We start from the raw sequence: 55383 nt of genomic DNA on the forward strand, positions 1-55383 counted from the left end.
CGCATGGTCGCCTGGTTCGAACCCGACCACCATATCGTTCGCGCAGAGGCCGATTTCTTCGTCCGCCGGTTCACCAATATGCGCTGGACGATCCTGACCCCCGAGGTTTCCATTCACTGGAACGGCGAGCGGCTGACCGAAAGCGCCGGCGCGACCAAGGTCGATGCGCCCGGCGGCGACGGGTTCGAGGAAACGTGGAAGACCTATTACAAATCCATCTTCAATCCCGCGCGGGTGAAGGTGAAGGCCATGCAGGCCGAAATGCCGAAGAAATACTGGAAGAACATGCCCGAAACCGCGCTCATCCCCGAGCTTCTGGCGGGCGCGCAGGCGCGTGAGGCGAGCATGATCGAAACCAGCCGCAGCCGTACTCCAGCCCAACCGAAAGCCGATCCCATGCCCGACCTCCCTTCCGAACCCGCCCCCGCCATCGAAAGCTGGGACGATCTCGCGCGCGAGGCTCGTGCCCGGCACCATGAGGACACCGGCAATTCGGGAACGCAGCTCGTCTTCGGCGAAGGCAATCGCGACGCCGCGCTGATGCTGGTCGGCGAACAGCCGGGCGATGAAGAGGACAAGGCCGGCCGCCCCTTCGTCGGTCCGGCGGGACAATTGCTGAACGACGCGCTCGAGGAAGCCGGTATCGAGCGCGAGACGCTCTACGTCACCAATGCCGTCAAGCGGTTCAAGTTCGTCCAGAAGGGAAAGAAACGCATCCATTCGAAACCCGGCGCGGGCGACATCGAGCATTTCCAGTGGTGGTTGCAGGCCGAACGTCAGCTCGTCGCACCGCAGATCACGCTCGCGCTAGGCGCGACCGCTGCCCGCGCGTTGCTCGGCAAGACCGTCACGATCAGCCGCGTGCGCAGCGAACCACTCGAGCTTCCGGGAGGCGGCACCGGGATGGTCACCGTCCATCCCAGCTACCTGCTCCGCCTCCCCGACCGCGACATGGCGGCCAGGGAGCGGGCACGGTTCATCGACGACCTCAAACGGGCGCAGGACCTCGCGGCCGCAGCCTAGAAGGTGAAGCGCATCGTCGCGCGGACCCGTCGCGGCTCGACGGGATGCAAGTTGTTGTCCCCGTGCGCGAAGGCGATACCCTCTTCGTTCAGCAGATTGTCGGCGTTGACCTGGACGACAAGTCGGTCGGTCACGTTCGCGAATAGCGCCGCCGAGACCGTCGTCAGCGGATCGACCACCACCTCGTTCGAGATGCTCGCGAACAGCGAGGAACGATGGCTCGCGCCGATCCCGACCCCCAGTCGGTCGTTGACATCGTAACGACCCCACAGGCTCGCTTCGAAATCGGGCTGGTCGGGGACCTGCCGCCCGGCCGGTGCCGCCGTGGTCGTCTCCGTGATTTCCGAATCCTGGAACGCCACCCCGCCCGCCAGCGAGAACGCGCCGATCTTGCCGACCGCCTCGACTTCGATGCCTTCGGAGCGCTGCGAACCTGTCAGCACCAGTCCCGTCGAATCCGGGTCCTGCGCCTTCACATTGTCGAGGTCGAGCCGATAGGCAGCGACCGTGATGTCGAGCGAGGGCAGCGCCGCCCACTTGAGTCCGATCTCGCGGTTTGTGAACCGTTCCGGCTCCAGCGCCGCATCGGTCGGCGAAAGGCTGGCGAACTGGTCGCCCGACTGGGGAACGTAGCTGCGCGTCCAGCTGGCGTAGAGGTTGAGCGTATCGGTCGGCTTCGCCACCACGCCGATCCGGGGACTCCACAGATCGTCGGTGCGCGACAGATCCGTCCCACCAATGAAATCGGCAACCCGGATATCGACGCTATCGTAGCGCAGCCCCGCAATCACTTCGACATAATCGCCGATCTCGACCTGGTCCTGCACCAGCACACCGAGCGCATCGACCTCGGTTTCCGACGCGCGCTCGCCCGACCCGCCGCGAAACGTCAGCGGCGGCACGACGATCGGATCGGCGAGCGGCACGAACGTCTCGCGCCCGTTGGGCGATTTCTGGCCGGCGGGCAGCGTGTCGAAGAAACCGCGCAACCGTCCCGCCTCGGTCCGCTGGATCGCGACATCGGCGCCGACCAGCAGCGTGTGGCGGAGCGCCCCGGTTGCGAGGCGGCCGACAAGATTGTTCTGCCACAGGAAATTCTGTCGTTCGGTAAAATCCTCGTAGGCGCTGATCAGCACCGAGGGCACCCCGTCGACATCGGTGACCGCGCTCGAGGGAACCGTATTGCGATAGAGCTTGTCATAGTCGCCCACCAACGCCTTCGATTCGAACGTCAGCGCGTCGGACAACCGATGGTCGACTGCCAGATCGACGACATGCTTGGCGAAGTCGGCGCGATTGACGTCGCGATCGCCGAAGAACACCTCGTCGAACCCTTCGACCGCACGCGCCGGGTCGGCAATCGTGCCCTCTCGTGCGGGCGGCAAGCCGCGATCGACGTCGCGGTGATCCTCCGCATATTCATAGCCGATGTCGATCCGCGTTTCGGGCGACAGTCGCCATCCGAGCGTCGGGTTCACGCCCCAGCGATCGCCCTCGATCCCGCGAAAATTGTCGAACCGCTCATAGACCGCGTTGATCCGAGCATCGGCGCGTGTCGCGATCGGGCCGTTGAGGTCGACCTCGGCGAAACCCGCGCCCTCGCTGTCGATCGACACGGCACCGGCGGCATAGCGCGCGCCGAACGGCCGCTTGAGCACGCGGTTGACCAGTCCGCCCCCGCCGCCCCGGCCGAAGACCAGCGCATTGGGGCCTTTCAGGATTTCGACCCGCTCGACATTGTAGAGGCCGCGATAATGCTGCACGTCGTCGCGCAGACCGTCGGTAAAAAAGTCGGCGGTCGACAGGTTGCCGCGGATGACGATCGCGTCGCGGTGCCCCTCGCCCGATTCCATCGAGATGCCGGGAACGTAGCGCGCCACGTCGCCCACCGACCGGAGCGCCTGATCGGCGATCTGTTCGGCAGTCACCACGCTGATCGACTGCGGAATGTCGGACAGGTCGGTGTCGGTGCGGGTGCCGCTTTCGACCTCGTCCGCCCCGTACCCCTGACGAACGCCGGTGATGACGATCGGATCGCTTTCGTCGCCCTCGTCGACGACCCGAACCGTCGTCGTGCTCGCCGTGGAGTCGGAAGCGCCGTCGCCGGGTGCGGCGGCATAGAGGGGCGCGGGCCCGACCGCGACCGAGGCGAGAAGGAGGAGGCGAAAGGTCGGCGAACGATGCGAAAACATGATTGGATAGGTCTTTCGTTTTGAGTGACGAAAGGCCGCCTACCGTTAATGATAATCACTCGCAATAGCAGAATTGAAGATCGACAGATTATTCCGCCGCGACCAATCGCTCCGCGTCCGACAGGTCGACCGACACAAGACGACTGACGCCCTGTTCGATCATGGTCACCCCATAGAGGCGATCCATCCGGCTCATCGTCACGGCATTGTGCGTGACGATAAGGTAGCGCGTCTCGGTCTCCGCATTCATCCGCGCCAGCAGGTCGCAGAACCGCTCCACATTCGCGTCGTCCAGCGGAGCATCGACCTCGTCGAGGACGCAGATCGGTGCCGGGTTGGTGAGGAAGATCGCGAAGATCAGCGCCACCGCCGTCAGCGCCTGCTCCCCTCCCGACAACAGCGTCAGCGCCGACAGTTTCTTTCCCGGAGGCTGCGCCATGATCTCCAGCCCCGCCTCGAGCGGGTCGTCAGACTCGACCAGTTCCAGATGCGCCTGCCCGCCTCCGAACAAGGTCGTGAACAGGCTCCTAAAATGCCCGTCGACCTGCTCGAACGCGGCCAGCAGCCGTTGCCGCCCCTCGCGGTTGAGATGGCCGATCGAACCGCGCAGCCGGTGGATCGCCTCGGCCAGTTCCTCCTTTTCGACCGCGCTCGTGTCCTGCTCGGCCTCCAGTTCGGCCAGCTCGCTTTCGGCCACCAGGTTCACCGGCCCGATCCGCTCGCGCTGCGCCGTCAGTTGCGCCAGCGATTCGCGCAGTTCGCCCGTTGCCGGCAGCGCCTCCGCGTCGAAGTCGAACCGTTTCGCCAATCCTTGCGGCGAACAGTCATATTCCTCGAACGAGGCCGCGGCCCGGCGCTGGCGCTGCTCCTCCGCCGCCTGCGCCCGCTCCGCCGCGCCCGCCCGGCGTTCGCGCGCCGCGGCGAAGGCCTCGGCAGTCTGCGAGTGGGCGCGGTCGCGCTCTGACTGCGCCGCCTGCGCCGCGGTCATGGCCGCATCCTTGTCCGCGACCCGCGCGGCAATCTGGCCCTGTTCCTTCTCCAGTCGTTCGATCTCCTCGGCCAGCCGCTCGGGACTGCCCGACAATTCCTCGCGTTCCGCGCGTTGTGCCTTGTTGCGCGACGCCGTCTCGTCGAGCCGTGCCTCCGCATCGCGGGCGCGCGCGCGCCAGCCGTCCTGTTCGCGTCCTGCCGCCGACATCCGGTCGCGTGCGGCCTCGATCCCCTGCCGACGCGTCGCCACCGCGGCGCGATGCCCCGCCACCGTCTCGCCCGCTTTCGCCGCCGCAGTCCGCGCGGACGCGATGTCCCGGTCCAGCCGTTCGTCTTCGGACAGGCTGGCGAGTGCCCGTTGCGCCTCCGCCAGTCGTTCGCACGCGCTTTCATGCAGCGGTTTCAGTTCCGCGCGCCGTTCCTTGAGGCTCGCCGCCCGCGCCTCGGCCCGTTCGATCGCCGACCGCGCGCGATCCGCGTCCCGCGCCGCGCCGCGCATCGCCTCTTCCACCGAGGCGAGCCGCGAGCGCGCGGCCCGCTCGGTCTCGCGCGCGGCGACCACCCTTCGCTCGACCGCCTCGCGCGACGCCTCCGCCTCGCGTGCTGCCCCATCGAGCGAGGGCAATTGCTCCTCCAACGCCGCCAACCGGTTTGCCCGCTCGAGCCGTTCCGCCTCCGCAGCGCCCTCGCCCTCGACCACGAACCCGTCCCAGCGACGCATCCGTCCGTTCCGCGTTACCAACCGCTGCCCCGCTGCGAGCGATTGCCCCTCGTCGGCCTCGACCACGCCGATCATCGCCAACCGCCGCTGGAGGGCTGGCGGCGCATCGACATGGTCGGACAGCGGATGTGCGCCCTTCGGCAGTGCCGCATCTTTAGCGTGATCGCTTAGGCCTTCCGACCAACGTCGCGGCCCCTCGCCCCCGATGTCCGCGAGCAGATCGTCGCCCAGCGCAGCGGCCAGCGCCCGCTCGTACCCCGGCGCCGCGCGAACCCCGTCCAGTGCGCCGTGCTCCCCATCGGACAGCGCCGCGCGAAGCGTGCGCACCTCCGCCTCCACCGCCGCAAGCGCCGCCCGCGCGTCGGCGCGCGCCGCTTCGGTCGCATCCCGTTCGGAGAGCGCCCGTTCGCCTGCTTCCTCGGCTTCCTCGATCGCAGCCACCGCCTCGGCCGCGCGCTTTTCCTGCGACGCGATCGCCTTTTCGGCCAGCTTCAAGGCGCTGCGATAATCCTCGTCGGCGTCGAGCGTCGCTTCCTGCTCGGCCAGCCGGCGCAACTCGTTCTCGATCCGGTCGGCCTGCGCCTGCGCCGCTTCCAGGGCCACTTCGGCGACCTGCCGCTCGGCACGTCCCGCCGCCTGCTTCGCAAGCAGCGCGGCCAATTCGGCCTCGCGGTCCGACGCTTCCGCTTCGGCCGCCGACAGTTTCGCAGCAACCTCGCGCGCGTCCTCTTCTTCACCGGCCAGCCGCTGTTCGAGCGCTTTCTGTTCCTTGCCCAGCGCCTCGATCGCGCGCGCCGCATCCTCGCGCAGCGCCGTCTCGCGAGCCCGATCGGTGTCGAGCGCGCGCATCGCCGCGTCCAGCTCCTCGATCCGCCGCGTCACCGCGCCCGCTTCCGCTCGCGCGGTTGCCAGTCGGTGCGCCAGTTCCTGTCCCGCCGATCGCGCCGCCACCGCTTCCTCGCGCGCGGTCGACAGAGCCGTTCCGGCCTTCGATTGTTCGAGCAGCGCCGCATCGCGTTCGCCCCGCAACCGCTCGACCGCTTCCTCGGCTTTCTGCGCCTGCTCCTTCGTCTCGCGCGCCCGTACATCCGCCGCCCGCCATTCGGCCAGCATCAGCTGCGCTTCGACGAGCCGGATCTTGTCGGAAAGCTGCCGATAGCGGGCCGCCGCGTTGGCCTGCCGCTTCAGCGCCGCCGCCCGCGCCGCCTGTTCGCCCAGCAACCGGTCCAACCGTTCGAGGTTCGCCTCCGCCCCCCGCAATTTCTGCTCGGCATCCTTGCGGCGCGCATGCAGTCCGCTGATCCCCGCAGCTTCCTCCAGCAATTGGCGACGCTGTTGCGGCTTGGCGGAGATCACCGCCCCGATCTTGCCCTGGCTGACGAGCGCCGGACTGTGCGCGCCCGTCGCCGCGTCGGCGAACAGCAGCGCCACGTCCTTCGCCCGAACGTCACGCCCGTTCAACCGATAGGCCGATCCCGCGCCCCGCTCGATCCGCCGGGTCACCTCGTTCTCGCCGGCGTCTTCGCCCGCCTCGGGTCCGCGTTCGACGGTCAGCGTGACTTCGGCAAAGTCGCGCGCCGGACGGCTTTCGGTGCCCGCGAAGATGACGTCTTCCATCCCGCCGCCGCGTAGCGACTTGGGACTTCCTTCCCCCATCGCCCAGCGAATCGCTTCAAGAAGATTCGATTTGCCGCACCCGTTCGGGCCGACGATTCCCGTCAGCCCGTCGCGGATTGCCATGTCGGTGGGCTCGACGAAGCTCTTGAACCCGACCAGCCGAAGCCGCCGGAACTTCACCTCGTCTCGCCCCCGTGCCGCATCCTACTCGGCAGCGGCCTCGGCCGTCACTTCCTCGCCCAGCGCGCGCTGGAGGACGGGTTTGAGGTTGGAATAGTCCGCATCGACCTCCTGCGCCGGAACCCCGTTGATCAGGAAATAGGGCGTGCGATTGACGCCGAAGTCGCTCTGACCGACGCTCTGCATCGACACCAGCTCGCTAACCGCCGCTTCGTCGGCCAGACAGGCGTCGGCCTGGCTGGCGGGAAGGCCGCGCTGCACCGCAAAGGTCTTGAGGCCCGTCACTTCGGCCAGCCGCGCGAACTGCTCGTTGGGGCTGAGCGACCGCAGCTGCGGCATGACTTCGCGAAGCTGCGGGATGCGCTGCCCGTACCATTCGTTCTGCGCCGCGAACATCGCATCGGTCAGCGGGAAGAAGCGGTTCTCGCCCCCGCACCGCGCCAGCAGCGAGGCGGTCACGTCGATGGGATCGCGCGTATAGTTGCGGAATTCGAACGAGACGCGACCCGAATCGAGATATTCCTCCTTCAGCTGCTGCTCGCCGTTGGTGCTGAAGAAGGCGCAGGCGCCGCAGGTCATCGAGCCATATTCGACGACCTTCACCGGCGCGTCGGGATTGCCCATCAGGTAACCACCCGCATCGGTCTTCGAGACCACGTCGGCCCATTCCTGCCCGTCGGGGGCCGCAACGGCCTCGACCGGCGTATCGGCGACCGGCAGTTCGCCCGTCGCGCCCGCTTCCTTGTTGCAGGCGGTCAGCGCCAGTGCGGCGGTGGTGAGGATCAGCATGTTCTTCATGATTCAGTACGTCCTTGCTTGGAAGTCGGCTCGCCGATGCGGCCGAGAACGGGAATGGTGGGCTGGCTCGCGCCCTCGAGGCTGGAGGCCAGCGATTCGAGCACCGAGCGCAGTTCGGGATCGGGAATGTCGCGCAGCCCCTCGCCCAGTTCCTTGGATACCGGCGCAGGGGTCGGGCGGGCGATAGCGGGGCGCGGCTTTTCGATCCGTCCCTGCTTGAACACGACCTTGGTGACCGCGCCTGCGCCGAAGAAGTCGTTGACCTTCTCGAGGATCATCGGTGCCAGATGCTGGAACAGCGGTGCCTGCGCGCCTTCGACCTTGAGCGTCAGCGTACCGCCCCGCTTGGCACCGCTGGGAAAGCGGATCGATTCCGGCATCGAGACCTTGGCATATCGTTCGCCGACGATCTCGTCCCAGCGCTCGACAACCGACGACTGCACGAAGCCGAAGCGCTTGAACGCCTGCCCCGCGATCGGCGCGACCAGGTCGCCCGCGCGGCGGACCCCGTTCGCGCGCGTGTCATCGTTCGATTTTGGCGACCACTTCGTCATTGCCCCGTCTCATGCCATAGGCGCCGCATGCGTCAAAGCGTTAAGCACGATCTGGTGACCCATTACCGCGAACACGCGCGCGACCTGCCGTGGCGAATTGCGCCGGGAGGCAACGAAAAGCCCGATCCCTATCGTATCTGGCTGAGCGAAGTGATGCTCCAGCAGACGACGGTCGCTACGGTCGGGCCGCGCTTCCGGTCGTTCGTGGAACGCTGGCCGACGGTGGAATCGCTCGCCGAAAGTCCGGTCGAGGATCTGCTCGCCGCCTGGGCGGGGCTCGGCTACTACGCCCGCGCCCGCAACCTGCATGCTTGCGCGGTTCGGGTCGCGGCCCGCGGCGGCTTCCCCGATACCGAGGCCGCGTTGCGCGAATTGCCCGGAATCGGCGATTATACCGCCGCCGCGATCGCCGCGATCGCCTTCGGCCGCGACGCGGTGGTCGTCGACACCAACGTCGAACGGGTGGTCGCGCGGCTGATCGCGCTCGACCGCCCGGTCCGGGAGGAGAAGGCGCTGATTCGCGACGAAGCGGCCAAGCTCTACGACGGCATGGATGCGGGCACGGTCGCGCAGGCGCTGATGGACCTCGGCGCCACCATCTGCCGCCCGCGCGATCCGCGTTGCAGCGAATGCCCCCTGCGCGCCCATTGTGCAGCCTTTGCGACCGGGACCCCCGCCGCTTTCCCGCCGCGCCCCGCGAGAAAGGATCGCCCCGACCGCCACGGTACCGCCTGGTGGATCGAGCGCGACGGAGCGATCTTCCTGGTCCGCCGTCCCGGACGCGGAATGCTGGGCGGGATGGCGGCGCTGCCCGGCAGCGACTGGCACGACGGCCCCCTTCCCCCGACCGATGCGCCGAGTATCGTCCACGGCTTCACCCATTTCACCCTCGCGCTCGCGATCGAACCGCGGGCGGAGCCGGACGCGGGGGCGGAGGGATGGTGGCAGCCTTTGGACCGTCTCGACGAAGCGGGTCTGCCTACGCTTTACAAAAAGGCGATCGCTGCCATGCAGGCCGCGCATCCGCGCCTGCCGCTGACGCCTTGAAACCCCGCGCGCACCGCCCTAAAGCCACGCCAGAAACTTTCTCCCAAGGGATCGCATGAACGACCGTCAAAACACCATCGCCGGCTGGGTACTGTTCGCCAGCGTCATCGCGCTCGGCACCAGCCTCGTCGTCGGTGAAGTCTTCCACGGCGAAGAAATCGACAGCTGCGAAGAGGGCGCCACCGACGGCTACTGCCCCGCCTACGTGGCCGAAGCTTCGGCTGCCGCGGCAGGCGGCGCTGCGGAGGCGGAAGAACCGATCGCCTTCTATCTCGCGACCGCAGACGCCTCGCGCGGCGAGACGGTGTTCGCCAAGTGCACCGCCTGCCACAACGCCGCGGCGGGCGGTCCCAATGCGCTGGGCCCGAACCTCTACGGAGTGATGGGCTCCAATATCGCGAGCAAGGCGGGCTTCGCCTATTCCGACGCCTTGTCGGGAATCGACGGAAGCTGGCAGTGGGATAACATGTCCGAATGGCTGCGCAGCCCGCGCGGCTTTGCGCCCGGCAACAAGATGACCTTCGCGGGCCTCGGCGATCCTCAGGACCGCGCCGATCTGATGCTGTGGCTCAATCAGCAGGGTTCGAGCCTCGCCGTTCCGCCTCCGCCCGAACCGGGTGCCGAGGGCGAAGAAGCTGCCGAGGACGCGGCGACCGAGGGCGATGCCCAGACCGCGCAGGACACCAACACCGCCGAGGATCTCACCGACACCAGTGCCGAAGGCACCGGGAGCGAGGGCGGGGTCGAGGTGCCGGAAGCCACCGAATAGACCGAGACGCCGACGACCGCTTCGCCGCGGACGCCGGCTGCTTCGCGCGCCCGTTTCAGCGACTTATGGTCGCGTGAACGCGATCGCTTTGTCCCCAGCGCCTATCAAGCCGGGTGGTCGCACACCTCGTAGGCGTCGCAGACATGGTCCCACGCCTCCTCGGCCGTCTCGACCCAGGTGATGAGGTCGAGGTCGCGCTTGGAGATCGTGCCCTCCAGCGCCAGCGCATCGAGATCCATCACCTTGTCCCAGAATTCGCGCTTGCCGAATACGAGCAGCGGCATCGGATGGACCTTGCCTGTCTGGATGAGCGTCAGCAGCTCGAAGAATTCGTCGAACGTCCCGAACCCGCCCGGGAACACCGCCACCGCCCGCGCGCGGATCAGGAAGTGCATCTTGCGGATCGCGAAATAGTGGAATTGAAAACTCAGTTCGGGCGTGATGTACTCGTTGGGTAGCTGCTCGTGCGGCAGGACGATGTTCAATCCGATCGATTCCTTGCCCTCGTCATGGGCGCCGCGGTTCGCCGCTTCCATGAAGCTGGGCCCCCCGCCCGACACCACCACGAAATGCCGTTCGCCGTCCGGATCGACGGGATAGGTCGATGCGATCCGCGCCAGCTTGCGCGCTTCGTCATAATAATGCGACTTGGCGACCAGCCGCTGGGCAACCTGCCGGTCCCAATCGTTGTCCGCCGCCTCGAGCAGCGCCTGCGCCTTGGCGGGCTCGGGCACGCGCGCCGACCCGTACATCACGAAGGTCGAGGCGATGTTCGCCTCCTGCATCAGCAGTTCGGGTTTCAGCAGCTCGAGCTGCAGCCGCACGGGCCGAAGCTCGTCGCGCAGCATGAGTTCGTGATCCTGGAAGGCGAGTTTGTACGCTTCGCTTCGCGTCTGCGGGCTCGACGGGACATGCGCCGCTGCTTCCGCATCCGACTTGGACGTGGGAAAGACGCGTTCCTTGGGACTATGCTTCTTGTTCATGGGGCCGGGCGTAGCGCCATGCGCCCCGCCCGCCTAGCCCCCAGACTCCGAGCTCAGCCGAGGACTAGTAGACCCGCTTCTTCGGCTCGATATAGCTGATGTCGTCGGTCAGCGTGAAATCGTGCACCGGGCGATAATCGATGGTCGTCTCGCCGCCCTTGCCGCCCCAGCCGTCGATCCAGATCAGGCTGTGCTTCATCCACTGGTCGTCCAGCCGATCGGGATAATCCTCGTGCATGTGCGCGCCGCGGCTTTCCTTGCGGTTCGCCGCCAGACCGATCGTCGCCTTGGCCTGCACCAGCAGGTTGTCCAATTCCATCGTCTCGACCAAGTCGCTGTTCCAGACGAGCCCGCGATCGGAAACGTTGACGTCGGCCATGCTGGCGTAGGTCGCGTCGATCTTCTCCACACCCTCGGCGAGGATTTCCTCGGTACGGAAAACCGCGCAGTTCGACTGCATTGTCTTTTGCATCTCGAGACGGATGTCGGCGGTGCGCCGCCCGCCGTCGGCGTGGCGGAAATGATCGAGCCGTGCGAGCGACAGGTCGGCCGCATCGTCCTTCAGCTTGGCCTGTGTGGCGCCCGGCGTCACGACCTCGGCCAGCCGCAGCCCGGTCGCGCGGCCGAAGACCACGAGATCGATCAGGCTGTTCGAGCCCAGGCGGTTGGCGCCGTGCACGCTGACGCAGGCCGCTTCACCGACCGCGAACAGACCGGGCACGACCGCATCGGGATCGCCGTCCTTCAACGTCACGACTTCGCCATGATAGTTGGTCGGGATGCCGCCCATGTTGTAATGCACGGTCGGCACCACAGGGATCGGCTTGCGGGTCAGGTCGACGCCCGCGAAGATCTTCGCCGTTTCGGTGATTCCCGGCAGGCGCTTGGCGAGGATGTCGGCGTCGATATGGTCGAGGTGGAGGAAGATGTGATCGCCCTCCTCGCCCACGCCGCGTCCTTCGCGGATTTCCATCGCCATCGAGCGCGACACCACGTCGCGGCTGGCGAGATCCTTGGCGCTGGGGGCGTAGCGTTCCATGAACCGCTCGCCCTCGGAATTGGTGAGATAACCGCCCTCGCCGCGCGCGCCTTCGGTGATGAGCACGCCCGCACCGTAGATGCCGGTCGGGTGGAACTGGACGAACTCCATGTCCTGAAGCGGCAACCCGGCGCGAAGCACCATGGCATTGCCGTCGCCGGTGCAGGTGTGCGCCGATGTCGCGCTGTAATAGCAGCGCCCGTAGCCGCCCGTCGCCAGCACGACGGCCTGCGCCCGGTAACGGTGGATCGTCCCGGTATCGAGGTCCAGCGCGACGAGGCCGCGGCACACGCCGTCTTCCATGATGAGGTCGAGCGCGAAATATTCGATGAAGAAGTCAGCGTCGTACTTCAGGCTCTGCTGATAGAGCGTGTGGAGCATCGCATGCCCCGTCCGGTCCGCCGCCGCGCAGGTGCGCTGCGCCGCCGGACCCTCGCCCATGTTCTGCGTCATGCCGCCGAACGCGCGCTGGTAGATCTTGCCTTCCTCGGTCCGGCTGAACGGCATGCCGGCATGTTCCAGCTCGTAGACCGCCTGCGGCGCTTCGCGGCAAAGATATTCGATCGCGTCCTGATCGCCCAGCCAGTCCGACCCCTTGACGGTATCGTACATGTGCCAGGTCCAGTGATCTGGACCCATGTTGCCGAGACTGGCGGCGATTCCGCCCTGCGCGGCGACAGTGTGGCTGCGGGTCGGGAAGACCTTCGTCACGCACGCGGTCTTGAGCCCCTTTTCCGCCGCGCCCATCGTGGCGCGCAGACCGCTGCCGCCGGCACCGACGACGACGACGTCATAGCTGTGATCGATAATCTTGTAGGAGGTCATTGGGGCGTCAGGCTCCGAAAGCGAGTTTGGCCAGGGCGAACAGCGCGAACGCGGCGCCCGCGATGGCGATCATGGTCATGATGAAATGGGCGGCGACGCGATTGCCTTCGACGTGCACGTAATCGTCGACGACGACCTTCATGCCATCGAGACCGTGCACGAAGCTGACGATGACGAACAACGCCATCGGCACCGCACCCAGCGGCTGCGACAGCCATTCGCTCACTGTATTCTTGTCGAGAGCGGGAAGCGTCAGCAGCGAGAAGACGAGCCACGCCGACAGCAATACCAGCGCGACGCTGGTGAACCGCTCCATCAGCCAGTGGTCGCCGCCTTCACCCGCCGACCCCAGTCCGCGAACCTTCGCCAGCGGCGTGGCGCTCTTTCCGCGAGCCATTTTAGAACACTCCCTTGAACATCGCCCAGACGAGGGCGGTGAAGAACAGCGACAGCGCGATCGTCATGATCGACCAGAACTTGTTGGTCTTGAGCTCGTAGCCCGCCCCCATGTCGAGGACGAGGTGCCGAATACCCGAGAAGGTATGCTGGAAGAACGCCCAGGTGAGACCGATCAGCACGATCTGCCCGTACCACGCGCCCGCATGCGTCTCGAAGGTCGCATAGGCATCGCCGTCGCTCGCGAGCGCGACCAGCCACCAGGTCAGCAGACCCAGGCCCGCCACGGTGAGCGCCGATCCCGTCAGGCGGTGCAGGATCGAGACCAGCATATGCGATTGCCAGCGATAGATGCTGAGGTGCGGCGACAGGGGACGATCCCGGGTCGGCGAGGTCGGCGCGTTCATGCAGTTCCTCTCGGGGTTAAAGTGCGGGTGCCTCGTTAGGGGAGCGCGAAAAACAAGGCAAGGAGCGCGGCGAACCGATCCCGCTGACTAACCTCGCTTTAACCAGTTTCGTGGCAGGAGAGAAACCTGACCTTTGGAACCCACTCGATCACGGAACGGCAGCACCGACCCATGAGCATCATGAAACACGACGATTTCACCGAGCGCTACGACCTCAAGCGGAGCCTCGCGCTGTACGATCCGGAGGGCGACCTTCCCGTCCGCGCCCGGCTGCTGTTCGATGCCATCGAAGGGGTAGAGGCCGAGATGGCGCGCGAATTCTGGCGCCGCTATTTCCTGTCGCCCGAGGTCGCCGAACAGGCGAACGAGGCGAAGATCCAGAAGCTGGCCGAGCGCATCGTCCCCTTCATCCGCCAGAAATTCACCGCGATCACTGACGACGGCTGGACCGACCAGGCCCGCGAATATGTCGACAATGCGCTGCAGAACGGCGTGTCGCTTTCCACGTTGCTCGCAGGTTTGTTCTGCGAGGTCGAGGCGGCGTATCGCGCCGTCCGCGAGGCGGCGGTATCGGAAGAGCAAACGGTCATGTTCGCTCGCACCTTGTCCGAGATGCAGGCGATCGAGACCGACTGCTTCGTGCATTACGCCATGGCGCTGACCCGCAAGCAGGCGGATCTCGTCCAGTCGCGACAGGCGGGCGAATTCAACGACCAGGTGATGGGCGTGGTGCAGCGCTGCACCGCCGAAAGCAGCATGCTGCGCGAACGGGCGAGCAAGTCCGCGACCAGCACGCGCGGCATGCTGGGCAAGACCAGCGAGGTCGCCGCCGCCGCCGAACAGTCCGCCACTGCCATGCGCGAAGCCGCGCAGACCGCCGCGGGTCTCATCCGCGCCATCGAGGATGCGCGAAACGAGGTCGAGAACGCCGCCGACGTCGCCACCACGGCGGGCAACCAGGCCGCCGATGCGGTGGCCTCGTCCGAAGCGCTTTCGGGTCATGTCGCGACGATCGAGGAAATCCTCGGCCTCATTCGCGACATTGCGGGTCAGACCAACCTTCTCGCGCTCAACGCCACGATCGAGGCCGCGCGCGCGGGCGATGCGGGCCGCGGCTTCGCGGTCGTCGCGCAGGAAGTGAAGAGCCTTGCCAACCAGACAGCCAAGGCCACCGACGACATTACCAGCAAGATCGCCGCCATCACCTCCGCGACGCGCGAGACGGTCGACTGCAACGCCTCGATCAAGAAGACGGTCGAGGAAGTGCAGTCGAGCGCGGTGCGTATCCGCGAGGCGATGGAGCAGCAGGCGCAGACGGTCACCACCATTACCGCCGCGGTCGACGAAACCGCGCTGGCGGCCGATTCGATGAGCTCGACCATCGCGACGATCCGCGCCGATACCGAACATGTCGCCAAGGAGATCGACGGCGTCGAGGAAGGGTTCGATCGCTTTGCCGACGAGATCCACGCCTTCCGCGACCAGACGCAGACCTTCGTGTCGCGCTTCGCCGTCTAGACGACCACGACCGATCGGAGCCTTCCCCATGACCCAGATGCCCGGCAGCAGAATCAAGGCGCTGACCCCGATCAGCGAGGAACAGGTCGCCAAGCGGGTCGATGCCTACATGGCCGACCCCGCATTCCCCGCCGCCCATGCCGAAGTCTGGCCCGCGATGGAGGGAGAGATCCTGTCGGCGGCCAACCGCCACTATGGAGACCGCGGCGAGAATTTCGTGAAGCGCCTGTTCGACCGACCCGTCGGCGAGGACTGGATCCGCGATGTCGCCCAGATCGGCATCGCCCTGTTCGGCGAGGAGGAATCGATCCCGCACTGGAATGTGCGCCGCTCGAAGATGACGATGGACATCATGTCCTCCGCCCGCCGCAAGTTCTCCGACAATCCGGCGATGATCGGCAAGATGTGCGACACGGTGCTGACCACCATGCTGTACACCGCCGACATCATCCTCGCGCAGGTGGCCGTCTGCGAAAGCCGCGAGGCGGCCGAGGAACGGACGGTCCACGGCCGCCTGTTCCAGCGCAAGGTGAAGGAAATCTCGGGGGCGGCGGGCGAAAAGGCCCAGCAGATGCTTCATCGTGCCGACGAGACCGCGACCAGCGCCCGTGGCATGTTGGGCAAGACCAGCGAAGTCGCATCGGCCGCCGAACAATCGGCGGTGGCGATGCGCGAGGCGGCCCAGACCGCGGCGGGTCTCATCCGCGCGATCGAGGATGCCCGTAGCGAGGTGGAAACCGCCGCGCAGGTCGCCACCAAGGCCGGCGACGAGGCCGCCAAGGCGGTCAAGACCAGCGAGGCGCTGTCGGGTCACGTCGCGACGATCGAGGAAATCCTCGGTCTCATCCGCGACATCGCGGGTCAGACCAACCTCCTCGCGCTCAACGCCACCATCGAGGCAGCGCGGGCGGGCGATGCGGGGCGCGGCTTCGCAGTGGTGGCGCAGGAAGTGAAGAGCCTTGCCAACCAGACCGCCAAGGCCACCGACGATATTGCCGCCAAAATCACCGCCATCACTGCCGCAACGCACGAGACGGTACGCTCCAACGCCTCGATCCGCGCCACCGTCGACGACGTCCAGGCCAGCGCCGATCGCATCCGCGAGGCGATGGAGCAGCAGGCCCAGACCGTCACCACCATCACGGCGGCGGTCGACGAGACTGCGCTTGCGGCGGATTCGATGTCGACGACGATCGCCTCGATCCGCGGCGAGACCGAACAGGTCGCCAGCTCGATCGGCAAGGTGAAGAGCGACTTCGACGAATTCACCGCTCAGATCGACGGCTTCTCCACGGCCAGCGCCGAATTCGCCACCAACGTCGCGGCCTGATCGCGCGCCGGGCGCTTCCGATTGTCGTCACCGCGCGTTAGGGCGGGGCATGAACATTCTCCTCACCGGTGCCAGCCGCGGGATCGGCGCGGCCACACTCTCGCTGCTGCGTGAACGGGGTCATACCGTCGCGGGCCAGTCCACGTCGGGCGACGACGATCTGCTCGAGGCCGACTTCACCGACCCCACCGCCGGGCGGCACCTGTGGGAAGCCGCGTTCGACCGGCTCGACGGCCGCATCGACGCTCTCGTCAACAATGCGGGCGTGTTCGAACCGGTGGAGGACAAGGCCTCGGACGAGGAATGGGACGCGGTCTGGGATCGCAGCCACCAGATCAATCTCAAGGCCTCGGCCGATCTCTGCCGCCATGCGATCAGTCATTTCCGCAGCCGCGATGGCGACTCGCCGGGCCGCATCGTCAACGTCGCCAGCCGCGCCGCCTATCGTGGCGATTCGCCCAGGCACTGGCATTATGCCGCGGCCAAGGCGGGCATGATCGCGATGACCAAGACGATCGCACGCGGCTACGCCCGCGAAAATATTCTCGCATTCGCCGTCTGTCCGGGCTTCACCATGACCGGCATGGCGGAGGATTATCTGGAAAGCCGCGGCGGCGCGAAGTTGCTCGATGATATTCCGCTGGGCAAGGTGGCCCAGCCCGAAGAGATCGCCGAAACGATCCGGTGGCTGGCGACCGACGCCCCGCCCAGTGCGACCGGCGCGATCATCGACGCCAACGGCGCGAGTTTCGTGCGATGACCTACCGCGCCACGTCCGCCTGCACCCGCAAGGAAGCCGAACGGATCGCGGCGGAAGGCGATCTCGTCTTCGCGATGTGCGGCGAGCAACCCGTTCTCGTCGTCGAGGAGCCCGACCCCGACGCGCCCGAACAATGGCGGCTCCACGCTTATTTCGAACATGAGCCCGAACCGCAGGCGCTCGTCATTCTGTCGCGGATGACCGAAGGAGGCGATCCTTACGTCGAGCGGCTCGACGACGAGGATTGGGTCACCCTCAGCCAGACGGGGATCGAACCGATTCGGGCGGGCCGCTTCCACGTCCACACCCCGCGCTATCCCCCCGACGATGCCGAGGGAGTGATCGACTTCACGATCGAGGCGGGACTGGCGTTCGGGACCGGGCAGCACGCCACCACATCGGGCTGCCTCGAAGCGCTCGACCGGCTCGAAGCGGCGGGCAAGAGATTTTCCAATATCGCCGACATCGGCACCGGCACCGGCCTCCTCGCCTTTGCCGCGCATCGCCTGTGGCCCCGTGCGAGGATCGTTGCCAGCGACATCGACCCCGTCGCAATCGAGACGGCGGAGGCCAATGCCTCGCTCAATCATATTCCCGTCGCGGAAGGCGCGGGACGTGTGCTGCTGCTCGAAGCCCGCGGCCTCGGCCACCCGCTGCTCGCGCGGCTCAAGCCGTTCGACCTCCTGATCGCGAACATTCTGGCCGGGCCGCTCGTCGATCTTGCCCCCGGCCTGTCCGGTGCGCTGGCCGATGGCGGGACGCTGGTTCTCTCCGGTCTACTCGACAGCCAGGCGGAGCGCGTCGCAGCCACCTACGCCAAACATGGCGTGACGGGAACGGAGTCGGAATTTGGAGAATGGCGAGTATTAACGCTCGAAAAAGGTTAATTTTCCGCCCGAAAACTCGGTTCGTCGCACAGGGCGAACCGGTCATACGCAAAATCGGAACGGCAGCTTGCGGCGACCCGCTGGTTGGGTATGACCCACGCCGCAATGACCCAATCGACTATCCAGCTCCGCAAACGCGACCGCTTCAAGCGCCTTTTCAAGCGCGCCGAAGGCGGACCGCGTCGTCGCACACGCCTCGCGATCTACGCCAGCGTTCCCGCCATGGCGGTCGCCGGTTTCGCACCGGCCGAGCCCGTTGACGCCGGTGACATCCTTTCGCACGAACTGACGCTTCGCTCCGGCGACGTCATGCCCGCCGACGCAGTCCCGGTCGATTTCTCGACCCTCGCGGCGGACGAGGAAGAAACCGCATCCGCGGTCGTCGATACCGCCGCGCTGACCCCCGTGGGCGCAAGCTATTACGGCGCGCGTTTCGCGGGCCGCCCGACCGCCAATGGCGAACGGTTCGATCCGTCGGCGATGACCGCCGCGCATCGCACCCTGCCCTTCGGCACGATGGTCGAGGTGACCAATACCGCCAATGGCAAGACCGTCACCGTACGCATCAACGATCGTGGCCCCTTCCACGGAAATCGCGCCATCGACCTGTCGCGCGGCGCCGCGGAAAAGATCGGCATGATCGCCAGCGGTCACGGCACGGTCACGATCCGCACCATCAGCTAAGCCTCGCCAGCCGCCGCCGGATACGGCGATGCGACATCAGGCGCGAGAAACTTCCGCCAGCCACTCCTCCTCGCTCATCACCTGCACGCCGAGCTCTTCGGCTTTCTTCAGCTTCGATCCGGCGCCCGGTCCGGCGACCAGCAGATCGGTCTTCGCCGACACGCTGCCCGCCGCCTTCGCGCCCATCCGTTCGGCCTGCGCCTTGGCTTCGTCGCGGCTCACGCTTTCGAGCTTGCCGGTGAAAACGATGGTCTTGCCCGACCATGCGGTTTCCGCCACCTCGACCGCGTAAGGCGCAGGAGCCGCTCGCTCGATCAACCGTTCGACCTCCTCGCGATTGTGCGGTTCGTGGAAGAAGTCGATGACCGCCTGCGCCACGACATCGCCGACCCCGTCGATCGCCGACAGCTGCGCCAGCGCATCTTCCGCCCCCGCCGTTTCCATCAGCGCCGAAATCGTCCCGAACGCCTTCATCAGATCGCGCGCGGTGACGCTGCCGACATGACGGATGCCGAGCCCGAACAGGAAGCGCGCGGCGTCGAACCCGCGCCGCGCGTCGATCGCCGCCAAGAGATTGTCGACCGACTTTTCCTTCCAGCCCTCCAGCGCGAGAATATCGTCGCGGCGCTCGCGCAGCGTGAAGATGTCCGACGGTTTCTCGACCCACCCACGGGCGAGGAAATCCTCCAGCGTCTTGGCACCCAGTCCGTCCACGTCCATCGCACCGCGGCTGACGAAATGTTTCAACCGTTCGAACCGCTGCGCGTCGCAGACCAGACCGCCGGTACAGCGGATGTCGACCTCGCCTTCCTCGGCGACCGCTTCGCTGTCGCAGATCGGGCAGGTCTCGGGGCGCGGATAGGGATCCCGTCCCGCTCCGCCCGACAGATTGGCGACGATCTGCGGAATGACGTCGCCCGCGCGCTGGACGCGCACCTTGTCGCCCGGGCGCACCCCCAGCCGGTCGATCTCGTCGAAATTGTGAAGCGTGACGTTGGACACGATCACGCCGCCCACGCCGATCGGCGTCAGCCGCCCCACGGGCGTCAGCTTACCGGTACGCCCAACCTGGATGTCGATGGCTTCGAGTGTGGTTTCAGCCTGTTCGGCGGGAAACTTGTGCGCCAGCGCCCAGCGCGGCGCCTTGGCGACCTTGCCCAGCCGCGCCTGCCAGTCGAGCCGGTCGACCTTGTAGACCACGCCGTCGATATCGTAGCTCAGCCCCGCTCGGGCTTCGCCGATCGCCCTATAGACCGCCAACGCAGCATCCACGCTCGTGCAGCGCTGGAAGTGATCGGCGATGGGAAAACCCAGTCGCGCGAACCATGCGACCATATCGGCCTGCGTATCGTGAGGAACGTCCGAAATCGCGCCCCAGCCGTGCGCGAAGAAGCGAAGCGGCCGTGCCGCCGTCACTGCCGGATCCTTCTGCCGGAAACTCCCCGCCGCCGCATTGCGCGGATTGGCGAAGATCTTGCCGGCCGCTTCTTCCTGCCGCGCGTTCAGCTCCGCGAAGTCGTCCTTCGCCATGTAGACCTCGCCGCGGACTTCCAGAACGTCGGGCGCATGTTCGAGATGCTGCGGGATGTCGGCGATCGTCCGCGCGTTGGGCGTCACATCCTCGCCGACCGTTCCGTCACCCCGCGTCGCCGCCAGCACCAAAGTCCCCTTCTCGTACCGCAACGAACAGGACAGGCCGTCGATCTTCGGTTCGGCGGTCAGCGCGACCTCCGTTTCTGCATCGAGGCTCAGAAACCGCCGCACCCGCGCCACGAACTCGCGCACGTCATCGTCGGCGAACCCGTTGTCGAGGCTCAGCATCGGCTCGGCATGCGCGACCTTCGACAGGGGTGAGGAGGGCACATGCCCGACCCGCTTCGAGGGGCTGTCCTCTCGAACGAGATCGGGGAAGGCCTCTTCCAGTGCGCGGTTCTCCGCGACCAACGCATCATAGGCCGCGTCGTCCATGATCGGATCGTCACGGTCGTGATAGGCGGCATCGGCCTTGGCGATCTGCTTGGCCAACCGCATCAGCCGGTTGGCCGCCTCCGCTTCGGTGAGGCGGCTCGCGTCCACTATCGCAGCGTCGCCTCGATCAGGTCGCAGAAGCTGTCCCAGCTGCGCGTCGCGGCGGTTTCGTCGTGCGCCACGCCGTCGATGTCGAGCTTGCTGGCCTGCGGGTTGGTAAAGGCGTGGCCGACCCCGCCATAGGCATGGATCTGCCAGTCGCACGCGCCCTGCTCGGTCAGTTCCTGGCCGAGGCTGACGACATCGGCGGGCGGTGCCATCGGATCGTCCCAGCCATGAAAGACCGCGACCTTGGGTTTGACCTTCTCGGTCGTGAAATTGGGCACCTTCAACAGTCCGTGGAAGCTCGCGGCGACCTGGAAGTCCGCGCCCGACCGCGCAAGATCGAGCGTGCACAGCCCGCCGAAGCAAAAGCCCATCACCGCGACCTTGTCGGCATCGAAACTGTCCAGTTTTTTGGCGAACTCGAGGATCGCCTGCTGCTGCTTCACGAAGGTGCCGCGGTCCGCGATCAGATCGTTCATCGTGTCCATCGCGGTCTGTTTGTCGTCGGAATCGCCCCCGTCGAGGCCGAGCTTGTCCTTGCCCATCGTGTCCGCCGCCAGCACCGAATAGCCGAGATCGACGAGCCGCTGACCGTAGTCCTGCTCGACCGGCCCACGGTTGAGGAAGCTCGGCAGAATGACGACGCCCGGCCGGGCCTGTCCCGATCCGTCGTCCATCGCGAGGTGCAGAAGATCGCGGCCGTCATGGCTGTGCTCGAGTTCGGTGTGGTTCATCGCTTGAATTCTCCTCGCGGCTTCACGCCGCCTCCATCAGTTTCGCTGCCGCCGCCCGGGCTTCATCGGTGATCGCGGCTCCCGAAAGCATACGTGCGATCTCCTCGCGCCGTTCCGTCTCGTCGAGCTTCTCGACCGTCGTGCGGGTCACGCCGTCATCGACCGTCTTGCTGATGCGATAATGATGTGCGGCCCGCGCAGCGACCTGCGGCGAGTGTGTGACCACCAGCACCTGATGCTTGTCCGCCAACCGCGCGAGCCGCTCGCCGATGGCGCTGGCGACGGCACCCCCCACGCCGCGATCGATCTCGTCGAAGATGATCGTCCCCGCCCCGCCAACCTCGGCGAGCGCAACGCGCAGCGCCAAGAGGAAGCGCGACAGCTCGCCGCCCGACGCGATCTTTCCCAGTGGGCCGAACGGCGATCCGGGGTTGGTCGAAATGGTGAACTCGACGCGGTCGATCCCCTGCGGGCCGGCGTCGGCGGGGCTGAGTTCGGTCACGAACCGCGCCGCCCCCAGCTTGAGCGGCTCCAGCTCGTCCGCGACCCGCGCATCGAGCCGCGCTGCCGCTTCCTCGCGTGCTGCCGACAATGCGTCCGCTGCCTCGTCGTACGCCGCTTCGGCAACCACGATTGCCGACTCGATCTCCGCCAATCGCTGCGAGCCCGTCTCGATCGCCTCGCGCCGGTCGTTCAATTCCGTCAGCAGCGCAGGAAGCTCGTCGACCGTCGTCCGGTGCTTGCGCGCCATGCCACGCAGAGCGAACAGCCGCTCCTCCGCATCGTCGAGAACCTCGGGATTGTGGACCAGATCGGCCTTCGCATGCTCGAACAGTCGCTCCGCCTCGTCCGCCTCGATGATCGCGCGGTCGATCGCCGCCAGCGCCTTGGCCAAATCGTCATGGACGTCGTGCACCCGGCTGAAGGCGCGTGCCGCCTGCCGCATCTGCGACAAGGCCCCGTCGCCGCCGGACAGCAGCGGCTCGAGGTCCGCCAGTTCATGTTCGATGCGCGCGGCATCCTTGTGCCGCTGGCGAAGCTCGGCAAGCTCTTCTTCCTCGCCCGCTTCGGGATGCAGCGCGTCGATCTCCTCGATCGCATGGTCGAGCCATTCGCGATCCGCCGCCGCCGCCTCTGCCTTCCCTTTCAGTTCGGAATGTTCGCGGCGCAGCGTCGACAGACGCTCCCACCGCGCGGTGACCGATCGGGTATCGAGCTGACCGAACGCATCGAGCATCGCCCGGTGCGACCCGGCATCCAGCAGCCCGCGATCGGCATGCTGCCCGTGAATCTCGACCAGCGTCTCGCCGACCTCGCGCATCACGCGCGCGGGCGCCGCCTGCCCCATCAGTCTCCCCGACGAACCGCCGTCCGCCTTCAATCGTCGTTGCAGCAGCAAGGGTTCGCCCGGATCGGCTTCCACCCCTGCTTCCTCTAGCGTGCCGAAGGCGGAATGGCCCGGTGCCACCTCGACCTCGGCGGTCACGTTCGCCTCCTCGGCCCCGTCGCGGACCAGCCGCGCATCGGCCCGCTGGCCGAGCGCCAGTCCGAGACTGTCGAGCAGGATGGATTTGCCCGCCCCCGTCTCGCCCGTCAGCACGCCGAGCCCCGCCTGAAACTCGATCGCGAGTTTCTCGACGAGCACGACGTTGCGGATGGCGAGCCGGGTGAGCATCGACCTCTACCTATCGCGAATTTTCGGAGACGTCATGCGCGTAAAAAAGAGCGCGCCGTCGATCGCCCTACGTCTGGTCGGCGTTGTATCGCCGCATCAACTGATAGCTGCGCTCGTACCACTCGCTGTCGGGATAGCTGGCACCCAGCACCGCTGCGGCCTTCTGCGCCTCGGTCGTGACGCCCAGCGCCAGATAGCTTTCGACGAGACGGTGCAGCGCTTCGGGAACGTGCGCGGTGGTCTGGTAGTCGTCGACCACGTTCTGGAAGCGGATCGTCGCGGGGATCCAGCGGCGCGTGTCCTGATAGAAGCGCCCGACTTCCATTTCCTTGCCCGCCAGCTGGTCGTTGACGAGGTCGATCTTGATCCGCGCATCGGCAGCGTAGCGGCTGTTGGGGTAGCGGCGAACCAGTTCGCCGAACACGTCGCGCGCCTGTTCGGTGATGCGCTGATCGCGGCTGACGTCCTCGATCTGGTTGTAGTAGCTCATCGCGATGAGATAGTTGGCGTAGGGCGCGTCCTTGTTGCCCGGATGGATCGCCAGGAAGCGGTTGGCCGCGCCGATCGCCTCGGCATAATCGTTGGCCTGATAGTGGGCGAAGGCCCCCATCAGCTGCGCACGCCGCGCCCAGATCGAATAGGGATGCTGGCGCTCGACCTCGGCGAAGACCAGCGCCGCCCGGCTGTAGCTTCCGCGGTCGAGGTTTTCCTTCGCCAGCGTATAGAGCGTGTTGACGTCGCGGGCGACATAGTTGGTGTCGATCGCGCGATTGGCGGCGGATCCACCCCCGCCCGCACAGGCGGCGAGCGGCAGGATGCAGGCGGCGGCCATCAGGCCCCGGATGAAATGCTTTTTGACCATGAAAACCAACCTACCCTTTGTGTCGCGCCGCGCCAAGTGTCGCACGTTCCTGTTTTTCCAAGGCGCCGACCGGCCCTAGACAACCGCGCCGTCGTCGCGTTTTTCCTTCACCGACGTGTCCTCGTCATGAACGAAGCTGTCGGGCGTCACGCCGAGGAACACCAGCAGCGGCGCGGAGATATAGATCGAGCTGTACGTCCCGATGAACAGCCCCAGGAAGATCGCGATGGTCAGCCCGAAGATCACCTGCGGCCCGAACACCAGCAACGCCCCGATCGCCAGCAGCAACGCAACCGACGTGGTGATCGTGCGCGACAGCGTCTCGTTCAGCGACAGGTTGATCAGCTCGACGATCCCCATCTTGCGATACTTGCGCAGATTCTCGCGGATGCGGTCGTAGATCACGACCGTGTCGTTCAAGGTATAGCCGACCACCGTCAGGAAGGCCGCGACGATGTTGAGATCGACCTGCAACTGGGTGATCGAGAAGAAGGCGAGCAACAGCCCGATATCGTGGAACAGGGTCGCCAGCGCCCCCACCCCGAACTGCCATTCGAAGCGGATCCAGATGTAGGCCGCGATCCCCATCATCGCGAACACGATCGACAGCGTGCCGTCCATCGCCAGTTCTTCGGACACGTTGCCCGATACCGATTCGCCCGAACCCACGTCGACGCCGGGATATTCGGCCTCCAGCATGGTGCGCAGTTCGGTCACCACCGCGTTCGCCGCCGCCTCGTCGCCTTCGGGACGCGGCAATCGGATGCGGAAGGTGGTCGGATCCCCGAACTCCTGGATCGAGGCTTCGCCGAGGTCGAGGCCGTTCACCTTCGACCGCAATTCGTCGATCTCGACCGGCTGGCTGAAGTCGGCCTGCACCGACTGTCCCCCGACGAAATCGATGCCGAGGTTGAGACCACGCGTGAACGTCAGCGCGAAGCCCGCGACCGCCAGCAGCATCGTGATCCAGATCGCGATCTTGCGGAACTGCATGAAGTCGATGTTGGTGTTGTCGGGGACGAACTTGAGCAATTTCATGATGGTTCTCGCTTGCTCAAATCTGCAACGTCTTGGGACGCTTCTTCTTGACCCACAGGGTCACGAGCATCCGGGTGAAGGTCACCGCGGTCCATACCGAGGTGATGATGCCGATGAGCAGCACCACGGCGAACCCGCGAATGGGGCCCGATCCGAAATAGAACATGATCGCGGCGGCGATCGTGTTGGTGATGTTCGCATCGAAGATGGCCGTGCTGGCCTCCTTGTAGCCATGATCGATCGCATCCAGCGTCTTGCGCCCGCGCCGCATCTCTTCGCGGATGCGCTCGTTGATCAGAACGTTCGCGTCGACCGCCGCACCGATCGTCAGCACGAAGCCCGCGATCCCCGGCAAGGTCAGCGTGGCGTTGAACACCGCCATCACCCCCAGGATCAGGAACGCGTTCACGACCAGCGCCGCATTGGCATAGAGACCGAACCGCCCGTAGGTGATCAGCATGTAGACCAGCACCGCGAGCGTCGCGGCCAGGCTCGCCAGCGCGCCCTTCTCGATCGAATCGCGGCCAAGGTCGGCGGACACCGTCCGCTCCTCGACCACGTTGAGCTTCACCGGCAGCTTGCCCGACGACAGGGCGATGGCGAGATCGCCCGCGCTGTCGACCGTGAAATTGCCGCTGATCTGCGCCTGCCCGCCAAGGATCGGCTCGTTGATGTTGGGCGCGGACAGCACATTGCCGTCGAGCACCATCGCGAACGGCTCGCCGGTATTCTCCTGCGTCACCCGACCGAAGCGGCGCGCGCCCTGCGTGTTGAACGTGATCGATACGACAGGCTGACCGTTCTCATCGAAGCTCTGCTGTGCATCGGTGAGCTGGTCGCCCGAAACGATCGTGCGCCGTTCCAGCGCGATGCGCGGGATGCCATCCTCGTTGCCATAGCCGACGAAGGGAATGCCGGCGGGCGCGTCGGGATAGGGGAAGATCTCGCTCCCCACCGGCGCGCGGCCTTGGCTCACGTTGGTGGGATTGGCCTCGTAATTGACCAGCTTGAACTCCAACCGCGCCGTCTGACCGATCAGGTCCTTCAGCGCCTCGGGGTCCTCGACGCCCGGGACCTGCACGAGCACGCGGTTCTCGCCCTGCGTACGAACGGTGACTTCGCGCGTGCCCGACGGATCGATGCGCCGCCGCACCACGTCGCGCGCCACCGTGACCGCTTCCTCCAGCGCGCGGACGTCGCCGCCCGGCGTCGGCGTCAGCACGATGCGCGTCGAATCGACGACGTTGACGTTCCAGTCGCGTTCGCCACTAAGCCCGACGGGCTCGGTCATCGCGCGCAAGCGCTCGACCGCCTCGTCGACCTGCGTGGGCTCGCGGACCATGAAGGACAGCCGCCCGCCTTCGCTCGAAATGCTGCCGATGCGGACCCGCGGGTCCTCGCGGCGCAGTTCGGACTGGACCGCATCCTCCATGTTCTGGAGCCGCTGCGCCTGCAGGTCGACCGCGTCGGCCTCGAGCAGAAGATAGGACCCGCCGGCGAGGTCGAGCCCCAGATTGATCCGTGCCGACGGCAGGGCGTCGGGATAGGCTTCCATCTGCCGTTCGGACAGCAGGCTGGGCACCGCCAGCAGGATGCCGACAGCGATGATCGCCCAGATCGAAAAGACCTTCCAGCGGGGAAAATCGAGCATCAGTCGTTGGCCGCCGTGGCCGCCTTGGGATCGATCACCTGCGTCAGCGTCGATTTGACCGCGCGGACCTTCTGGCCGCCGCCGAGATCGATCTCGACCTCGTCGTCGCTAACCTTGACAACCTTGCCCAGGAGCCCGCCGCCGGTGACGACACGATCGCCCTTCTTGACCGCCGCGATCTGAGCCTGATGTTCCTTCATCCGCTTCTGCTGCGGACGGATCAGCAGGAACCAGAAGATGATGAAGATGAGGATCAGCGGAAAGATCTGGATGAAGAAGGCGGCCGTGCCCGACGGTGCGGCTGCGGCGACGAGGAGATCGGTCATGGAATGCTCTCGTGAAAAGGCCGGTGAAACCGGCGCCCCGATCGACTAGATCGTGCGCCTCCCCCCGGGTTGCAAGTCGCGGCGGCGCCTATCACGCAAAAGGCGTGGTTGCCAAGCGGCTTGCGTGGTGGGGACGAGCGCGCTAGAGGCCCCGCTCGTGCTCGCGCCACCCTTGAAGTGCGCGGGCCGGGTCGGGGAGTAGCGCAGCCTGGTAGCGCATCACACTGGGGGTGTGGGGGTCGCAGGTTCGAATCCTGTCTCCCCGACCAGCTTTTTCGCAGAAGTGGCGACCGTCCGGGGGACGGTCGCGCGAAAAAGCTCCGACGGATGTCGCCATGCGCCTCCCACGCTTTAGATAAAAATACGGCCGCCCCCTCGTGGGGAGCGACCGTCAGTCGTTCGCGCAGGGCGTGGAGGGCCTATTGCGCGAGAACGGTATTGATGGCGTGGACGACGCCATTGTCGCCCTCGATATCGGCTTCGACCACCATCGCCTCGGTGCCCGCGGCCGTGCGCACGCGGATGAGGCCATCGTTGTTGATGACCGTCAGAGTCTCGCCCGACAGCGTTTCCAACTCGGTCTCGCCCTCGGGAATATCGCCCGACAGGTAGCGGTTCGACACCGCGTGCCGCTCGAGGATCGTGGTCAGCTGTTCCTGGTTCTCGCGCAACGTGTCGAGGTTCTCGACATTGTCGAACGCTTGGTTGATCGGCGCGAAGATCGTGATTCCGTCGGCCTGCGCCAGCGTTTCGCCGATCCCGGCGCCCACCGCCACCTCGAGGAAGGTGGAAAGATTGTCGTTGGCGCTCGCCGCCTCGACCACGTCGACGGCGTCGGGGGTCATGTCGCCGCCCCCGGCATCATCCTCTGCACCCGTCTGTTCGGCGGTCGTGTCGGTTTCGGCCGGATCGGCCTCTTCGCCTGCACATGCCACCAGCGCGAGGCTCGACGCGACGGCGAGGATCGTCAGCATTTTCATCGCGGGTTCCTTATGTCGTCCATCCGACCCTATCTGGCTTCAGGCTGACAATGATCGGAACGACGCTCCCGTTCCCCGCACCGCTGCGGATGCACGAGCCTCGACTTCGCGCCCGTCATTCGGGATAGGAAAAGGATGACCCGCCGACGCCGACGCCGCCGCGCATCCGGACGCTCCCGCTGGGCGCGGATCGCCGCGCTGATCCTGCTCGGTCCGCCGACTCTCTACCTGCTCGCCGCGCTGATCGGCAGCCTCTTGCCCCTTAACAGCCATTGGGACGAGGCCGACACGGGCACCTCGATCTGGCTGGTCTCGAACGGCGTCCACCTCGACATCGCCTTCCCCGTCGTCGCCCAAGGGCTCGATTGGCGCGAGGATTTTCCGCCCGGCGATTTCGCGGACCCCGCATGGGCCAATGCCAGTCACGTGATGATCGGGGCGGGCGATCGCGGGGTCTACACGACGTCCGAACGGTGGTCCGACCTGTCGGCAGGCGTCGCGCTGGCCGCGCTGGTCGACGGAGACCGGGTCATGCACGTCCAGTACGTCCCCCCGCCCGGGCGCTTCGCGGCGGCCGAGATCCGCCTTCGACCCGAAGAATATCGCCGCCTCTACCAAGCCGTCCGGGCCAGCTTCGATCTCGGCGGCACGGGTCGCCCCTTGCGCCTCGACACCGACGGCTATTATGCCAGCGATGCCTTCTACGAAGGGCGCGGCGGGTTCAGCGCGTTGATGACCTGCAACCAGTGGGTCGCCAGCCGCCTGCGCCTGGCGGGGGTCGAAACCAGCGCCTGGTCCCCGTTCGCACAGGGCCTGCCGTGGCGCTATCGCAACCCGTCAGAGGACGTAACGCGATAGGTCGGTATCGCCCGCAATCCCCGCGAGCTGTTCCTTGACGAATGCGGCATCGACGGTCACCGTCTCGCCGGCGCGTTCCTCGGCCTCGAAGCTGATGTCCTCGAGCAGTTTCTCCATCACCGTCTGCAACCGCCGCGCGCCGATATTCTCGACGCTCTCGTTCACGTCGGCGGCGATCTGCGCCAGCGCGTCGATGCCCTCGTCGGTGAAATCCACCTTCACGTCTTCGGTGCCCAGCAATGCGCGATACTGGTGGGTCAGGCTCGCGCGCGTATCCTTCAGGATCGCGACGAAGTCCTCCTTCGTCAGCGCGCGCAACTCGACGCGGATCGGCAGACGGCCCTGAAGCTCGGGCAGCATGTCGCTCGGCTTCGCGACATGAAAGGCTCCACTCGCGATGAACAGGATGTGGTCAGTCTTCAACGGCCCGTACTTGGTCGCCACCGTCGTGCCCTCGATCAGCGGCAAGAGGTCGCGCTGCACGCCCTCGCGGCTCACCGATCCGCCGCGCACGTCGCTCACCGCGATCTTGTCGATCTCGTCGAGGAAGACGATCCCGTTGGCCTCCGCATCCTCCAGCGCCGCCCGATTGACGTCGTCGTCGTCGAGCCGCTTGTCGGCTTCCTCGTCGACCAGCCGTTCGTAGGCCGCCGGGACCTTCAGCTTGCGCTTCTTCTTGGGAACGTTGCCGCCCAGGCCTTTCATCATGTCGCCTAGGTTGATCATTCCGATCCCGCCCTGTCCGGGCACGTCGAAGGGCGAGGACGGTGCTTCCACCACCTCGATCTCCACCTCGGCGGTATCGAGGCTGCCGTCCTTCAACCGTTCGCGGAAACTGGCCCGCGTCGCCTCGCTCGATCCCTTGCCGGTCAGCGCGTCGAGCAATCGCTCCATCGCCGCTTCCTCGGCCGCCTTCTTGACCTTCTTGCGCCGCCGCTCGCGCTCCAGCCGCACCGCTTCCTCGACGAGGTCGCGGGCGATCTGTTCGACGTCGCGTCCGACATAGCCGACTTCGGTGAACTTGGTCGCCTCGACCTTCACGAACGGCGCGTCGGCCAGCCGCGCCAGCCGCCGCGAAATCTCGGTCTTGCCGCACCCCGTCGGCCCGATCATCAGGATGTTCTTGGGCGTCACTTCGCGCTTCAGCTCGGGCCCCAGCTGTTGCCGCCGCCAGCGATTGCGCAGCGCCACCGCGACCGCTTTCTTCGCGTCCTTCTGGCCGATGATATGTTCGTCCAATGCCGCCACGATCGCCTTGGGCGTGAGCGGCTGCGCCTTCGTAATCGGAATATGTTCGTTCATGCCCGCCTAGGTGGGGCGAACCCCGATATGCTTCAAGTGAAGCAGCGGTTCGCCAGTACCTCGCGATGCCCCTCGATGATCCGCGCGATCGTCGCGGGATCGGGGTCGCGCGACCATTCGCCCCGCTCGTAGGTGCCGCCCAACAGCACCGCATCGTCGCGCGGGAACAGGTAGCCGCCCGGCAGATTGTAGGCGAAATCGAGCCCCGGTTGCCGCTCCACCAGCGCCAGCTGTCCGCGGATCGGAACCAGATCCCGGTCCCCCACCAGCGCCCGTGCCCCGATGCCCGCGCAGTTGATCGCCACCGGCTCGTCCAGCCCCGCGACCTCGTCGAGCGAAGCGAAGCGCCGCACCTTCATCAGGCCCCCGTCGCGGAGGAAGTCGGCGAGCAGTTCGCCGAGATAGCGCGGCGTCTCGACGTACATGGTCCGGAACCGTCTCAGTCCGTTCGCCTCGTGCACGATCGGAAAATACTGCTCCTCCAGCTGCGTCCGTGACCCGCGAGCGGCTTCGAACGTATCCAGCCATCGGACCCCGAACCGCGATCCGACGAGCGACTGGAACCGCTCCCACGAAATCGCCATCGCGGCCATCAGCTGTTGCTGCTTTTCCGGAGAATAGCGTCGCCCGATCCCCGTCGGCTTCACCTGCCCGCCCGATACCCAGCTCGTCGTCGCTTCGGGCAGTTCGGCGGCGTAGATCGTCACCTCCTGCCCGCGTTCCTGCAGCAATCGCGCGCTCGTCAGGCCCATCACCCCCGCACCGATCACGGCGACCGGCACGCCGCGCGGCGCCAGTGCGGTGGCGAGCGTCGAGGATCCCCACGACAGGGTAATTCCGCCGCCGCCATGCCCGTAGTTGTGAACGATCGTCGTGCCGCCCACCGCCTGCCGCTCGACCACGAACCCTTCGTTTCGAAAGGGTCGAAGCCCCGCCGTCGCGCGCAGGAAGCGGCCATCCGAAAGATCGGCGACGGGCCGACAGTCCGCTCGCGGATCGAGCGCGACCCCGCCCGCGCATCCCGCGAGCAGCAGGCTCGATCCCGAAGCGGTCAGAAAGGTGCGGCGGTCCATCGGATGCTTGTTACCCGCCGGCACCTGAACGCCAACCTGCGTTCGATGAACCGATCAGACCGTCTCGACCGTCAGCCGGTCGTTGGTGAACACGCACACCTCGGCGGCGATCTCCATCGCCTTGCGCGCCAGCTTCTCGGCGTCCTGCTCGTAATCCGACAGCGCCCGCGCCGCCGCCAGCGCGTAATTGCCGCCCGACCCGATTGCCGCGATCCCGCCCTCGGGCTCCAGTACGTCGCCGTTGCCCGTCACGATCAGCATCGTCTCGGCATCCGCCACGATCATCATCGCTTCGAGGTTGCGGAGGTATTTGTCGGTGCGCCAGTCCTTGGTCAGCTCGACCGCCGCCCGCAGCAGTTTGCCCGAATGTTCCTCGAGCTTCTTCTCCAGCCGCTCGAACAGGGTGAAGGCATCGGCGGTCGCGCCCGCGAACCCGCCGACGACCTTGCCGTCCTTGCCGAGCCGGCGAACTTTGGTCGCGTTCGGCTTCATCACCGTATTGCCGAGGGAGACCTGTCCGTCCCCCGCAATCACCGTCTTGCCCTCGCGCTTGACGCCGAGGATCGTCGTTCCGTGCATCTTGATCTTGTCGCTCATGCAAGACGATGTGGGGCGCTACGGCCCGTCGTGCAAGCCGAGCGCGCTGTCGAGAAACGCCTGCAGGTCGTCCAGAACCGGCAGGCCCCCGAACATCGGGCTGAACGCCTTCACCGGGTCCGAATGACTGGCGTGGCGATAGAGCTTGAGCTCGGACCGCCCGCCCGCCGCCTCGATCTTGCGATGCAGCTGCTGCGCATTCCGCGCCCGCACGATGACGTCCGCCGTCCCGTGCTGCAGCAACAGCGGCGGCGCGTCGCCCCGGGCGAAATGATAGGGCTGCGTCTCGTGCGGCGGTTCGTGATTGCCCAGCGCCGCGATCGCGCGCGGATCGACGAACGGCAGGAAATTGGTCGGCGCCGATATCATCGCCGCCGCCTTGATCGCGTCTCCCGCCAGCCCCGCCGCCTCGACATAGCGTCCGTCGAGCGCGAGCAGTCCGGCCAAGTGCCCGCCCGCCGAATGGCCCGCGACCGCGATCCGCTCCGCATCGCCCCCCAGTTCGGCGGCATGCTCGACCGCCCATCTGAGCGCCAGCGCCCCGTCTTCCAGATAGGCGGGAAAGCGATGCTCGGGCGCCAGCCGATAGTCGGGCATGACCGTCAGGTAGCCCCGCGCCGCGAGCGCCCGCCCGACGAACCCGAACTCGCTGCGGTGCCCGCGCACCCAGCCGCCTCCATAGAAGAACACGACGATGGGAAGCGGCACCGTGCCGCGCTTCACCGGGACATAGACGTCGAGCCGCTGGCGCGGATGGGCGCCATAGGCCACGCCGTGCGCGCGCTGCCGGACGACGTTGCGCGGTTCGCGCGCCTTGCTGGCCCTGTCGAGCAGCCGCACCGGCGATATGCCCACGCGGTCGAGCGCGTAGAGACTGTTTTCCCCCACCGCTGCTACCCGCCGCGCAAAGCGACGCGCGCGCCGCTGGAACGGCGGCGACGTGGGAAGGCGGGGACGAAAGCGCGTCAACGGCATGGATCGAAACCTAGCAAGTGCTGCGCGTGCGAACAAATATCGCCGTCGCCGCAGCGTCGCCTACAGCCCCAACCGCCCCAGCAGCCCGCCGCGACCGGCCTTCTCGACGGCCGCGCGTCCGTTCGCCTCGCACGTCTCGACGATGCTCATCGCATCGGCCATCCGTCCGTTGGCGATATCGAGCTTGCCGGTCTGCGCATCCCCAAATGCGACCCAGTCGGCGACTACCGCCTCCTCGGGCGGCAGGTCCGCTCCCGCGACCCCCGTGCGCCATTCACTCGGCACCAGCCCCGCGCAGTCGGCACCGCTCGCCGTCACGATAGGCCGCCCGCCGGCACAACCCGTCAAGCCCAGCGCGATGGACACCATCATCGACCACCCTGTCCGCTCCCTCGGCATTCCTGATCTCCCGTTCATTGGCGCGCGTCACAGCGCCGTCCGCCGCCTCGCGTCCCTGCGCACGTCCGACGATTTCGACCGCCTCGCGTCCGCTGGCCTGCGCCGACGCCGTCTCCGCTCGCCCCAGTTTCGCTTCCGCCACCCGTTTTTGATGCGCCTGCCACCACCAGGGCACCACCGCTCCCGCGACCAGCAGCGCTGCCGCCACCAGCACGATCCCGACGACGGGGTTCACGCCCCGCCACCAGCCGCTCATGCGGGATCGTCCGGATGCTGCGCCCCGCCAGACGCTTCGATGCTCGCCCCGAACGCCTTGGCGGAAAAGCTGCGCCGATTGATCGCCAGTCCCAGCGACAACAGGATCGCACCCAGGATGACGAGCAGACCGTAGGTGAAGCCGACGATGCCATCCAGTGCGATCGCCATCAGCCCGGGCACCTCGATGCCGATCCGCCGCACCATTCGCACCGTCCAGATCAGCAGCAGCGTGATCACCCCCGCCCCGACGATCGACGCCCACAGCGCGATCATCGCTCGCCAATCGCGCGCGGTCCACGGTCCGGCGTTGACGACCACCCGCGGCGTCGGCTCCGGGCAGGGCGCCTCTGCCGGCGCGCCGCCGCGCGCGACCGAGGCCCGCTCCATCGGCCAGCGCCTGCTTCCGTCGCGCCGCCGGAACATCCAGTCGCCGATCATTCCTCGATCGGGCCCAGCCGGTTGGCCAGCCATCCATAAAGAAAGCTTTCGTTGGCCGGCCGCTTCTCCGCCAACGCCAGATACCGCTCGCCCTGCAAGGCCTCCAGCGCGCGCAGCAGCACCTTCTCGCCCCCCGCATCGCCGCGCATCGCCATGAAGCGGTCGAGCGCGGCCAGCGTCTTCGTCCCGATCTTCCCGTCGGGGACGAGGTCCGGATAATCCGTTCCCTGCCGGTTGAGCGCGGTCAGCGCCCGCTGCAGAAAGGTCGAGGCCACCGCGGGCCCCATATTGACCCCCGTGTCGAACAGTTCCGCCGCGATCATCGGCGCCCGCTCCGCCACCGCGTCGTAGCGCGGCCGATGCCAGAACAGCCGTTTGTAGATCGCGCGCGCGTCCTCGCGCGGCAGCAGGGCCATCGACCCCCGATAGCCATGGGCGCGGGCGACCTTCTCGGTGATCCCGAACCGCGTCGGCCCGCCGCGGTCGTCCCGATGGTTCACATAATCGCCCTCGCGGTCGATCAGCCCGTCGATCAGCCGATCGAGAAAAGCCAGCCGCCCTTCCGGCGTGGCGAATTGCAATGGTCGCATGACGCTGCTCCTGTCCTCCCGAGTCGGTCTTCTATAACCATATAGGTAATCTGTAGGACAGGTTTTTCTCCCTCATCGTTCGCGAACTGTACCCCCACCGTTCGTCGAAACACCCCTCGTTGTGGCTTTACTGACACTTGTGTTGCTTCGCGCTCGGCGGCATTCTCCCGCACCTGTTCAAGGGGCGGACGTGCGCGTCCGCAAGGGAGAGGAACCCACATGACCAAGACCCATCTGCTTACCGCCACGATGTTCGGCGTGCTCGCCACCGTCGCCATGCCCGACGACGCGCAGGCACAGCGCATCGACCGCATCTACGTCTTCGGCGACAGCTACACCGACAACGGCAACGCCTTCGAACTGGGCGGCATCAATCCGATCAGCACCGTGATCTACACCAACGGCCGCTTCTCGGACGGCACCGTCTATACCGACACGCTGGGCGAACTGCTCAACGCCGAGATCTACAACTTCGGCATCGGTGGCGCGCAGGCCGACGGCGACAATGTCAGCGCCGGCCTCCCCGGCCTCGATTTCCAGATTGCCAGCTTCCTGGCGGGCGGGAACCTCGGCCTGCCGGGCGTCCCCGACGTCTTTCCCTCGGTCCCCGGCACGCTGGGTCCGAACGACCTCGTGACCTTCAACATCGGCGGCAACGACAGCCGCGAATACCAGCTCCTCGGCGGAAACGTCGCGGGTGCCGCCGCCGCCGCGCAGGGCAGCATCGCGGGTGCCACGCAGGCGCTCCGGGCGGTCGCCGCCGCCGGTGCGCAGAACATCAGCTGGATCGGCGGAAACTCCGCCAACCTTCCCGAAGTCGCGGGTCAGGCCGATCCCGCCACCGCCGCAGCGGTGCGCACGGCCTACAACGATGCCTATGTCGCGGGCGTCACCCCGGTCCTGTCGAGCCTCGCCAGCCAGGGCGTTCTCGTCCACTATCTCGACCTCGACCTCGTTGGCGTGAACATCGAACAGAATCTGAGCGAGTTCGGCTTCAGCGGCCTCAACTGCCCGACCTTCGATCTCGCCGCGGCCGCGGCGGGCGACACGTCGTCGCTGCTCTGCGCCCTCGACAGCAGCGCGGCGCAGCAGTTCGTCTATTACGGCGACGCGGTCCACCTCACCTCGGCGGGCTTCGATGTCATCGCCGCCTACGTCGCCGCGCAGCTTCAGGCGCCGCTGCTCCTCGACGGTCCGACCGACCTCGCGATGGAAGAGGCGCAGCACATGAACCGCCTCGTCAACAACCGTCTCGCCGGCGGCGCGCCGCGCGACGGGGACTTCGCCGAGGGGCTGCGCGTCTACGTCCAGGGTGACGGCTTCACCCGCACCTCGCTCATGACCCAGACGACCGACGAATTCCGCATGAACGGCGCGGGCGTCAGCGCAGGGCTCGAAGTCGGCTTCGGCAACGCCATGCTCGGCATCGCGGGTCGTTACGGCAAGCCCGAAGGCGATTATGGTCCGCTCCGCGGCAACGTCGACGGCGAAAGCATTTCGGGCGCGGTCTACGGCGCGTTCGCGATCGGCCCGATCTTCGTTGAAGGCCACGGCGGCTACGGCACCGGCAGCTACGACCTGACCCGCACCGGCGTCATCGAAAGCCTGACCCTCACCGGCGGCACCGATGCCGACATGGTCTTCGCGGGCGGCAAGCTCGGCTATCTCGCCAATATCGCGGGCGCGCGCGTCGGCCCCATCGTCGGCGTCGACTATGCCGACATCAGCGCGGACGGTTACACCGAAAGCGGCGATCCCGCCCTCAACCTCACCGTCGGCGACGTCGACTATCGCTCGCTGCGCGGTCAGCTCGGCCTCGAGATCCGCGGCGACTTCGCGGGGTATGGCGTACAGGTCCGTCCCTGGGCGCAGCTCGTTGCCGAACAGGAATTCGACGGCGACGCGCGGACCTACAATTTCGCGCAGACCTCCAGCCCCACGATCGTCAACAGCTTCACGACATTGGACGCCGAGGACGATGTCACGGGCCGGTTCTCGGGCGGCTTCTCGGCACGTCTGTCGAACGCGGTCAACGTCAATGCCGCCGCCTCGCTGTCGGTCGGCCGCGACGACGGCAACGACGCGGGTGCACAAGTCGGCTTCAGCCTAGGCTTCTAAGCCGGAGCTTCCAAGCGATCCGAGGACGGGCGGCGGGGCTTCAGCTCCGCCGCCCGTTTCTTATTGCGCGTTCTGTTCTTCCACGCCTTCGCGAAGGACGTCGGCGTCGCTCTGTCCCGACGTCGGGCGATCGGTCGTGCCGCCGACGCAGCGGTCGAGCAGGTCGCGGACGTTCTGGGCGGGGGCGATCACGATCGGATCGACGCCCGTCGCAGTGATGTTGACCGGCTCGTCGGGCTGGAACGAGGTGCGGATGTTGCTCGCCAGCTCGCCCCGCGCCAGCGTCGCGGTCCAGTTGAACTCGCCTTCCTGCGCCCCGGCTGCGGCCACCACGGGTACTCGCGCGCTCGCTCCGTTCCCGACGACGGTCAGCGTTCCCGCGCTGCCGTCGCCCTCGACGCCGTAGCGCGTCAGCACGATCCCCTGGTCGTTGTCGGCACAGGCGATTTCGAGCGCCGGGCCGCTCAGGTCCGATCCCAGCTGCACCGCATCGCCTACCGCCGACCAGCTCATTGCGTTGGTCGGCAGGGCATCGGGCCCGTCGTCCGCCTCTTCGGCCAGCGGAATGTTGGCCGACGGTACTTCCTCGATTTCCTCGAGATCGTCGTCGGTCACGGCCTCGGTTCGCGCACAGGCGGACAGGACGAGGAGCGGCAGCAGCATGGCGGTCTGTTTCATCCCTCCAATCTAGGAAGCCGGACCCCGATCGCCAAGCCGCCATCTCGGCATCGCCTCCGCGCCGCAAACCCCGAAGCCCCCGCCCCTCCGCGCGCACCCGATTGTCGCGCCTTCGACGGCGGGTTAAGAACCCCCCGACCATGACCGCCATGCCGCCCCCCGCCGGTTCCAAGCCCCGCAAGCTCAGCGATCGACTTCGTCTTCTCGCGGGCGCGCGCCGGTGGTGGCGCAAGGAACTGGCCGAAGGCGTCGACCAGCTGGCCGCCGTCGCGCGGGTGAAAGAAGAATGCGAACTCGGCGGCCGCTACGTCTTCATGACCAGCATGTCGGCGGGCATCGCCGTCCTCGGTCTCATCCTCTCCTCGCCCGCGGTCGTCATCGGCGCCATGCTGTTGTCGCCCCTGATGGGCCCGATCATCGGCGCGGGCTTCGCGCTCGCGATCTGGGACGTGAAGTGGATGCGCGATTCCGCCCGCACGCTTTTCGTCGGCACGCTGGCCGCCATCCTCCTCGCCGCGCTCATCTCCTTTCTGAGCCCCATCCAGACCATGACGCCCGAGATCGCGAGCCGCGTGAACCCCAGCCTGCTCGATCTCGCCGTCGCGCTCTTCTCCGGTCTTGCGGGTTCCTACGCGATGATCCGCGGGCGGTCGGGCACCATCGTCGGGGTCGCCATCGCCGTCGCGCTCATGCCGCCGCTCGCGGTCGTCGGCTTCGGTCTCGCGACGTGGAACGGGGCGGTGTTCGGCGGGGCGCTGATGCTCTTCATCACCAACCTCGTCACCATCGCGGCCGCCACCGCCTTCATGTGCCGGCTCTACGGTTTCCGCTCGACCCTCTCCAAGCAGCGCGGCTGGATCCAGAGCGCGATCATCATCGCGGCGCTCCTCGCGCTCGCCGTGCCGCTCACCATCTCGCTCACCAACATCGCCTGGGAAACCCGCGCCCAGCGGCTCATCACCGACGCCATCACCGCCCAGTTCGACGAGCGCGCGGTGCTGGATCAGGTCGAACCCAACTTCAAGTCGCAGCCGCTGACCATCAGCGCCGTAATGCTCACCCCCGACATCCGCGAGAATGCGGAGGCCGATGCCGAACGCCTCCTCAGCCGCCAGCTGGGCGTGCCCGTCGCGCTGCAGATCTCGCAGTTCCAGGTCGACGTGAACGACGACGAGGCGCAGCAGGCCGCCCTCGCCGCCGCACGCGGCCGCGCCACCGAGGAGGCGACCCGCCGCCATATCGGCACGCTCACCGAGAAACTGGCCGTGGTCGCTGGCACCTCGCCCGATGCGGTCAGCATCGATCGCGAACGGCGCCGCGCCCGCGTCGTCGCCCGCCCGATCGAGGGTGCCACGCTGGCCGCCTACCGTCAGCTCGAAGCCCGCATCGCCGGCCAGACCCCCGGCTGGTCGGTCGAGCTCGTCCCGCCGCTGCGCCCGATACCCGATGTCGCCATCGACGAGGCGGGCGAACCCGATCCCGACGCGCTGTTCCTCGCTGCCTGGGCAGCGCGCCGCCGCGATCTCGGCCTCACGCTCGCGGGACCGGCCGAGGCGACCGATACCGTCCGCCGCGCGCTCGATCAGGAAGGGGTGAGCGACGTGACGCTTGCCGACGCGGCCGATGCCCCTGCCGCGCCTTCGAACCCCGAAGATGACCAGATTGTCTCGATCCGCTGGTCCATCCCCTCGAATTGACGCGGTGCCCCGACGCGCGCATCTTCGCGCGGCGACGCACAGCAGGGGAATGAAGCAATGACCGATCGCATCGTCACGTCCAGGGAAACCGCCACCGGCTCGGGCCTTGCGCCATCGACACCTTGGCATCTGTGGGCGGTCGGCGCCCTGACACTCGTCTTCAACGCGGGTGGCGCGTTCGACTATACGATGACCCAGACCCGGAACGAGGCCTACCTCGCCAACTTCACCGAAGAACAGTTGATCTACTTCAACAGCTTCCCGGCCTGGTCCGAAGCCTTCTGGGCATTGGGCGTCTGGGGCGCGCTCGTCGGCTCGATCCTGATCCTCCTGCGCAGCCGTTACGCCGTCTGGTCCTTCGCGGTCGCGCTGATCGGTCTGGCCGGATCGACCGTCTATCAGTTCGGCATCGCCGACATGCCCGACAGCATCCGCACCGGCGGCGCGATGATGTTCACGATTATCATCTGGGCCGTGACCATCGCCACCTTCCTCTACGCCCGCGCCATGACCAAGCGGGGTGTGCTGCGTTGAGCTCGGCCTAGACCTTGTCGCCACCCAAAGGACGCTCGCCCGGTCAAGCCACTCCCTAGGGCCGCCCGCCCATTTTCTTGTAGCGCGTCTTGCCGAAGCGGTCCTTGCGCGTTCCCGGCCGACCCGCATTGGAATAGCCGACGCGCGGCGCCGACCGCTCGGCCTCGGGAATGCCCAGCTCGTCTTCTTCCAGCTTGCGGATCTCGTCTCGGATCCGCGCGGCCGTCTCGAACTCCAGGTCCGCTGCGGCCTTGCGCATCTTCTCCTCGAGCCCCTCGATGTGCGCGCGAAGGTTCGACCCCGCCAACGGCGGTGCGTCCTTCTCCATCTTGCCCGCGCCCGACGCGGTAACGTCGCGGACGTCCTTGAGCAGATCCTCCACCGCGCGCTTGGTCGATTGCGGCGTGATGCCATGTTCCTCGTTGTAGGCGATCTGCTTCTCGCGCCGCCGCCCGGTTTCGTTGAGCGCCCGCTCCATCGAACCCGTCACCCGGTCGGCATAGAGAATGACCCGCCCGTCGACGTTGCGCGCCGCGCGCCCGATCGTCTGGATGAGGCTCGTCTCGGACCGCAGGAAGCCTTCCTTGTCCGCATCGAGGATCGCGACCAGCCCGCACTCGGGAATATCCAGTCCCTCGCGCAGCAGGTTGATGCCGACGAGCACGTCATAGACCCCGCGCCGAAGGTCGCGGATCAGCTCGATGCGCTCCAGCGTCTCGACGTCGGAATGCATGTATCTGACCTTGATGCCCTGCTCGTGCATATATTCGGTCAGGTCCTCGGCCATCCGCTTGGTCAGCGTCGTCACCAGCGTGCGATACCCGCGCTGCGCCGTCAGCCGCGCCTCGTTGACCAGATCGTCGACCTGGTCCTCGACCGGCTTGATCTCGACCGGCGGGTCGATGAGGCCCGTCGGGCGGATGACCTGTTCGGAAAAGACGCCGCCCGTCTCCTCCATCTCCCACGGCCCCGGCGTCGCCGACACGAACATCGTCTCGGGCCGCATCGCATCCCATTCGTTGAACCGTAGCGGCCGGTTGTCGATACAGCTCGGCAGGCGGAACCCATGTTCGGCCAGCGTGATCTTGCGGCGGTGATCGCCTCGCGCCATCGCGCCGATCTGCGGCACCGTCTGGTGGCTTTCGTCGACGAACAGGAGCGCATTGTCGGGCAGATATTCGAACAGGGTGGGCGGCGGTTCGCCCGGCAGGCGCCCGGTCAGGAACCGCGAATAATTCTCGATCCCCGCGCAGCTGCCCGTCGCCGCGATCATCTCCAGGTCGAAATTCGTCCGTTGCTCTAGCCGCTGCGCCTCCAAGAGCTTCCCCTCCGCCACCAGCTCCTTCAATCGCTCGTCCAGTTCGTGCTTGATCGCGTGCCGCGCCTGCTCGAGCGTCGGCCCCGGCGTCACGTAGTGCGAGTTGGCGTAGATCTTCACCCGGTCGAGCTTCGCGCCTGGCTTGCCGGTCAGCGGATCGAATTCCAGAATCTCCTCGATATCGTCCCCGAAGAAGCTCACCCGCCACGCCATGTCCTCGTAGTGCGACGGGAAGATTTCCAGATTGTCCCCCCGCACCCGAAAGCTGCCGCGCGCGAAATTGGCGTCGTTGCGCTTGTATTGCAGCGCGACCAGCTTGCGGATGATCTCGCGCTGGTCGACCGTGTCGCCCTTGGCGAGCTTGAAGGTCATCGCCGAATAGGTCTCGACCGACCCGATGCCGTATAGACAGCTGACCGACGCGACGATGATCACGTCGTCCCGCTCCAGCAAAGACCGCGTCGCAGAATGGCGCATCCGGTCGATCGCCTCGTTCACCGAGCTTTCCTTCTCGATGTAGGTGTCGGTCCGCGGCACATAGGCCTCGGGCTGGTAATAATCGTAATAGCTGACGAAATATTCGACCGCATTATTGGGAAAGAAGCTCTTGAACTCGCCATAGAGCTGCGCCGCGAGGATCTTGTTGGGCGCCAGCACCAGACTGGGCCGCTGCAACGTGTCGATGACCTTGGCCATCGTGAAGGTCTTGCCCGACCCCGTGACGCCCAGCAGCACCTGGCTGTCCTCGCCGTGATCGCGGATCCCTTCGACCAGTTCCTTGATCGCGGTCGGCTGATCGCCCGCCGGCTCGTAGTCGCTGACCAGTTCGAACTTCCTGCCGCCCTCGGCCTTCTCGGGGCGCGCGGGACGGTGCGGGGTAAAGTCCTCGCCCGTGTCGGGTTCGGCAAGACTGGTGCGAATCTGGATGGCCATGGCGCTAGATATGGGAAGCGAAACGGCGGGACGCTAGTTCCCTTCGGGCGGTGCCGGCGACCCACCACCCCGGCCTTCTCACGCTCGCGATCCGAAAACGGACACCATCCGCACCTCGATGGTTCTCTTGCGTGATGACCGACGATCCGAACGGCGACCGATGCTGGCTGTGCGACCGCCCGCTCGGTCGCCGCGTCGAGAAACATCACCCCGTTCCTAAGTCGCGCGGCGGTCGAACGACGCGGTCCGTCCACCCGATCTGTCACCGCACGCTCCACATCAGCATGACCAACAAGGAGCTCGCGGCGATCGGCGAGGACGTCGACGCGCTCCGCGCCGATCCCGCAATCGCGCGTTTTCTCGCCTGGGTCGAGAACAAGCCGCCCGACTTTCACGCCCCGACCCGCCGCGGGCGCTAGGCGCGGAACCGGCGAAGGCTTCGTCGCGCGTCCGCGGGCTTGTCTTGCCCGACGGACCTCCTAGACTGCGACGCCATGCGAACGCCGATCATCCTCGCCGCACTCCTGGCCCTCGGGGCCTGCGGACAGAATGCGGACGAAGCCGAAGCGCAACCCGAGACGAACGAGGGCCTTTCGGCGGAGGATATCGAGAACGAAATGGGGAGCGCGATGAGCCGGGGCGATTTCCTTTCGCCCGGCCTGTGGGAAAGCTCGATCCGGCTCGACAGCATCGACATGCCCGGGCTTACCGACGCCCAGCGCGACGACATGCGGACGGCGATGGGCGGACAGACGTTCCGCACCTGCCTGACCCGTGCAGAAGTCGAACGCCCCGACGCGCGCTTCTTCACCGGCAACGACACCGATTGCACCTACGACAGTTTCACGCTCGAGGACGGGCGGATCGAAAGCGATCTCGTCTGCACCATCGCCGGCACGCCCCAGAGGATGAGCCTGGCGGGCGAATACGGACCCGAACGCTACGATCTAACCATGCAGGCCGACAGCCTGGCGCAGGACGGCATCACCATGGCGATGCGGGTCGAGGCACGCCGCGTCGGTGCGTGCGAAGAGGAATGACATCCGAGTTTATCAAATGGAGGGGAATGACATGAAACGACTGATGATCCTGTGCGCGGGAACGCTCCTGCTGGCGGGCTGCGGGGATACGGGCACCGACGAGGGCGCCACGGACGCCGCGGCGAGCGACGATGCGCCCGCCGAGGGACTTCTTCCCGGCGCCTTCCTGATCCGCACCGAAGTCGTCTCGATCGACAGCGCCGACGATGCCGACCCCGTGACCGACCTCGCCGTCGGCGACGTTTCGGAGAACGAGGTCTGTATCGGCGAGGACGGACTGCTTCCCGCCGCCGCCTTCGCCGAAAGCGGCGATGAATGCACGATCCAGAATCCCTACGTCCGCCGCGGTCGACTGCGGCAGGACCTCACCTGCAACCGCCCCGCCGGCCAGGTCAATCTGGCGGTCAATGCCACCTTCACCGGCGAGAGCATCGAGGGCGAGATCGATTCGGGAACCTCGTTCGCGGGCGAAGGCGATTATCGGATGCAGCGCCGTATCACCGGCGAACGCACCGGCGACTGCACCAATGCCGAAGCCGACGCCGATCTCGAAGCCGAGGTCGCGGAATAACCGGGTGCGCACCGCCGTCATCGTCCTTTGGGTCGCGATGACGGCGGGCTGCGCTTCGACCCCCACCCAGCCGCCTCGCGCGGCGGTGGCCTTCACTACCGACACGATCGTGGCGAGCGAGGCGGGCGGCGTCGCCGACCCCGCGACGGGCCGCATCGCGTCCCCGAACGACCCGGTTCGCATCGCCTCCATCTCCAAGCTTGTGACCGCCATCGGCGCGATGATGCTGGTCGAGGAAGGCCGGCTCTCGCTCGACGCGCCGGTCGGCGATGTCCTTGGCTACCCCGTCGCGCATCCTGCCGCGCCGCGCACGCCCGTTACGCTTCGCCAGCTTCTGTCGCACACCTCGGGCGTGCGCGACGGGGCGGGCTATGCGATCCCGCTAGGCGACACGCTTCGCGACCGCCTCGCCGACCCCGCCGCGTGGAGCGCGGAGCCGCGCGAGGGCTATTTCTCCTATTCCAACCTCAATTTCGTCATCGTCGCCAGCGCGATGGAGGCGGCGACCGGCGAACGCTTCGACCGGCTGATGGACCGCCTGCTGTTCGCCCCGATGGGGCTCGACGCCTGTTTCAACTGGGCCGGTTGTTCGGACGCGACCATCGCCCGCGCGATCGTCCTGCAACGCGAAGGCGTTCCCGTCTGGGACGACCTCGGCGGTCGGCGACCCGATTGCCCCGTCGTCGTCAAGGACGGCGAGCCGTGCGACCTGTCGCGCTGGCGCCCCGGTGAGAATGGCGCGCTCTTCTCGCCGCAAGGGGGATTGCGCATCGGCGCGGAAGATCTCGCGCAGATCGGACGCCTTCTCCTCGGTCGCGGCACGACAGGTGGCCGCACCTATCTGTCGCCCGATCTGTTCGACCGGATGGTCGCCCCCCAATGGAACTACGACGGCACCAACGGCGACACGTGGAGCGGCGTGTTCTGCCGCTACGGGCTCGGCGTCCACCTGCTGCAATCGCCGGGCGCGGAATGCGCCGACGATCCGGGACTGCCACTTGGTCGCTGGGCGGGTCATTCGGGCGACGCCTACGGCCTGCGCTCGGGGCTGTGGGTCGATCTGGAAAACCCGCGCGGCATCGCCTGGCACATCGGCGGAGAGCCCGAACTGTCCGACGACGAAACCAGCTGGATCCAGGGCTTTCTGCCGGTAGAGAAAGAGATGACCGCCCGCGCGCTCGACCTGTTTGAAGGAGCAGACCGCTAAGCGTCGGCCAGCCTCAATTGAATTTGGTGCTGAGGAACAGGCGAAAGTTGTGGTCGGATGCGCCGTGAACGCCGGCCAGATAGCCCGCCGAGACGCCGAACCGTCCCACCCCGAATTCCACCATCGGCCCCACCTGTAGTTCCTCGTCCCCGCTCGAGGAGAAGGTCCCCGCACTGCTGAACGCTTCCAGCGATAGCGCAACATCGTCGCTCAATTCGCGCTTGATCCGCGCTCGCGCTCCGAACTGGAGTGGAGCGCCCGAACGGTCGATCCGTCGCTCGCCGAGAATATTGCCGCGGATGCTCCAGAGAGGATCGAGCTTGTGATCCGCCGCCAGGTTCACCTGCACCCGGTCCGACGTCCCGTTCCAGCCGGAACGCACCCCGCCGATCACCCCGACCTGAGTCGGCTCCCCGTCGGGGGTGATCTGCCACAGCAGTTCGGCCGCCACCGCATTGGTCTCGAATCCCTCGCCCCGCTCGCGCCCGAAAAGAATACCGCGCAGACGCAGGCTCTCCGACAATCCATGCTGCACGTGCACTCGCGCGCCGAACCGGTCATCGGCGCCGTCCTCGCCGGGCTCGAACCCGAATCGCACCTCGCTCGCCGTCTCTCCGCCGGACACGGTCGGGCCCGACACGCCGCTGATGTTCTGGGCTGCGGCTGCGGAAGGCAGGACCGCGATGAAAAGGGCGCTCAGGGCCGTCGGAAGTCGAAGAATCATGACGGCTCTATGACAAGATGAAGTCGGGACGAAAACCCCGTCGCGATTCTCCGTTCAGCGGCGCGACCGATCAAAGATATCTTGTCGGAGCTGGCCCCTACCCTGTGGTCCTCCGTGACCCGCCGGACTCACCCCATCGACGCCCTCGGGCGTCGTCGTTGCGGAGCCATTCCATCCACAGAAAATTGTCCCGTCAAAAGCGGCGGAAGCGCGGGCAAAATAGGGTAAACAACCCTTAATCATCTGCGCTGTGACAAAAATGACTCTTGCGTTGCGATCGGTGCTTGGACACAATCCCTAGTGTTACGAGCGACGTTGCCCCGCAACATCTTGCGATTGGGGCCGGGAATACCCATTTCCGGCATGGGGCGATCTGTGCGTAACGGGGGAAGCGGGGATAAGTCACTGAATTGACTCCACGCCTGCTTCAAAAGGGTTCGTTTCGAGCGTAGGAGCCGGTACGAACGAAACAGGAACATCGGGCGACTCGGAGCGCTCGCGAACAATCAGCGCAGGGGAGTGAGGCATCATGGATCTTTCAACGGGCAGCGAAGTCACCACCGACGACGTCACCGTCTCGGAATCGAAGAAGGTCCACGAGCGCCGCTTCAAGATCGTCACCGACGAATCGCGCGATGCCAAGCTGACCGAGTTCGGCAAAGAAACGCTGAAGGATCGCTATCTCCTGCCGGGCGAAAGCTATCAGGATCTCTTCGCGCGCGTCGCGGCCGCCTATGCCGACGACCAGAAGCACGCCCAGCGCCTCTATGACGCCATCTCGAACCTTTGGTTCATGCCTGCCACCCCCGTCCTGTCGAACGGCGGCACCGGGCGCGGCCTTCCGATCAGCTGCTATCTCAACAGCGTCGACGACAGCCTCGACGGCATCGTCGGTACCTGGAACGAGAATGTCTGGCTCGCCAGCAAGGGCGGCGGGATCGGCACCTATTGGGGCAGCGTGCGCGGCATCGGCGAACCGGTCGGTCTCAACGGCAAGACGTCCGGCATCATCCCGTTCGTGCGCGTCATGGACAGCCTGACGCTGGCGATCAGCCAAGGCTCGCTCCGCCGCGGATCGGCCGCCTGCTACCTCGACGTGTCGCACCCGGAGATCGAGGAATTCCTCGAAATCCGCAAACCGTCGGGCGATTTCAATCGCAAGGCCCTGAACCTGCACCACGGCGTGCTCATCACCGATGAATTCATGGAAGCGGTGCGCGATGGCGCCGAGTTCGAACTGAAATCGCCGCGTGACGGTAGCGTGCGCGGCAAGGTCAATGCCCGCGCCCTGTTTCAGAAGCTGGTCGAGACCCGCTTGGCGACGGGCGAGCCCTATATCGTCTTCTCCGACACCGTGAACAATTCGATGCCCAAGCATCATCGCGATCTCGGCCTCAAGGTTTCGACCTCGAACCTGTGCTCGGAAATCACGCTGCCCACCGGTCGCGACCACCTCGGCGCGGACCGTACCGCCGTCTGCTGCCTGTCGAGCCTCAACCTCGAGGCATGGGACGAATGGAACGGCGACGACCAGTTCATCGAGGACGTCATGCGCTTCCTCGACAACGTGCTCTCCGACTATATCGCCCGCGCCCCAGACGAGATGGCGCGCGCCAAGTACAGCGCCGAACGCGAACGCTCGGTCGGCCTCGGCGTGATGGGCTTCCACAGCTTCCTTCAGGCGCGCAACATCCCGTTCGAAGGCGCCATGGCCAAGTCGTGGAACCTCAAGATCTTCAAGCATATCCGCGCACAGGTCGACGAGGCATCGATGATGCTCGCCACCGAACGCGGCCCCTGCCCCGACGCCGAGGACATGGGCGCGATGGAACGGTTCAGCTGCAAGATGGCGATCGCGCCGACCGCGTCGATCAGCATCATCTGCGGCGGTACCAGCGCCTGCATCGAGCCGATCCCCGCCAACATCTACACCCACAAGACGCTGTCGGGATCGTTCATCGTCAAGAACAAGTATCTCGAACGGCTGCTCGACGAGAAATCGAAGAACTCCGATCAGGTCTGGAATTCGATCCTAGAGAAGGACGGCAGCGTCCAGCACCTCGACTTCCTCAGCCCGGAAGAAAAGGCGAGCTTCCGCACCAGCTTCGAGATCGACCAGCGCTGGCTGCTCGAACTCGCGGGCGACCGCGCGGGCTTCATCGACCAGGCGCAGAGTCTCAATCTCTTCATCCCCGCCGATGTCGACAAGTGGGACCTGCTGATGCTCCACTTCCGTGCGTGGGAACTGGGTATCAAGTCGCTCTACTACCTGCGTTCGAAGTCGGTGCAGCGTGCCGGTTTCGCGGGCGGGGTCGAAAAGGACAATACGCCCGAGGCCGCCAAGTACGAGCTGCCGTCGACCGACTACGACGAATGCCTCGCGTGCCAGTAGGATGCGCGGGCGCCTTACCCATAAGAAAAACGCCGCGCTAAGTCCGGCGCGGCGTTCTTCGTTTTGCAAACCTCGCCGACGTCATGTCGGGAGGGGGGCTGCGAGCCGGCGGGGCCTCCTGGAGGCTACCCGCCAGCGCGCCCCTGTTGGTCGCTGGTTACGATCCGACCGTTCCGAGACCGGCAGGGATCCGCGCGGTTTCGTTGAGGTAGATACGATTGTCTTCCAGACGGTCGACATCGCTCAGCGGAATGAAGTGATGACTATCATCGGCGGCGTCGGACTTGGTCAGCTTGATGCGGTCGTCCTCGACCCCATCGACGGTGCCGACATGCTGGCCCTTCGCGTCGGTGATTTCCATATGCTCTTTGATGCGTTGCTTCTCAAACATGTTGGTATGTCTCCTTTTTTCTCTTCACCCTACCAACGGGCGAAGGGGGAGACACGCTCCGCGGTGGGCCGCGCATGAGCCTCACTTCATCGCTCGTCATGCTGCTTGTCGGCGCGCTCGCCCTTATATCGGGGGTGTGGCTGTTGACCCGTCGGCCCGCTGACGCACCCGCCCGCTACCGCAACCGCATCGCCGGCGCGATGGCCGCCATGCTCGGCATCGCCCTCACCATCTTCGCATTGGGGCTCGGCGCGCTCTCGCCTGCCCCCACAACCCAGGGAGAAACCCCATGAGCCTTCTTCAAGCCCGCAAGACCTACAAGCCCTTCGAATATCCCTGGGCCTACGATTATTGGAAAAAGCAGCAGCAGGTCCACTGGATGCCCGAGGAAGTGCCGCTGGGCGAGGATTGCCGCGACTGGGCGCAGAAGCTCACCGATCACGAGCGCAACCTCCTGACGCAGATCTTCCGCTTCTTCACCCAGGCCGACGTCGAGGTGCAGGACTGCTACCACGAAAAATACGGCCGCATCTTCAAGCCGACCGAAGTGAAGATGATGCTCGCCGCCTTCTCCAACATGGAGACGATCCACATCGCGGCCTACAGCCACCTGCTCGACACCATCGGTATGCCCGAGAGCGAATATTCGGCCTTCCTCGACTACAAGGAAATGTCCGACAAGGCCGACTACATGAACGAGTTCGGCGTCGACACCGACGAGGACATCGCCAAGACGATCGCCATGTTCGGCGGCTTCACCGAGGGGCTGCAGCTGTTCGCCAGCTTCGCCATGCTGATGAACTTCCCGCGCTTCAACAAGATGAAGGGCATGGGACAGATCGTCAGCTGGTCGGTGCGCGATGAAAGCCTCCACTGCGAGGGCATCATCCGCCTGTTCCACGAATTCGTGTCGGAACGCGACTGCCTGACCCCCGCCGTGCGCGACGAGATCGTCGACATGTGCCAGAAGGTCGTCCGGCTCGAGGACAATTTCATCGACCTCGCGTTCGAACTCGGCCCCGTCGAGGGCATGACGCCCAAGGATATCAAGAAGTATATCCGCTACATCGCCGACTGGCGCCTCAGCCAGCTGGGCTTCAAGCCCATCTACATGGTCGAGGAACACCCCCTCCCCTGGCTCGCCCCGCTGCTGAACGGTGTCGAGCACGCCAACTTCTTCGAAACCCGCGCGACCGAATATTCGAAGGGCGCCACCAAGGGCGACTGGAACACGGTGTGGGACAATTTCGACAGCCGCCAGAAAGCGAAGATCGCAAAGGCGGACGACGAGGGCGACGAGGCGCTGGCGGATATGTTCGCGAAGTAGGGGCTTGCCTTAACTCGTCGAATTAATTAAAAGTAATTTGCCCTTCCAAATTGGGGGAAGGGAGAAGTGGTAACTCCTGTCAATCGTTAATTCGTAGACTTGTAGCAACAGCGCCGCTAGCTCATAGAGCCAGATGGTCAAACTGCACCAGATGCCTACTTCATCATTATAGCGCATCGCGTAAATTTGCGGTACGAGAGCGTAGGAATGGCTTAGCCAGATATTTCTACTCAATCGGATATCGTTGGTTCCGGGAGTGACAAAGTGGTGGACGCGAAACCCGTGCACTCCCGGACTTGCTATAATGAGAATTAAGAAGCTTGGCGGGTGGTTTCGACAACGCCATTACCCACACTTTGATTATCCTATTGGTTACGAGACGGCCAAGCAGTTTGCTTGCGTACCTTCTAACGTGGCGCGTCATTCGTTTCTTCCCCTTATAGGCTACACTGATAGTCGAAGGACTTTCAAAACGGATAACTCCAATAAGGCGATCGTACGGCGTAAGCGGCCTCGAAAAGTCGGCGTAAAAGCCCGTGAGATAAAGTATGCGGCCCACCGAGACGCTGCGATCTATGCGTTTTACGCCTACAAGCTGCAATTGCAGTACGAAGATTGGCTTGGTCGCAATGATCTTCAGAGAGCCGTCCTGGGGTATAGAAGCGGTCTAGGATCAAATGTTGATATGGCGGCTGATGCCTTTGCTGAAATTTCAGCACGAGGGCAGTGCACAGTGATGTGCTTCGACATATCTGATTTCTTTCCTTCAATAAGTCATTTTGAGTTAAAGTGTGCGCTTCGTGAAGTATTGCAAACCGAGGAGCTCACGCTTGATTGGTTTAACGTATTCAAAAGCATAGTCCGGCATAACTGGGTAGATCTGAAGCAGATCAGTATTCCTCTAGGATTTAAACCGACGGACCCGCCTTCCCCACTCGTCGATGACATCGGGCCGGCTCTTGAGACATTACGAGGTGCCAAACTCATTCATAGCAATTCGATGAAAAGAAATGGAATTCCGCAAGGTCTACCCATTTCAGCAGTTTTTGCGAATGTTGCGATGGCCGAATTCGACAAGAAGATTCAGGCATGGGTCGCTGCAAATGATGCCAGTTACCGGCGCTACTCCGATGACATTATGATAATTTGCAATCCGGACGCAGAAGCCGACGCTGAACACGTCGTGACACGCGCGGCGGGCTCCCACAGTGGGCTAGTGATTAACCCCGATAAGACCGAAGTCAGCCGGTTTACCCACCATCAGGGCGACCTTGCCGTCGATAAACCAGTCACATACCTCGGCTTCACGTTTGATGGACAGCGTGTCCTACTTCGCGCCCGAACTTTGTCGAGATACTATCGGCGCATGACCTACGCAGTTCGGGGAACAATTCGTGGAGCTGCGCGGAAAGGCCAACCTGCTCACAAAGCTTACAGGCGCAAATTATATAGAGACATCTCACATTTGGGTAAGCAGAACTTCTATTCGTATGCGTCTCGTGCCGACAAGAAGTTTGTGAATTCCGGAGTGAAAAGACAACTTCGAAACCACTTCAAAATCCTGCTTCGGAAACTTGCCAACCGTGGACGCTAAATCTTAGGCGAGAACGGGGTCAGGGCGGCCTGACCCCGTCGGTCCTGTCTCGCTGAAGCGAGCAGGCCGTCCGCGGTTCGGCATCTCTCGGATAGGCCGCGCTCGCTTCGCTCCGCTTGTCCTATCCTCGGTGCCTCGCCTCCTACTCCGCCGCAAGCGCTCCCGGCGGACCGACCCGCTGCGGCGTCTTGCCCGCTTGCCAGCCGAGCCAGCTCGCCGCCGCCCCTGCGACAAATCCCATCGCCAGCGCCATCGGCGTTCCTAGTCCTGCGAAGGCGACCACCCAGCTGTCGAGATCGACCAGGTAATAGCCGACGCTCATCAGCACCATCTGCGCGATGATGAAGGCGGCGACCACGGCAAAGGCGTTGCTCCGCTCCCGCGCCCGCCACCACAGCACCAGCGCCAGCGCGACCATCATCGCATCGGTGATCATGATCGTGTGGAGGATGTTGGCAAAGTCCGCCGGTCCTTCGATCCTGAAGAAGGGAATATTGTTGCCGATCGCACGGCTCGCTGGGCTTTCGAACAGGATCATCGGGGTGCCCAGCAGATAGGCCGAATGCGCCCACACCTTCCGCCGATGTTTCAGTGCATTGTAATAGAGCACCAGATAGGCGCCGATCGCGGGCCACAGGCCGAGGAAGAAGGTATCGCCATAAAGCGCGATGAACGGATCGCCCCCCGCGACCACGCGCTCCGCATTGACCATCCCGATGCCCATCAGCCCCATGGTCAGGAAGGGGAAGAGGTAAAGGCTCGATTGCCCCGTGGCCCGGTGCAGCGCGCGCTTCTTGTGATGGATCGACCAGCTTTGCGTCGCGACCATGATCACCCACACCGTCGCGACGGCGCCGTGCAGGTGGAATTCCCACCGCGCGCTCCCCGCCTGGCTCCAGTAGCTCGGCCAGAAGCCCAGCAGGATAACCCCCAGGCAGGCCAGCACCCACCAATGCGCGTGACGATAAGGCATGACGACGGCTCCCCCCAAGCGTTCGGAAAACTAACCTATCGCAACTTTTTAACGTCGTCCACCCGACATTGAGAAGGTGCAGAAGCGCGCGTCGCGACCGGCGCTGTCCTACACGCCCCCGATCTGCCATCGTCCTTCCGATGACCGCCCTCTACAGCCGCCCGGCCGCCGCACTCCGCTTCGACGCTGGCCTTGCGGGGAAGGCGAACGGGGCCGGACGTAGCGTGACCTTCGTGAACTTCCACGGCTGGCCCCGCACGCCTCACCCCACCATCGACTCGCCTCGCCCCGCTGCCCGCAACGCCCAGAGTCCGCGCGCCGTTCTCCCCGCGAAACGATTCACAGCGAAGGAGACCCCGTTCATGGCCGACAACATCTGGTGCACCCCCCATTCCGACGGCTGGCAGGTCAAGCGCGCCGGCGCGACCCGCGCCTCCAGCGTCCACGACACGCAGGAAGACGCTTGGGACGAGGCACGCCGCATGGGCCGCGCCGACGAGGTCGAAGTCTTTCTTCAGGGCGAAGACGGCCAGATCCGCGAGCGCCACACCTACGGTCACGACCCCGTGCGCCACCCCGGTTGATCGTTCGCGGCCTTCGGCGAGGACGGACCGGAACGTCGGGTGGCACGTCCCGCCGCCCCGGTCGCCTCGCACCCGCGAAACCGGATCGTAATTTCGGTTCCCGCCCGCCCCAGCCGCGCCACCAGCGCGTGCAGGAAGGCGAGCGTACCCGCAAATTCCAGCCCCTCCTCGATCGCGGTCGACAGCGCATAGAGCCGGCTGCGCCCCGCCACCGCTTCGTCGATCGCTCCGTTCATCATCTCCACCCCGATCGCGCCCGACAGGAACAGGATCGCCGCCAGCGCAAAGGGACCGCGCGTCTTCGCATCCAGCCGAAAGAACCAGCGCCCCAGCACGACCCCCAGCAGCAGCACCGCGGGGATGCCGACCAGCACCCAGCTGTAATGCACCAACCCGCCCCACTCCCCAACCGCGGGCACCAGCGCTTCCAGCACCTTGCCCGACAGTTCGTGCAGCATCGCCACCTCGTCGAGTGCCAGCACCGCGAACACCCCGGCCAGCAGCCACCATGCGCCCGCCTTGTGCCCCCGCAATTCTTCCGCCCGCGCACTCGCGGCAAGCAGGACCGCGCATCCCGCCAGCAGCGTCGCGGCTAGGAAGGTCGGCACGCTGGTATCGGTCGCCAGCGACAGGCGCTGCAACACGCGCTCCGTCGTCTCGCCGGGGTAGGTGGTCAGAGCCAGATCCGCACCCGCCCCCACCAGCACCACCGCGATCACGACCGGCGCGACGACGCGAAGCACCATTCGCGGATCGAGGGAAAGGGAGAAGGTCGGGCTCATGGCAACGCTCGCAAGGGCGGGAGCCGTCGTTGAACCACATTCGCATCCGCACCGCTTTGATGGACGTTAAGTCTCGTCCTTCGCGGTCTTTTCGCTCCAGCGCGCAATCGGCTTCAACGGACCGAAGTCCTCCTCCAGCGGCTCATGCCCCAGCGCGGGCCAGTCGAACGGCGCCACCGGGACATGCGTATCGGGCAGCCGGTCGAGCAGATCGCGGATCAGCGTCAGCCGTCCCTGTTTCTGGTCGTTGAAATCGACCACCGTCCACGGCGCATGGTCGCGGTGCGTCGCTGCGAACATCGCCTCGCGCGCCCGGGAATAGTCCGCATATCGCGTCCGCGCCGCCGCATCGATCGGCGACAGCTTCCACCGCTTCAACGGATCGGCCAGCCGTTCGGCGAACCGCTCCTCCTGGCTCACCTGGCTGGCGGACAGCCAGTATTTGAACAACAGGATCCCGTCGTCGACCAGCATCCGTTCGAACTCGGGCGCCTGACGGAGGAACAGGTCGACCTGCGCCTCGCTCGCGAACCCCATCACCCGCTCCACTCCCGCGCGATTGTACCAGCTGCGGTCGAACAGCACGATCTCCCCCGCGCTCGGCAGATGCGGGACGTAGCGCTGGAAATACCATTGGGTCGCTTCCGCCTCGGTCGGTTTAGGCAGCGCCACGATCCGGCATTGTCGCGGATTGAGATAGCGGCTGATCGCGCGGATCGTCCCGCCCTTCCCCGCCGTGTCGCGCCCTTCGAGCAGCACGCAGATCCGCGCGCCCGTCGCCCGCGCCCATCGCGCCGCCGCGACCAGTTCCTCCTCGAGCGGCGCCATCGCCTGACGATATTCCTTGCCCTTCATCGCTTCCTCCTAGCACCAACCGACGTCGTAGCCGATCCACCGCCGCGCCAAACCCATGGCGACCAGTTCGCCCGCAATATCGACCTCGCCGCCCGCGTCATCGCGCACCAGCCGGCGCAGGTCGCGCCCGTAGCGATCCACCCCGTCGCGCCGGTCCCGGATCATCACGACATCGCCGCGGTTGAGCTGCCGCAGCAGTTCCGCGCTCGCCGCCGCGGCCAGATCGGCTTCCCGAGAACAGGCGGGTTCGAACAGTTCGGGCGCGTCGATACCCAGCATCCGGATCCGCCGGTCCCCTAGCCTGATCGTGTCCCCGTCCACCACACAGGCATGGAGCCGGCCCCGGCCACAGCGCGAAAAGGGCCCCGTGATCCGCTCGCGTTCCGCCTCGAAGATGGTCCCGGTCGAGACGATCGCCGGTTCCGACAGCGCGTAGAGACCGACCACGGCCGCCAGCAGAACGATGGTCCGCAGCGAAGACCAAGACGCCCGGATCGGCCAGCGCCGCCGCGCCGGTCGCGACGTTCGGAACGGACGCATCTTTCCCATCGCGCCACGCTACCGACACCGGCGGAGTTCGCCAATCGTGGCGACAACCGTTTTCTCCGTCTTGCCGCCGGTTCGCGCTCGCCCCATGATCGATGGATGAGCATTTCCCGACACCTTCTCCCGGCCGCCGCTCTCGCGAGCCTCGCCGCCTGCGCCCCGGTCGCCGATCCCGCCGCGACCCCGTCTGCCGCGATCGAACCCGCGACCGGCGCACCCGGCTTTCTGCTCACGGTCGAACGCTCCACGCCCGAACAGCGTGCTGCCGCCCGCGACCTGCTGCTGGCCGAATTCGCGCGGCTGGGCATCCCGGCGCAGGCCCGCCCCTATGCGACAAGCGACTTTCCCGGCGTGCGGGTCCGGAACGGCCAGATCCTGACCGGCGCGAACGTCGTTGCCACCCTGCCCGCGACCACCGATTCCGCCCGCCACATCGTTCTGGGCGCGCATTTCGACACCGTGCCGGGCAGCCCCGGGGTGGACGACAACGGCAGCGGGGTGCAGATCGTGCTATCGGTCGCGAAAGCGCTGGCCGCGCTCGACACCCGCGACGCGACCATCCATTTCGTC

Annotated in this window: 54 protein-coding genes and 1 tRNA gene (2 of these 55 cut by a window edge); 23 read left to right on the plus strand and 32 right to left on the minus strand. The window is 65.9% G+C overall.

The features are described 5' to 3' along the window. On the plus strand, positions 1-1023 hold the 3' portion of the coding sequence (locus WJT74_RS09130) for a UdgX family uracil-DNA binding protein (RefSeq protein WP_343343953.1). The gene continues 450 nt to the left of window position 1, outside the view; 1023 of the gene's 1473 nt are visible here — the last part of the coding sequence; its start codon lies off the left edge, out of view; it ends in the stop codon at positions 1021-1023. Here the strand turns inward: WJT74_RS09130 and WJT74_RS09135 are convergent. The 4 genes from WJT74_RS09135 to WJT74_RS09150 all read right to left on the minus strand — a co-directional run bounded on the left by WJT74_RS09135 (position 1020) and on the right by WJT74_RS09150 (position 8075). Beyond that, positions 1020-3215 (minus strand): TonB-dependent receptor, encoded by a 2196-nt coding sequence (locus WJT74_RS09135; protein WP_343343956.1) that lies wholly within the window; start codon positions 3213-3215, stop codon positions 1020-1022. The two genes, WJT74_RS09130 and WJT74_RS09135, sit on opposite strands and share 4 nt — an antisense overlap. 88 nt (positions 3216-3303) lie before the next feature. Beyond that, positions 3304-6723 carry a chromosome segregation SMC family protein gene (locus WJT74_RS09140; RefSeq protein WP_343343958.1) on the minus strand — a complete coding sequence of 1140 codons (3420 nt, stop codon included), beginning with the start codon at positions 6721-6723 and terminating at the stop codon, positions 3304-3306. Between the two features lie 24 nt (positions 6724-6747). Continuing rightward, entirely contained in the window at positions 6748-7521 is a 774-nt protein-coding gene (locus tag WJT74_RS09145; protein ID WP_343343960.1) for a thioredoxin domain-containing protein, read from the minus strand. Beyond that, positions 7518-8075, minus strand: coding sequence for a DUF721 domain-containing protein (locus WJT74_RS09150; protein ID WP_343343963.1), 558 nt, complete (start codon positions 8073-8075; stop codon positions 7518-7520). Before WJT74_RS09150 ends, WJT74_RS09145 begins: the two co-directional genes overlap by 4 nt. Positions 8076-8102: 27 nt before the next feature. Between WJT74_RS09150 and WJT74_RS09155 the strand changes: the two genes are divergently transcribed. Together WJT74_RS09155 and WJT74_RS09160 are read left to right on the plus strand one after the other, a co-directional pair. Next, positions 8103-9122, plus strand: a complete 1020-nt coding sequence (locus WJT74_RS09155; protein WP_343343965.1) for an A/G-specific adenine glycosylase — start codon at positions 8103-8105, stop codon at positions 9120-9122. Between the two features lie 55 nt (positions 9123-9177). After that, positions 9178-9891, plus strand: coding sequence for a c-type cytochrome (locus WJT74_RS09160; RefSeq protein WP_343343966.1), 714 nt, complete (start codon positions 9178-9180; stop codon positions 9889-9891). Positions 9892-9995: 104 nt separating this feature from the next. Here the strand turns inward: WJT74_RS09160 and WJT74_RS09165 are convergent, their stop codons facing one another. From WJT74_RS09165 to sdhC, 4 genes are all read right to left on the minus strand, one after another. Next, on the minus strand, positions 9996-10874 hold the full coding sequence (locus WJT74_RS09165; RefSeq protein WP_343343969.1) for an LOG family protein: 879 nt from the start codon (positions 10872-10874) through the stop codon (positions 9996-9998). Positions 10875-10938: 64 nt separating this feature from the next. Next, positions 10939-12738, minus strand: a complete 1800-nt coding sequence (gene sdhA / locus WJT74_RS09170; RefSeq protein WP_343343971.1) for a succinate dehydrogenase flavoprotein subunit — start codon at positions 12736-12738, stop codon at positions 10939-10941. 7 nt (positions 12739-12745) lie between these two features. Further along, on the minus strand, positions 12746-13135 hold the full coding sequence (gene sdhD / locus WJT74_RS09175; protein WP_343343974.1) for a succinate dehydrogenase, hydrophobic membrane anchor protein: 390 nt from the start codon (positions 13133-13135) through the stop codon (positions 12746-12748). Position 13136: 1 nt separating this feature from the next. Continuing rightward, positions 13137-13541, minus strand: coding sequence for a succinate dehydrogenase, cytochrome b556 subunit (sdhC, locus tag WJT74_RS09180; protein WP_343343976.1), 405 nt, complete (start codon positions 13539-13541; stop codon positions 13137-13139). A gap of 171 nt (positions 13542-13712) precedes the next feature. Between sdhC and WJT74_RS09185 the strand changes: the two genes are divergently transcribed. The 5 genes from WJT74_RS09185 (at position 13713) to WJT74_RS09205 (ending at position 18720) form a co-directional block, all read left to right on the plus strand. Further along, a complete protein-coding gene (locus tag WJT74_RS09185; protein ID WP_343343979.1) occupies positions 13713-15059 on the plus strand; it encodes a methyl-accepting chemotaxis protein in 1347 nt (448 codons plus the stop codon). 28 nt (positions 15060-15087) lie between these two features. Beyond that, positions 15088-16389: a methyl-accepting chemotaxis protein gene (locus WJT74_RS09190; protein WP_343343982.1), complete on the plus strand. Its 1302-nt coding sequence runs from the start codon at positions 15088-15090 to the stop codon at positions 16387-16389. 49 nt (positions 16390-16438) lie between these two features. Then, on the plus strand, positions 16439-17149 hold the full coding sequence (locus tag WJT74_RS09195) for an SDR family NAD(P)-dependent oxidoreductase (RefSeq protein ID WP_343343985.1): 711 nt from the start codon (positions 16439-16441) through the stop codon (positions 17147-17149). After that, positions 17146-18036: a 50S ribosomal protein L11 methyltransferase gene (locus tag WJT74_RS09200; protein ID WP_343343988.1), complete on the plus strand. Its 891-nt coding sequence runs from the start codon at positions 17146-17148 to the stop codon at positions 18034-18036. Before WJT74_RS09195 ends, WJT74_RS09200 begins: the two co-directional genes overlap by 4 nt. 105 nt (positions 18037-18141) lie before the next feature. Further along, positions 18142-18720 carry a septal ring lytic transglycosylase RlpA family protein gene (locus WJT74_RS09205; RefSeq protein WP_343343990.1) on the plus strand — a complete coding sequence of 193 codons (579 nt, stop codon included), beginning with the start codon at positions 18142-18144 and terminating at the stop codon, positions 18718-18720. A 36-nt stretch (positions 18721-18756) separates the two neighbouring features. Here the strand turns inward: WJT74_RS09205 and ligA are convergent, their stop codons facing one another. From ligA to yajC, 7 genes are all read right to left on the minus strand, one after another. Further along, complete coding sequence (gene ligA / locus WJT74_RS09210; RefSeq protein WP_343348157.1) at positions 18757-20799, minus strand: NAD-dependent DNA ligase LigA; 2043 nt, start codon at positions 20797-20799, stop codon at positions 18757-18759. Continuing rightward, a complete protein-coding gene (locus WJT74_RS09215) occupies positions 20796-21527 on the minus strand; it encodes a dienelactone hydrolase family protein (protein WP_343343992.1) in 732 nt (243 codons plus the stop codon). The genes ligA and WJT74_RS09215 overlap by 4 nt, the downstream gene beginning before the upstream one ends. A 22-nt stretch (positions 21528-21549) precedes the next feature. Further along, positions 21550-23202 carry a DNA repair protein RecN gene (gene recN, locus WJT74_RS09220; protein ID WP_343343994.1) on the minus strand — a complete coding sequence of 551 codons (1653 nt, stop codon included), beginning with the start codon at positions 23200-23202 and terminating at the stop codon, positions 21550-21552. Positions 23203-23269: 67 nt separating this feature from the next. Further along, entirely contained in the window at positions 23270-24064 is a 795-nt protein-coding gene (locus WJT74_RS09225; RefSeq protein ID WP_343343996.1) for an outer membrane protein assembly factor BamD, read from the minus strand. Between the two features lie 75 nt (positions 24065-24139). After that, positions 24140-25102 carry a protein translocase subunit SecF gene (gene secF, locus WJT74_RS09230; RefSeq protein ID WP_343343998.1) on the minus strand — a complete coding sequence of 321 codons (963 nt, stop codon included), beginning with the start codon at positions 25100-25102 and terminating at the stop codon, positions 24140-24142. 16 nt (positions 25103-25118) lie between these two features. Continuing rightward, positions 25119-26753 carry a protein translocase subunit SecD gene (secD, locus tag WJT74_RS09235; protein ID WP_343344000.1) on the minus strand — a complete coding sequence of 545 codons (1635 nt, stop codon included), beginning with the start codon at positions 26751-26753 and terminating at the stop codon, positions 25119-25121. Next, entirely contained in the window at positions 26753-27079 is a 327-nt protein-coding gene (yajC, locus tag WJT74_RS09240; protein WP_343344002.1) for a preprotein translocase subunit YajC, read from the minus strand. Before yajC ends, secD begins: the two co-directional genes overlap by 1 nt. 192 nt (positions 27080-27271) lie before the next feature. On the opposite strand from yajC, the gene WJT74_RS09245 reads away from it, so the two are divergent. Further along, a tRNA-Pro gene (locus tag WJT74_RS09245) sits at positions 27272-27348 on the plus strand. A gap of 150 nt (positions 27349-27498) precedes the next feature. Here WJT74_RS09245 and WJT74_RS09250 read toward each other — a convergent pair. Beyond that, positions 27499-28059, minus strand: coding sequence for a fasciclin domain-containing protein (locus WJT74_RS09250; RefSeq protein WP_343344005.1), 561 nt, complete (start codon positions 28057-28059; stop codon positions 27499-27501). Positions 28060-28194: 135 nt separating this feature from the next. Here WJT74_RS09250 and WJT74_RS09255 point away from each other — a divergent pair, with 135 nt between their 5' ends. Continuing rightward, entirely contained in the window at positions 28195-28917 is a 723-nt protein-coding gene (locus tag WJT74_RS09255) for a TIGR02117 family protein (protein ID WP_343344007.1), read from the plus strand. Here the strand turns inward: WJT74_RS09255 and hslU are convergent. From hslU to WJT74_RS09295, 8 genes are read right to left on the minus strand one after another with little or no spacing between them, the layout of a single operon-like run. Then, positions 28897-30219: an ATP-dependent protease ATPase subunit HslU gene (hslU, locus tag WJT74_RS09260; protein WP_343344010.1), complete on the minus strand. Its 1323-nt coding sequence runs from the start codon at positions 30217-30219 to the stop codon at positions 28897-28899. The genes WJT74_RS09255 and hslU overlap by 21 nt on opposite strands. 32 nt (positions 30220-30251) lie before the next feature. Continuing rightward, positions 30252-31292 (minus strand): FAD-dependent oxidoreductase, encoded by a 1041-nt coding sequence (locus tag WJT74_RS09265; RefSeq protein WP_343344013.1) that lies wholly within the window; start codon positions 31290-31292, stop codon positions 30252-30254. Positions 31293-31346: 54 nt separating this feature from the next. Next, on the minus strand, positions 31347-31889 hold the full coding sequence (gene hslV / locus WJT74_RS09270; RefSeq protein ID WP_343344015.1) for an ATP-dependent protease subunit HslV: 543 nt from the start codon (positions 31887-31889) through the stop codon (positions 31347-31349). An 18-nt stretch (positions 31890-31907) separates the two neighbouring features. Continuing rightward, on the minus strand, positions 31908-32864 hold the full coding sequence (locus WJT74_RS09275) for an alpha/beta hydrolase (protein WP_343344017.1): 957 nt from the start codon (positions 32862-32864) through the stop codon (positions 31908-31910). A gap of 60 nt (positions 32865-32924) precedes the next feature. After that, on the minus strand, positions 32925-33149 hold the full coding sequence (locus tag WJT74_RS09280; protein ID WP_343344020.1) for a hypothetical protein: 225 nt from the start codon (positions 33147-33149) through the stop codon (positions 32925-32927). Next, positions 33139-33519 carry a hypothetical protein gene (locus WJT74_RS09285; RefSeq protein WP_343344023.1) on the minus strand — a complete coding sequence of 127 codons (381 nt, stop codon included), beginning with the start codon at positions 33517-33519 and terminating at the stop codon, positions 33139-33141. Before WJT74_RS09285 ends, WJT74_RS09280 begins: the two co-directional genes overlap by 11 nt. Beyond that, a complete protein-coding gene (locus tag WJT74_RS09290; RefSeq protein WP_343348270.1) occupies positions 33516-33992 on the minus strand; it encodes a hypothetical protein in 477 nt (158 codons plus the stop codon). The genes WJT74_RS09285 and WJT74_RS09290 overlap by 4 nt, the downstream gene beginning before the upstream one ends. Further along, positions 33956-34549, minus strand: a complete 594-nt coding sequence (locus WJT74_RS09295; RefSeq protein ID WP_343344026.1) for a glycoside hydrolase family 108 protein — start codon at positions 34547-34549, stop codon at positions 33956-33958. The genes WJT74_RS09290 and WJT74_RS09295 overlap by 37 nt, the downstream gene beginning before the upstream one ends. A 219-nt stretch (positions 34550-34768) precedes the next feature. On the opposite strand from WJT74_RS09295, the gene WJT74_RS09300 reads away from it, so the two are divergent. Next, on the plus strand, positions 34769-36667 hold the full coding sequence (locus tag WJT74_RS09300; RefSeq protein ID WP_343344028.1) for an autotransporter domain-containing protein: 1899 nt from the start codon (positions 34769-34771) through the stop codon (positions 36665-36667). A gap of 60 nt (positions 36668-36727) precedes the next feature. Here the strand turns inward: WJT74_RS09300 and WJT74_RS09305 are convergent, their stop codons facing one another. Further along, positions 36728-37345: a hypothetical protein gene (locus WJT74_RS09305; RefSeq protein WP_343344030.1), complete on the minus strand. Its 618-nt coding sequence runs from the start codon at positions 37343-37345 to the stop codon at positions 36728-36730. A 140-nt stretch (positions 37346-37485) separates the two neighbouring features. Here WJT74_RS09305 and WJT74_RS09310 point away from each other — a divergent pair, with 140 nt between their 5' ends. After that, complete coding sequence (locus tag WJT74_RS09310; protein ID WP_343344033.1) at positions 37486-39042, plus strand: TIGR00341 family protein; 1557 nt, start codon at positions 37486-37488, stop codon at positions 39040-39042. Between the two features lie 57 nt (positions 39043-39099). Beyond that, positions 39100-39576 carry a hypothetical protein gene (locus WJT74_RS09315; protein ID WP_343344036.1) on the plus strand — a complete coding sequence of 159 codons (477 nt, stop codon included), beginning with the start codon at positions 39100-39102 and terminating at the stop codon, positions 39574-39576. A gap of 55 nt (positions 39577-39631) precedes the next feature. On the opposite strand, the gene uvrB is transcribed toward WJT74_RS09315, so the two are convergent. After that, on the minus strand, positions 39632-41827 hold the full coding sequence (gene uvrB, locus WJT74_RS09320) for an excinuclease ABC subunit UvrB (protein WP_343344037.1): 2196 nt from the start codon (positions 41825-41827) through the stop codon (positions 39632-39634). 134 nt (positions 41828-41961) lie between these two features. On the opposite strand from uvrB, the gene WJT74_RS09325 reads away from it, so the two are divergent. From WJT74_RS09325 to WJT74_RS09340, 4 genes are all read left to right on the plus strand, one after another. Next, a complete protein-coding gene (locus WJT74_RS09325; protein WP_343344039.1) occupies positions 41962-42246 on the plus strand; it encodes an HNH endonuclease in 285 nt (94 codons plus the stop codon). A gap of 75 nt (positions 42247-42321) precedes the next feature. Continuing rightward, positions 42322-42867, plus strand: coding sequence for a DUF3617 domain-containing protein (locus WJT74_RS09330; RefSeq protein WP_343344041.1), 546 nt, complete (start codon positions 42322-42324; stop codon positions 42865-42867). A 31-nt stretch (positions 42868-42898) separates the two neighbouring features. Continuing rightward, positions 42899-43438 carry a DUF3617 domain-containing protein gene (locus WJT74_RS09335; protein WP_343344044.1) on the plus strand — a complete coding sequence of 180 codons (540 nt, stop codon included), beginning with the start codon at positions 42899-42901 and terminating at the stop codon, positions 43436-43438. A gap of 4 nt (positions 43439-43442) precedes the next feature. Next, positions 43443-44645 carry a serine hydrolase domain-containing protein gene (locus WJT74_RS09340; protein ID WP_343344046.1) on the plus strand — a complete coding sequence of 401 codons (1203 nt, stop codon included), beginning with the start codon at positions 43443-43445 and terminating at the stop codon, positions 44643-44645. Between the two features lie 13 nt (positions 44646-44658). On the opposite strand, the gene WJT74_RS09345 is transcribed toward WJT74_RS09340, so the two are convergent. After that, positions 44659-45369 carry a hypothetical protein gene (locus WJT74_RS09345; protein WP_343344048.1) on the minus strand — a complete coding sequence of 237 codons (711 nt, stop codon included), beginning with the start codon at positions 45367-45369 and terminating at the stop codon, positions 44659-44661. 529 nt (positions 45370-45898) lie between these two features. Between WJT74_RS09345 and WJT74_RS09350 the strand changes: the two genes are divergently transcribed. Further along, on the plus strand, positions 45899-47761 hold the full coding sequence (locus tag WJT74_RS09350; RefSeq protein ID WP_343344050.1) for a ribonucleoside-diphosphate reductase subunit alpha: 1863 nt from the start codon (positions 45899-45901) through the stop codon (positions 47759-47761). Positions 47762-47918: 157 nt separating this feature from the next. On the opposite strand, the gene WJT74_RS09355 is transcribed toward WJT74_RS09350, so the two are convergent. Then, a complete protein-coding gene (locus WJT74_RS09355; protein ID WP_343344053.1) occupies positions 47919-48152 on the minus strand; it encodes a DUF2171 domain-containing protein in 234 nt (77 codons plus the stop codon). 74 nt (positions 48153-48226) lie between these two features. Between WJT74_RS09355 and WJT74_RS09360 the strand changes: the two genes are divergently transcribed. The 3 genes from WJT74_RS09360 (at position 48227) to drt2 (ending at position 51073) form a co-directional block, all read left to right on the plus strand. Continuing rightward, the gene (locus WJT74_RS09360) at positions 48227-48445 is read left to right on the plus strand and encodes a hypothetical protein (RefSeq protein ID WP_343344056.1); all 219 of its coding nucleotides are present in this window, start codon (positions 48227-48229) and stop codon (positions 48443-48445) included. Beyond that, positions 48442-49479 (plus strand): ribonucleotide-diphosphate reductase subunit beta, encoded by a 1038-nt coding sequence (locus tag WJT74_RS09365; RefSeq protein WP_343344058.1) that lies wholly within the window; start codon positions 48442-48444, stop codon positions 49477-49479. The genes WJT74_RS09360 and WJT74_RS09365 overlap by 4 nt, the downstream gene beginning before the upstream one ends. Before the next feature lie 304 nt (positions 49480-49783). After that, entirely contained in the window at positions 49784-51073 is a 1290-nt protein-coding gene (gene drt2, locus WJT74_RS09370) for an antiviral reverse transcriptase Drt2 (protein ID WP_343344061.1), read from the plus strand. Between the two features lie 142 nt (positions 51074-51215). Here the strand turns inward: drt2 and WJT74_RS09375 are convergent, their stop codons facing one another. Next, complete coding sequence (locus tag WJT74_RS09375) at positions 51216-52046, minus strand: hypothetical protein (protein WP_343344063.1); 831 nt, start codon at positions 52044-52046, stop codon at positions 51216-51218. A 362-nt stretch (positions 52047-52408) separates the two neighbouring features. On the opposite strand from WJT74_RS09375, the gene WJT74_RS09380 reads away from it, so the two are divergent. Next, positions 52409-52630, plus strand: a complete 222-nt coding sequence (locus WJT74_RS09380; RefSeq protein WP_343344065.1) for a DUF2188 domain-containing protein — start codon at positions 52409-52411, stop codon at positions 52628-52630. Here WJT74_RS09380 and WJT74_RS09385 read toward each other — a convergent pair. The 3 genes from WJT74_RS09385 to WJT74_RS09395 all read right to left on the minus strand — a co-directional run bounded on the left by WJT74_RS09385 (position 52603) and on the right by WJT74_RS09395 (position 54816). Then, positions 52603-53412: a hypothetical protein gene (locus WJT74_RS09385; protein WP_343344067.1), complete on the minus strand. Its 810-nt coding sequence runs from the start codon at positions 53410-53412 to the stop codon at positions 52603-52605. The two genes, WJT74_RS09380 and WJT74_RS09385, sit on opposite strands and share 28 nt — an antisense overlap. Positions 53413-53478: 66 nt before the next feature. After that, entirely contained in the window at positions 53479-54267 is a 789-nt protein-coding gene (gene ppk2, locus WJT74_RS09390; protein WP_343344069.1) for a polyphosphate kinase 2, read from the minus strand. A gap of 9 nt (positions 54268-54276) precedes the next feature. Further along, complete coding sequence (locus tag WJT74_RS09395) at positions 54277-54816, minus strand: thermonuclease family protein (RefSeq protein WP_343344071.1); 540 nt, start codon at positions 54814-54816, stop codon at positions 54277-54279. 96 nt (positions 54817-54912) lie between these two features. Here WJT74_RS09395 and WJT74_RS09400 point away from each other — a divergent pair, with 96 nt between their 5' ends. After that, positions 54913-55383, plus strand: partial view of a M28 family metallopeptidase gene (locus WJT74_RS09400; protein ID WP_343344073.1) — the 5' portion only. It continues 411 nt past the right edge of the window; 471 of the gene's 882 nt are visible here — the first part of the coding sequence; its start codon is at positions 54913-54915; its stop codon lies off the right edge, out of view.

It is taken from the genome of Sphingomicrobium sp. XHP0239, from assembly GCF_039555325.1.
GTDB classification, from domain to species: domain Bacteria; phylum Pseudomonadota; class Alphaproteobacteria; order Sphingomonadales; family Sphingomonadaceae; genus Sphingomicrobium; species Sphingomicrobium maritimum.

What these genes read in the sequence shown, in the direction of transcription:
- WJT74_RS09355 (WP_343344053.1), bottom strand. Translation starts at nt 48,152, where the DNA reads ATGTTTGAGAAGCAACGCATCAAAGAGCATATGGAAATCACCGACGCG.
- WJT74_RS09150 (WP_343343963.1), bottom strand. Translation starts at nt 8,075, where the DNA reads ATGACGAAGTGGTCGCCAAAATCGAACGATGACACGCGCGCGAACGGG.
- WJT74_RS09225 (WP_343343996.1), bottom strand. Translation starts at nt 24,064, where the DNA reads ATGGTCAAAAAGCATTTCATCCGGGGCCTGATGGCCGCCGCCTGCATC.
- WJT74_RS09195 (WP_343343985.1), top strand. Translation starts at nt 16,439, where the DNA reads ATGAACATTCTCCTCACCGGTGCCAGCCGCGGGATCGGCGCGGCCACA.
- WJT74_RS09335 (WP_343344044.1), top strand. Translation starts at nt 42,899, where the DNA reads ATGAAACGACTGATGATCCTGTGCGCGGGAACGCTCCTGCTGGCGGGC.
- WJT74_RS09290 (WP_343348270.1), bottom strand. Translation starts at nt 33,992, where the DNA reads ATGGCTGGCCAACCGGCTGGGCCCGATCGAGGAATGATCGGCGACTGG.
- WJT74_RS09250 (WP_343344005.1), bottom strand. Translation starts at nt 28,059, where the DNA reads ATGAAAATGCTGACGATCCTCGCCGTCGCGTCGAGCCTCGCGCTGGTG.
- WJT74_RS09190 (WP_343343982.1), top strand. Translation starts at nt 15,088, where the DNA reads ATGACCCAGATGCCCGGCAGCAGAATCAAGGCGCTGACCCCGATCAGC.
- WJT74_RS09395 (WP_343344071.1), bottom strand. Translation starts at nt 54,816, where the DNA reads ATGGGAAAGATGCGTCCGTTCCGAACGTCGCGACCGGCGCGGCGGCGC.
- WJT74_RS09385 (WP_343344067.1), bottom strand. Translation starts at nt 53,412, where the DNA reads ATGAGCCCGACCTTCTCCCTTTCCCTCGATCCGCGAATGGTGCTTCGC.
- WJT74_RS09160 (WP_343343966.1), top strand. Translation starts at nt 9,178, where the DNA reads ATGAACGACCGTCAAAACACCATCGCCGGCTGGGTACTGTTCGCCAGC.
- sdhC (WP_343343976.1), bottom strand. Translation starts at nt 13,541, where the DNA reads ATGAACGCGCCGACCTCGCCGACCCGGGATCGTCCCCTGTCGCCGCAC.
- ppk2 (WP_343344069.1), bottom strand. Translation starts at nt 54,267, where the DNA reads ATGAAGGGCAAGGAATATCGTCAGGCGATGGCGCCGCTCGAGGAGGAA.
- recN (WP_343343994.1), bottom strand. Translation starts at nt 23,202, where the DNA reads ATGCTCACCCGGCTCGCCATCCGCAACGTCGTGCTCGTCGAGAAACTC.
- WJT74_RS09135 (WP_343343956.1), bottom strand. Translation starts at nt 3,215, where the DNA reads ATGTTTTCGCATCGTTCGCCGACCTTTCGCCTCCTCCTTCTCGCCTCG.
- uvrB (WP_343344037.1), bottom strand. Translation starts at nt 41,827, where the DNA reads ATGGCCATCCAGATTCGCACCAGTCTTGCCGAACCCGACACGGGCGAG.
- WJT74_RS09360 (WP_343344056.1), top strand. Translation starts at nt 48,227, where the DNA reads ATGAGCCTCACTTCATCGCTCGTCATGCTGCTTGTCGGCGCGCTCGCC.
- WJT74_RS09255 (WP_343344007.1), top strand. Translation starts at nt 28,195, where the DNA reads ATGACCCGCCGACGCCGACGCCGCCGCGCATCCGGACGCTCCCGCTGG.
- WJT74_RS09295 (WP_343344026.1), bottom strand. Translation starts at nt 34,549, where the DNA reads ATGCGACCATTGCAATTCGCCACGCCGGAAGGGCGGCTGGCTTTTCTC.
- WJT74_RS09155 (WP_343343965.1), top strand. Translation starts at nt 8,103, where the DNA reads ATGCGTCAAAGCGTTAAGCACGATCTGGTGACCCATTACCGCGAACAC.
- WJT74_RS09310 (WP_343344033.1), top strand. Translation starts at nt 37,486, where the DNA reads ATGACCGCCATGCCGCCCCCCGCCGGTTCCAAGCCCCGCAAGCTCAGC.
- yajC (WP_343344002.1), bottom strand. Translation starts at nt 27,079, where the DNA reads ATGACCGATCTCCTCGTCGCCGCAGCCGCACCGTCGGGCACGGCCGCC.
- sdhA (WP_343343971.1), bottom strand. Translation starts at nt 12,738, where the DNA reads ATGACCTCCTACAAGATTATCGATCACAGCTATGACGTCGTCGTCGTC.
- WJT74_RS09275 (WP_343344017.1), bottom strand. Translation starts at nt 32,864, where the DNA reads ATGCCGTTGACGCGCTTTCGTCCCCGCCTTCCCACGTCGCCGCCGTTC.
- WJT74_RS09380 (WP_343344065.1), top strand. Translation starts at nt 52,409, where the DNA reads ATGGCCGACAACATCTGGTGCACCCCCCATTCCGACGGCTGGCAGGTC.
- WJT74_RS09205 (WP_343343990.1), top strand. Translation starts at nt 18,142, where the DNA reads ATGACCCAATCGACTATCCAGCTCCGCAAACGCGACCGCTTCAAGCGC.
- WJT74_RS09165 (WP_343343969.1), bottom strand. Translation starts at nt 10,874, where the DNA reads ATGAACAAGAAGCATAGTCCCAAGGAACGCGTCTTTCCCACGTCCAAG.
- WJT74_RS09305 (WP_343344030.1), bottom strand. Translation starts at nt 37,345, where the DNA reads ATGAAACAGACCGCCATGCTGCTGCCGCTCCTCGTCCTGTCCGCCTGT.
- WJT74_RS09330 (WP_343344041.1), top strand. Translation starts at nt 42,322, where the DNA reads ATGCGAACGCCGATCATCCTCGCCGCACTCCTGGCCCTCGGGGCCTGC.
- WJT74_RS09365 (WP_343344058.1), top strand. Translation starts at nt 48,442, where the DNA reads ATGAGCCTTCTTCAAGCCCGCAAGACCTACAAGCCCTTCGAATATCCC.
- WJT74_RS09300 (WP_343344028.1), top strand. Translation starts at nt 34,769, where the DNA reads ATGACCAAGACCCATCTGCTTACCGCCACGATGTTCGGCGTGCTCGCC.
- hslU (WP_343344010.1), bottom strand. Translation starts at nt 30,219, where the DNA reads ATGAACGAACATATTCCGATTACGAAGGCGCAGCCGCTCACGCCCAAG.
- secD (WP_343344000.1), bottom strand. Translation starts at nt 26,753, where the DNA reads ATGCTCGATTTTCCCCGCTGGAAGGTCTTTTCGATCTGGGCGATCATC.
- WJT74_RS09285 (WP_343344023.1), bottom strand. Translation starts at nt 33,519, where the DNA reads ATGAGCGGCTGGTGGCGGGGCGTGAACCCCGTCGTCGGGATCGTGCTG.
- WJT74_RS09375 (WP_343344063.1), bottom strand. Translation starts at nt 52,046, where the DNA reads ATGCCTTATCGTCACGCGCATTGGTGGGTGCTGGCCTGCCTGGGGGTT.
- WJT74_RS09265 (WP_343344013.1), bottom strand. Translation starts at nt 31,292, where the DNA reads ATGGACCGCCGCACCTTTCTGACCGCTTCGGGATCGAGCCTGCTGCTC.
- sdhD (WP_343343974.1), bottom strand. Translation starts at nt 13,135, where the DNA reads ATGGCTCGCGGAAAGAGCGCCACGCCGCTGGCGAAGGTTCGCGGACTG.
- WJT74_RS09200 (WP_343343988.1), top strand. Translation starts at nt 17,146, where the DNA reads ATGACCTACCGCGCCACGTCCGCCTGCACCCGCAAGGAAGCCGAACGG.
- WJT74_RS09350 (WP_343344050.1), top strand. Translation starts at nt 45,899, where the DNA reads ATGGATCTTTCAACGGGCAGCGAAGTCACCACCGACGACGTCACCGTC.
- WJT74_RS09185 (WP_343343979.1), top strand. Translation starts at nt 13,713, where the DNA reads ATGAGCATCATGAAACACGACGATTTCACCGAGCGCTACGACCTCAAG.
- WJT74_RS09145 (WP_343343960.1), bottom strand. Translation starts at nt 7,521, where the DNA reads ATGAAGAACATGCTGATCCTCACCACCGCCGCACTGGCGCTGACCGCC.
- WJT74_RS09325 (WP_343344039.1), top strand. Translation starts at nt 41,962, where the DNA reads ATGACCGACGATCCGAACGGCGACCGATGCTGGCTGTGCGACCGCCCG.
- WJT74_RS09345 (WP_343344048.1), bottom strand. Translation starts at nt 45,369, where the DNA reads ATGATTCTTCGACTTCCGACGGCCCTGAGCGCCCTTTTCATCGCGGTC.
- secF (WP_343343998.1), bottom strand. Translation starts at nt 25,102, where the DNA reads ATGAAATTGCTCAAGTTCGTCCCCGACAACACCAACATCGACTTCATG.
- drt2 (WP_343344061.1), top strand. Translation starts at nt 49,784, where the DNA reads ATGAGAATTAAGAAGCTTGGCGGGTGGTTTCGACAACGCCATTACCCA.
- hslV (WP_343344015.1), bottom strand. Translation starts at nt 31,889, where the DNA reads ATGAGCGACAAGATCAAGATGCACGGAACGACGATCCTCGGCGTCAAG.
- WJT74_RS09315 (WP_343344036.1), top strand. Translation starts at nt 39,100, where the DNA reads ATGACCGATCGCATCGTCACGTCCAGGGAAACCGCCACCGGCTCGGGC.
- WJT74_RS09215 (WP_343343992.1), bottom strand. Translation starts at nt 21,527, where the DNA reads ATGAACCACACCGAACTCGAGCACAGCCATGACGGCCGCGATCTTCTG.